This is a genomic window from Bradyrhizobium sp. 482_C4_N1_8, from assembly GCF_052075965.1.
Lineage (GTDB): Bacteria > Pseudomonadota > Alphaproteobacteria > Rhizobiales > Xanthobacteraceae > Bradyrhizobium > Bradyrhizobium barranii.
On the sequence record NZ_CP197231.1, the window covers coordinates 6,060,121 to 6,117,791 of the forward strand.

Below are 57,671 nucleotides of genomic sequence, written 5' to 3' on the forward strand. Positions count from 1 at the left end.
CGTCAATCCGGCCCTCCAGAAGATGGCGGGAGCAAGCGGCTCTGCGGCCTTCATCGCGAACGTGGACAGGCTTCTGGGGGAGAACGACCGCAGTTTCCTCGGCGCGCTGGTCGCATTCGCGGAAGGAGAGCGGTTCCACGAAGGCGAGACCGATCTCGTGAGCCTCGACGGACGCAAGGTTCCCGTCCTGTTTACGATCACCTTTCCGGCTGAGCCCGACGGAGATCGCAACGTGCTCGCCTTCGTCATCGACATCACCGAACGCAAGCAGGCACAGGATGCGCTGCTCGCGGCGCAGGCGGAGCTGGCGCATGCCGCGCGCGTCGCCACCCTCGGCGAGCTCAGCGCGTCCATTGCCCACGAGGTGAATCAGCCTCTGGCAGCGATCGTCACCAGCGGCGAGGCCGGCTTGCGGTGGCTGCGCCGCGACGTGCCCGATCTCAAGGAAGTTGCGACGACGATCGGTCACGTCGTTGCTCAGGGCCGCCGCGCCAGCGAGATCGTGACCCGCATCCGGACTTTCCTGAAGAAGGCCCCTACCCAGCAGGATCTGCTGCAGATCGACGAGATCATCGAGGAAGCGACCCTCCTGGTCGCGCGCGAGCTCGTCAAGGACGACGTCACCCTCATCGTCAAGACGGAGCATGGCCTGCCGCCGGTTCGCGGCGACCGGATCCAGCTTCAGCAGGTCCTGGTCAATCTTCTGATCAATGCCGGCCAGGCCATGTCAGGCCGGCCGGGTTCCCGCACCGTCACGTTGCGCGCCGGAACCGTCGATGGTGAAAATCTCGCCATCACGGTCGAGGACAGCGGCCCGGGCATCCAGCCTGACGACCTGCCGCACCTGTTTGATCCGTTCTTCACCACCAAGGGAGGCGGCATGGGCATGGGACTTGCGATCTGCCGAACGACGGTGGAAGCTCACGGCGGCCGATTGTCCGTGGAGAGCTCTCCGGGCTCGGGCGCGACATTCCACCTGACACTGCCATTTAGCCAAGAACACGCCTTGCCATGACACGACCAAACCAAGTGCAACCGCCGGCCCAATCCTCCAGTGCAGTCGTCATCATCGTTGATGACGACGCGAGCATTCGTGCCTCGCTCGACAGCCTGTTCCGATCCGTCGGCCTCGAGACACGCCTGTTCGGCTCACCGGCCGAGCTGCTTGGCGGCGTCATGCCCGACAAACCGGCCTGCATCGTGCTGGACGTCCGGCTCCCGGGCGTGAGCGGCCTCGATCTCCAGGGGCAACTGACCCGCCAGGGCATCAGATATCCGATCATCTTCATGACCGGTCATGGGGACATTCCAATGTCGGTGCGCGCCATGAAGGCTGGCGCCGTGGATTTCCTGTCCAAGCCGTTTCGCGATCAGGACATGCTCGACGCCGTGACGGCAGCGCTCGAGCGCGATGCGCAGCGCCGCGCGGAAGCCGCGACGAAGGAGGATATCCGCATCCAATATGAGAGCCTGACGGCGCGCGAGCGCGAGGTGATGGGCCATGTGACCGCCGGCTTGATGAACAAGCAGGTGGCAGGCCTGATCGGCCTCAGCGAGATCACCGTCAAGATCCACCGCGGCAACGTCATGCGCAAGATGGAGGTCCGCTCGCTGGCCGACCTCGTTCGCAAGGCCGAAGCGCTCGGGATTTCCCAGAACCGAAAGACTACGGACCAAACCTGAGTATAATTCCGGCGGGACTGCCGCACGGTGCATAAGGCCCCATCGGCCGCCCAATGGGAGATATCCTCCCTGCGGAACACAGCGGTCAGGATGTGTGCCAATGGCCAAAACCCCGGTGATTGCGATCGTGGACGACGACGAAGGCGTGCGCGCGTCGCTGGCGAGCCTCGTGCGTTCGCTCGGCTATGAAGCCCACGCCTACGAGTCCGGCGTCGCCTTCCTGCGGGAACCGGCGGGAGAAGATCCGGCCTGCATGATCGCCGACGTTCAGATGCCGGTCATTACCGGCGATGAATTGCAGGCGCGCCTGGTTGCCTCCGGCCGCCATTTCCCGATCATTTTCATGACCGCTTTCCCCAGCGAACCCGTGCGCCAGCGCGTCATGGCGGCTGGCGCGCATTGCTATCTCGGCAAGCCGTCCAGCGGCGACGAGATCATCCGCCGCCTCGAAGAGGCCCTGGCGGGCCACGCGCCGCAATAGTCGGGCCCCCGGCTCGGGCAAACTGCGCCTTCCCGGCGTGCGTTCCCGAAAGCAGGTTGATGGACCGAAAATACCGCCGGCACAGCTCATGCTCCCCTTTGATTTCGCGACGCCGGCAGGCCGCACGCTTTGCCGCGCATGGAGGGAGCATAATTGCCAGGGGACGCCACCAGCGCTGCCGACGACATCCGCCCGCGGGTCTTCGCCGGCTTTCCGGTGAGTTCCTGGGCATTCGCGCTGCGCGTCCTGCTGGCAATGCTCCTCGCACTCTATGTGAGCTTCTGGCTCGAACTCGAATCCCCCTCGTCGGCAGCCGTCACCGTGGCAATCCTGGCGCTGCCCACGCGCGCGCAGGGCATGGAAAAGGCGGGCTATCGGCTGCTCGCAACCGCCATCGGCGTGATCGCATCGATCGCCATCGCCGGCACCTTTTCCCAAACCGGCGCGCTTCTGCCCGCAGTGTTGGGGATCTGGGTCGGACTTTGCGTCTACGTCGCCGGGATGCTGGACGGCAATCGCGCTTATGCGGCGGCTCTCAGCTGCATCACCGTTGCCCTGATTGCCATTCAGCAGATCGACAGCCCGTTGCAGGTGTTTCCGACCGGCGTCGCCCGGGGCGCCGCCATCGCCATCGGCGTCCTCGCAGTCGCTCTGGTCAACGAGGTGCTCGCCGCGCCTGACTATCATCCGGTTCTGGCGAGCCGTCTCGAAACACTGCATCGCCGGGTCACGGAGTTCGCGCAACGCGCCGTCCGCGGTGAAGCTTCATCCGCGACCGCTGCTGCGGACATGTTGCGCGATGTCGCGGCCCTGCATCCGGAGATCGCGAGCCTCGTCACGGAGTCGATCAGCGGCCCGGCCAGAACCGCAGCCGCACGCTCCGCGATGGTGGGCCTCGTGAGCGAGCTCGCGCACGCCCGTACGCTTGCCGCGCTGCCGGCCGCATCCGCGACGTCCCGGGACGACCGAAACCCCGACGCCTCCGGCCTGATCGCGATCTGCCGGACCCATCTGCGCGATCAGATCATCCGCAGGAATGCAGACGTGCGCGACAGCCTCGAGGCGCTGCGGGCCGGAAACCATCCACTCCGGCAATGGCGCGCGCCGCTTTACCGCTCGCCTCGCATTGCAGCGGCAGCCGGCGTCAGGGCCGCGATCCACTTCATCCTCATTGCAATCATCTTCGTGATGGCGGGATGGCCGACCACCGCGCTCTGCCTCTCGCTTGCCGCAGTGATCATCGGCCTCAGCGCGACGGCTCCGGATCCGCGCGCCTTCACGACACTGGCGGTTTTTGCCATGCCGATCGCATGCCTGCTCGCCGGCGTCCTGAAATACCTCGTCTTCAACGGCGTATCCGAGTTCCAACTGCTGGCGATCGGCCTTGCGCCTCTCGTGATCGGCGCAGCGCTGCTGATCACGCGGCCGAGCGGCGTCCTGCCGCCGCTCGGCCGGCTCTCCCTCGTGTTCACGCTTGTCATTCTCGCACCGAGCAATCCGCAGAGCTACGACCCCGACGTATTCCTTGTGACGTGTCTGTTTGCCCAGCTTTCCTCGGTTCTGGTCTTCGCGGCGCAGCTCCTGCTGCCGTCCTTGTCCGGCGAACGAAGGATCCGGCTGCTGCTGGACGAGGCCCATCGCGAGCTGAGCCGCCTCGATTCCGGGCGAGCCCGGCATCTCGCGCCGGAGGAAGCCGCGTTTCGCGATGCCGCCCGGATCGAGCAGATCCTGACGACGAACGGCGCCACGGCACCTCCCCCTCGGGTCGTCGCGGAAGCGCTGCGCTGCTTCGACGAGGCCGTGGTGCTGCGACGGTGCCATGCCGAACTGGACCGCCTGGCCGAGACCTCACTCGGCAACGCGGTGCGCGCCGCGCGAGCCGCGCTCACCCTACGCGATGGAGGCGCAATCCTGACTGCCGCCGAGGCGCTGCGCCAGACGGCTGCCCAAAGCAACCTGTCCGTCGAGCCGGTGCTCGCCGCGCTCGTTCCGGCCAGCATCGTCCTCGAACCATGGCGGAGTTTCGCCGGTTCCGGCCAGGGGACGCATCCGTGACGAATACTTATCGTGAACTCGTCGTGGGCGGCGTGCTGATCGCCCCGATCGTGTCCTATGCGGCCACGGCGCTGCTCGCATTCCTGCTGCTCCGCCCGGTGCTGCGCTTCGTGGGATTTACAAGAATCTTCAGCAACCCGTCGCTGGCCGAGCTCTGCCTCTACGTGTCGATCTTCGGCCTGCTCGCGCTCTTTTGCTAGGGAGAAAGTCATGGACGCGGCTCTGCCTCGAGATGCGGCCTTTCCGCCCCACCCCGAATCTTCAGCCGAAGCATGGGCGGACGCAGCCGACGCCGTCGCGTGTTCCAGCCCGACGGAGGCCGCGGCGCACGCGACCAGCGACCGCGCCGCGAACGATGGCGAAGCTTCCCGTCAGGCGACGCTATTGACGCGCTCGCTGCGCAAGGCCGCCGGGCGTTTCATGGCCGGCGTCGGCAAGCATTTTGCCACCCTTGCCATCGCCCTGGTCGCCATCCTGATATCGGTTGCAACCTGGCAGCACTATGTCACCGCGCCCTGGACGCGCAATGGCAGCGTGCGCGTGCAGGTCGCCAATGTCGCGCCGCAGATCGCAGGCAAAATCGTGGAGCTGCGGGTGGCCGACAACCAGTTCGTCCACAAGGGTGACGTGCTTTACGTCATCGATCCCTTCGACTTCGACGTAGCCGTCCGCATCGGCAAGGCCCTCGTCGACCAGCGGGCGGCGGACCTGGAGGTGAAGCAGGCCGAGTCCGACCGGCGCCGGCGTCTGTCCGACCTCGCGACGACGCCAGAGGAGCAGCAGATCTTCGCCGGCAACGCCTCGCAGGCGAAGGCCGCCTACGCAGCGGCCGCTCACCAGCTTGCACAGGCGGAATTGAACTTGAAGCGCACCAATGTGCTCAGCCCCGTCGACGGCTATGTCACCAATCTCCTGCTACGCGTCGGCGACTATGCGCTGACCGGCGTCACCAACGTCTCCATCATCGATTCCAACAGCTTCTGGATCGACGGTTATTTCGAGGAAACCAAGATGGCGCATGTCTGCGTCGGCGATCGCGTCGAGGCACAGCTCATCGGTTACTCCAAGCCGATCCTGGGACATGTGAAAACCGTGACCCGCGGCATCAGCCCGTCAAACGCCGCGGCGGGCACGCAAGGTCTGCCCAACGTGGACCCGATCTACACCTGGGTGCGGCTTGCACAGCGCATACCGGTTCGGGTCGCCATCGACACGGTGCCGCCGGGCGTGCCGTTGGTCTCCGGCATGACGGCCACGGTGACGATCCGGCAGCCCAATGCGGTCGATCGCCAGACCTGGCCTCATCGGCTCCGCACGACCTTCGTGGACCCAATGTTTGATGTGTTCGGCGCAGGAGATCCGCCGCGCCCCAACTGCCTCCAATCCCCATCCCAGCAGCCTCCCGAGGTGACGGCGCTTCCCTACGCGCGGGTGCCCGCAATTCCGCCGGCGGAGAAGATCGCGCCCGGACTCACCCCCGGCATCGATGCCTCGCCACGCCTTCCCTGAATCCGGTCAGATCGCCCGACCTGAAGAGAGCTGCATCGCGCCGCAACATCGGAACTCACAGCGCAGGCCTTTGATTCTTCTTGCTTAATTCGGAATTTCGCGACGTTCCGACGCACCTGCAGCTTTCGCAAAATCTAACACGATTTCAGCAACGCTAACGGGCCTTGTGGCGGCATCAGACATATCGTTCGAGCGTCAACCAATGGCATTCAGCAGCCGTCACGGCGGCAGCGGAATCCAAAAGACGGGACGAACGATGCTCACCGATATGCAAGCGGCCGGCGCCCGATTGACACATCAACCCGGCGCCCGCGAACCGGATTTCTCTCAGGGGGCACGCGCATTCCCCCACGAACGAAAATGGCGCCAGCCCGAGCAACGCGCGGGCGTCGCGCGCGAGGACATCACGATCTCGCGCTTTACCTATGCCCAGACGGCCGTCAGGCGCGAGGATGCAACGACGCCTCCCGACCGGTACTTCTTCTCGATCGCCCTGAAGAGCACACGTCTCAAGCTGACCAGAGGCAGTCAGACCATTTTCGACGGCGCCATGCCGGCAGGCACGCTCTATGTCGGCGCGCCGTCGAAGCCGCTCCGCGCGCAGTTTCTTGCGCCGTGCGATTTCCTGCACTTCCACATCTCGGCTAATTGCTTTCCATCTCCACAGCAGGGAACGGAGCCGCTCGCGCCCGAATGCCTGAACGATCTCCTTCTGTTGCGCGACCCGTTCGCCGAGCAGCTCGCAAAGGCGCTGACCGAACAAGGCCATTCGGCCGATCGCGAATTTGCGTGCTGCATCGCCCAGACGCTGGTGATGCACGTCGCTCGGCGCGAGCCCCCGCGTACGAAAGTCAACGCCTTGCCGAAATGGCGGCTCCGACGCGTCGAGGAGTATGTCAGGGCGCGCTTCGACCACTCCATCAGCCTATCCGACCTCGCCGGCGTCGCGGGATTGTCCCGGATGCACTTCGCAGCGCAGTTTCGCGCCGCGACTGGATACCGGCCGCGCGAGTATCTCCTGCAACAGCGCATCGAGCATGCAAAATCTCTCCTGTCGAATACCGAGACGCCGCTGGTCGAGGCGGCGCTGGCCGTCGGTTTCTGCACGCAGGCGCATTTCTCGACGGTCTTCAAACGTCTGACAGGCGACACGCCGGCACGTTGGCGATGCACCAGCCGGAACGCATTGGCGTCACCCAGGCTCGCTGAATGCGACCCGGTTCCGTCACGCGAGCCGGTGTCTCATGTCCTGCCGGCGGACCTTCGTGAATCATGCGAAATGAGAAACAGCGTGGGGACGTGAAATACTTTGCACGCCGGATCGGCGATGCTGGCAGTGTTAGTGACTGAGACCCCAAGTCACGGCTCGAGCCTTCTCCTCCCAGGCATGCGAGCATTGGGCCGTCCTTCCCACAAGGACGGCCCCTTTTTTTTGCCTCGCCGCACGTCGATCCGGAGCGCGCCGTCCGTCCGATTCCGGAACGATGCTGTCGCCATTTCAGTCGATGAGATGCCGCGCAAGCCAGTTGCGCACGCCCTGAAGACTCCTGAAATCGTCCAGCGACCGCACCGGAAGGCCGGGCTCGATGCTCGCAACCATCCGGCTCAGTGCATGTCCAGGTCCAAATTCGAGAAATGCCGTGGCACCCGCTTCGAGACAGCTTTGCAGGCAATTTCCCCACTGCACGGTTTGCGAGATCTGCGCGGCGAGCTTGTCGTGGCCCGTCTCGGCGGAGACGACCGAACCGCCATCGATGCCGCTCAGGATGCGCGCACCGGCGGCCGACGGGAACGCCACCGGCGCCAACCGCAAGACTTCGCGAAACACGACCGACGCCTCGGCGAGCCGTCCGGTGTGGGAGGCAACCCGAACCGGCAGATCGACGATCCTTGTGGCACGCATCGCCCTCGCCTCTCCGGCAATTCCGTTCAATGCCGCCCGGCCACCGCCGATCACGAAGGCATCGCCTGGATTGACGATGGCGATCGCCGCACCGTGGCGCTCGCAAAGGCGCTTAATATCGTCATGTGAAAGACCGCGGACAAAGATCAGCCCGTCACCGGCGCAGGTGGCGGCGTCCATTGCTTCCGCGCGGCGCACTGCGAGGTCGAGCGTGAGGACCGGTTCGAACAGATCTCCCACGCCCCATGCCGCCACCTCACCGACGCTATAGCCTGCGATGATGGCGCCATGTGGAATGATGTCCTCGAGCCCGGCAGCGGCGGCCAGTGCCTGCAACGTGCATAGAATCTGGCCGGACCGGTTGCGATGCAGAGCCTCGTCAGATTCGCTGCGCACGAAATCGCGCGGATCCCTGCCGCCCAGCAACGTTGCCGCGTGTGCAAACAGGTGCGTCGCTTCCGGCGCATCGCCCGTCAGGGCGAACATGTCCCGATGCTGTCCGCCTTGTCCCGAGCACAGGATCGCAAGTGTCATGATCGCCGCCTAGTGCGGAAAGAGCACGGCGATCGCGACCGCCATGGTCGCGACGCTGAATCCGGTGCTCGAAATGACCATCGAGCCGACCGCTGCGGAGTCCAGCCGGTAGTTGACCGCAAACAGGATGCCGAAAAAGCCGGAAGGCACCGCGGCGAGGAGAATGGCCGTCCTCGCTGTGTCGGGAGCGATTGGAAAGACGTGAGTGATTGCAACGGCTGCGAGCGGCCGAACCACGTCCGCGGCCACGGTTGCGGCCGCGATCTTCCAGTTCAGGCGGAACGACTGTGCCGACAGGATGGCTCCGGTCAGGAACAGCGCGACGCCGGCGGCCGAACTCCCGATCAGCGCGAGGCAGGCATGAGCGAGCGCGTCGAGGCTCAGATCCGACACCGAAAACAGGATGCCGAACACGGGCGCGAGCACGACCGGCTTGGTGATCGCGCGCCCCACTGCCGTCAGCATCTGCCGCGCCGCCATTTCCTCGCCACGGGACCTGGCGGCGTCCATTTCCGCCATGATCAGGGTCACCGGGCTGATGAGGACCGAACCGGTTGCCAATGCGACGGCGACCGGAACGGCGCCCGCCTGTCCCGCGACGGATGTCAGGATTGGAAGACCGACGCCGGCAAGATTTGGAAAGCCAACCGTGAGTGCCTGAATCGACGCATCGGGCCGCGACACCTTGAACAACCTGCGCGCGGCAAGATACCAGGCGGCATAGAGCAACGACATCGTTATGCCGAGCACCAGAAACAGCGGAACCTGCTCGATCATCTCGCTGCGCGACGCCGAGGCGGTCGCGGCGAACAGCGACGCCGGCACGGCGAAATCCATCACGAGTGCGTTGAGAGCATCGACATGGAGATTGTCGACGACATGAAACCTTCCGGCGGCGTATCCCAGCAGCAGGACAAAGAACACCGGCACCAGCGCCATCAGGATTGCATTGGACATCATGGCCCCGGCGCGTCGTGGGCATCGACGAAGAGCGACATCGCAAGCAGGTCAGCCGAGCCACCGGGACTGAGACGACGCGCGACGAAGCTTTCATGGATCCATCGCGCGCTGACGCGCCAGCCGGGAGCGCGCACGCCGCCGGCATCGATGAAGCGACGTGCCGCGCGACGCGCAAAGCGAAGCCCCTCGAGCCCGCCACGATGCAGCAGATTCGTGTCTTCCACTGACGCAATCAGGGCAAAGCACGCTTCGACCCGAGCCGCTTCCGCATCCTCGGGCGTGGCAGGCATTGTTCTCCGCAGGGCCGGCAAGCCGATCCGGTAGACGCTGGGAAACCCGCTCGCCGCCTCGATACGGGCTCCGCCTGCGCGAAAGCGGCGGCGAGCAGCGCTGCCATGGCTGTGCAGCAACACCGGACCGTGGAGTATGCTGGCGCCCCAGAGGCGTGCCACGACGTCGCCGAGCGGACGCGCCGGATCTACCAGCCCGCCGGCCCTCGCACCCGCCGCCGCGCACAACAGGCCAAGACCGAAGATCGCGCCGCGATGCGTATTGACGCCCGCGGTCGCCTCGAGCATCGCCCGTTCGGCCTCCAGGCCGATGACCCGCAGCACTCCCATGCCGCAACCGAGCGCGCCCGCTTCGGCAAGGCTTTGAAGGTAAGGCCTGATGGCCGCAGCGCTGCGACGAAACGTGCCGGCATCCATGTCGACGTGACTGCCATTGTCGACATGGCTCACGAGCCCCGGCTTGGGCCAGGTTTCCAGCTCCATGGCGAGGCAATCGGCAGCGAAGCCGCCGATCGCCCGGACACCGGACGCCATCTGCCCCCGGCTGGAAACAAGCGGTTCGATGCTTCGCGCGGCCGCTGTGATCATGATCCCATCGCTCCCGAAATGAATCGATCCCTGTCGAGCAGGGCTACGCACCCGATGGTCTTGACCAGAAGCTGGTCCGTGCCGGCATGGAATTCGCGCCAGTTCACCGCTGCACCATCCGCACGCATCAATTCGCCATCGAGCCGCATCGGCGCATCGGTCTCGATCGCAGCCACGTCGGCGGCGAGCCGATCCAGATCGGTTTCGCGGGGAAACACGAACAGCACATCGAGGTCGGAACGAGCGGTCACGTAATCGAGCCCGGTCAGCGATTGCCATGCGAGGCTGCCGAACACGCGCACGTCCACCGAATGACGAAGCGCGAGCCCGTCGAGCCGATCGAGCGTCGGCCACCAGTTGCGCGGCGCCGAGCCGCGCACCTGCCGCAGCGCGGGCGGCCTCGCGACCGAGGTGACGTGGTTGATATCCGCGAGAAACGACAGCCGCATCTTGCCGGCGGAGGGCGGCAACGGCAGGCCGAGCGCAAGGCCGGTCGCTTCGCTAGGCAGAGCGCGCCGCCTGATCGTCGGCCATCCCATTTCGGACCAACGCGAAACCAGCGGGTCGGCTGCGAGATCGCCGCGCATCCCGATCATCGCGCGCCAACCCTGCGGGCTGACAAAGACGAGGTCGTGGCGACCGACCGGCGGTTCAGCGGGTTTGCAGGGCAAGGTCACGAACGCGCTCCGCGATATCGGCGGCCTTCGGCCGGCCACCGCGCTCCTTGCCGAGCGCATCTCTTCGATCCCGCGCAGCCGGCATGTCGGCGAGCAGCGCCTCCAGCTGGTCTGCGAGCGAGGTGGCGTCGCTCCATGTCATATGAACGGCACCCATCTGCTCGAGATTGGAAAGCCCCGGCGCGAACACCGGCGTCGATTTGGCTTTCTCCTCAAGAGCGGTCATCGACAATTTGGTGACCTTCGCCATCGACGGCAGATCCATCACCGCGGGAGAGGCGCCGGGCAATCCGACCAGCACGCGCGTCGCAAGGCCCGTCGCAAGCAGGGCCCCCGCCGCCGAGTGGCCGTAGAGAAGACCGATGGTCGGGCGACCGTGCATGTCCGCGTGGATCAGCACTTTCGCCAGATGCGCGAGGAATTCGTTGAGCCCGAGCAGCTCGTCACGCTTGCTCATGCGCTGGCTGTCGCTGTCGACGAGCACCAGGATCGGTCCGCTCCCCCGGTCGATCGACTCCAGAACATGCGCGGAAAGTCTGATCGCCTCGTCGACGCCGAGCGCAGTCCGATCCGCAACACCAATCACGAGTATCCTGCCGCCGGACCGCAGCGTCGCCGCGCCGGCAAGGACGCCATTATCGTTCCTGACCTCATGGCCGTCGGGAAACAGCGAAGCGAGAATGTCATCGAGCGTCACGACTGCTCCTCCCGATCCTGCTAGCGAGCGCAATGAACTGGTCGGCCGGCAATTCCGGCACCGTTTCCGCATGCGCAACGCCTTCCACGGTCCAGATATCGACGGCGTCCTGGCAAGCGCCGAAGCGGCGCAACCTGTCGGCCAGACGCCCCTGCTCCGCCCTGAGCCGGTCGAGGCCGAAGGGGCCGATCAACCCGATCAGCTCGAGTGCGGCCTCGCGAAAATCCTGCACAGTGTCATCGGCGAAGACGTCGGCTGCACCGAGCAGCCGCCGGTGCTTGCCGCCCATGGTGCGCCAGACCAGGGCACGGTCACGGGAGTCGAACTCCTCGACGCCGCGATTGGTCTCGATCACCTCGGGGCCCGACACCGCGATCCGTCCCGCCTCCGACACGGCGAGCGCGGAGCAACAGCCTGCGATCAGACCGCCGCCGCCATAGCAGCCGGAGCGCCCGCCGATCAGGCCGATGACCTTCACGCCGGCACTGCGCGCCTCCATCACCGCGCGCATGATCTCGGCGATGGCGAGCTCACCGGCATTGGCCTCCTGCAGCCGGACGCCGCCGGTATCGAGCAGGATCAGAACGGGGATCGATCCGATCTCGCGCGCCGCGCGGAGCAGACCCAGCAGTTTGGCGCCGTGCACCTCGCCGAAGGCGCCGCCCATGAAACGTCCTTCCTGCGCGGCGACGAATACCGGCGCGCCGCCGAGCCGGCCATGGCCGACGACGATGCCGTCATCGAACTGCTCGGGAAGGCCGAATATCTCCAGATGCGGACTGACTTCGCGCTGTTCCGGCCCGATGAACTCGACCAGGCTGCCGGCATCAAGCAGCAGATCAAGCCTCGTCCGCGCCGATGCCTCGTTGAAGCTCGTGCTGCGGGCCCGTTCGGCCGGGGCGACGTGCGGGAGCGGCGCGGTCATTGCTCGCTCCCCGCGATCAATCGCACCGCCTGCGCCAGCCGAAGCGAGACCGTGTCGGGCCGCGCGCCGCCGTCATTGATGGAAAATTTCAGCCCGCCGGGCGAATAGCGCTCGACGAAATCGCCAATGACGGCGCTCCAGACCTCGCCGAAGCCCATCGCCGCGGTTTTGATCTCGACCGCGCATTCCGCATCCGGCAGGACGCGCTCCACCAGGACTTCCAGATTGCCCGAGGCGACCACGCCCACGATCGCGCTCTGCCTGATACCGCCCGCACGCTCGCGAACCGGGTGATGAAAGCTGAGATCTTCCATGGCCTGTCCTCACCAGTTCCTGAATTTCGACGGCGGCGCGTAGAGCCCGCCCGACCAGCGCACAAGATCCTTGATCGAGCGCGCCGCCAGCATGTTGCGATCCGCATCGAGCGGATTGATCCCAATATCTTCCGGCCGCCGGATCACGCCACGCTCGCGCAGCTGCGCAACCATGCTGCGATCCCGCCCGCGACCGACATCGGTGTATCCGGCGACGCCGCGGATCGCCTGCTCGCGTTCTTGCGCCGTACGGCACAACAGGAGGTTCGCAACGCCCTCCTCGGTAACGATGTGCGTGACGTCGTCGCCGTAGATCATCACCGGCGCGAGCTCGAGGTTGAGCTTCTCGGCGAGCTCGATCGCATCGAGCTTCTCGACGAACAACGGGACGTTCTTGTCGCCGAAGGTCTCGCCAATCTGCACCACGAGCTTGCGGCCCCGGCGCAACGGCGCCGGGCTGTCCGGATCGGCCTCCGCGCCGGCCTTCAGCCAGGGCTCGCTCGGATGCCTGCGACCGCGCGCATCCGCGCCCATGTTCGGCGCGCCGCCGAACCCGGCGATGCGCGAGGTTGTGATGGTCGAAGAATTTCCCTGGAGATCGATCTGCAGTGTGGAGCCGATGAACATGTCGCAGGCATAGAGTCCTGCGGTCTGGCAAAACGCGCGGTTGGAGCGCAGCGAGCCGTCGGGGCCGGTGAAATAGACGTCGGATCGGGCCCGGATGTATTCGTCCATGCCGACCTCCGAGCCGAACGAGTGGATCTGCCGGACCCAACCGGACTCGATCGCGGGAATGAGCGCGGGATGCGGATTCAGGGCGAAGTGGGTTGCGATCCTGCCCTTCAGGCCCAGCCTCTCGCCGAACGTCGGCAGCAGAAGCTCGATCGCGGCCGTGCTGAAGCCGATCCCGTGATTGATCCGCTGCACGCCATAGGGCGCATAAATGCCCTTGATCGCGAGCATCGCGGTCAGGATCTGCCCCTCGGTGATCGCCGCCGGATCGCGCGTGAACAGTGGCTCGACGAAGAACGGCTTGTCGGACTTGACGACGAAATGGACGCGGTCCGCCGGGATATCGACCCGCGGAACCGTCTCGACGATCTCGTTGACCTGGGCGATCACGACGCCGTCCTTGAACGCCGTTGCCTCCACCACGGTGGGCGTGTCCTCGGTGTTCGGGCCGGTGTAGAGGTTGCCGTCACGGTCGGCGCTGACGGCGGCGATCAGGGCGACGTGCGGGGTGAGATCGATGAAGTAGCGCGCGAACAGTTCGAGATAGGTGTGAATTGCTCCCAGCTCGATCTTGCCGCCGAACAGCATGCGCGCGATGCGCGCCGATTGCGGCCCGGAATAGGCATAGTCGAGCCGCTTCGCGACCCCGCGGTCGAACAGGTCCAGATGTTCGGGCAGAACGACGCCCGACTGCACCATGTGCAGATCGTTGACCTTGGACAGATCGACCGCCAGCAGCGCGCGGCTCAAGAGGTCCGCCTGCTTCTGGTTGTCGCCTTCGAGGCAAACCCGGTCGCCCGGCCGGATCACGGCCTCCAGCAGGCGCGTTGCGTCGGATGCTTCCACGACCTTGCCGCGGGAAAGTCCAGCACCGGCCGCAATGCGGGCATCGCGCGCGGCGCGGTTGTTCTGCCAGCTCGTCATGACCTTGGCCCCTTTGCGGCGTTGGCTCCGCTCCAGAGCGATCCCGGATTGGCACGGTCGGGATGAAGCGCGAGCATCGCCTCGTAGAGCTCGCGCGGAGAAATCGTCGCCTGGTCGAGGCGGTTGAAATCGAGCAGATATTGCCGGGTCTCCGCGATGCTGCGCGGATCGTCATCGTTCTCCGGCTTCTTGTGTCCGGCCACCACGAAGCGGGGCTTCAACGCTTCGAGCCGATCGAGCGCGGCGATCCATTCGAGCCGGCTCTGCGTGTCGGTTTCGGCGAGATAAGGATGAATGCCGTTGTATACGGTGTCGCCGGCGACGATCAGATCGAGAGACGGGACATGAAGGGCGGTGGAACGCGCCGTGTCGGTTCGTCCCATGTCGATGACGACGAGCTTATGTCCCTCGAGCGTGAGCTCGCCTTCGAGAGGCTTCGCAGCGACCAGGCGCTGTGCGATCTCGCCCGGAAAGCGCTTGCGCCAGAAACCGTCGAGCGATGCCGGCGAAAGCTGCGTCTTCATCTCGTCGACAACCTCGGGAACGGCAACGGCCCTTGCCCGCGGAAAGCGATCGAGCAGCGGCGCGAGGCCGAAGAAATGATCACCGTGGCCATGCGTGACGTAGATCGCGGTCAGATTTCGCTCCCGCGACACGACCCAATCCAGCAACGTCTTCGACTGCCCGGCGGTGAGGAACGTGTCGACGAGGATGGCATCCCGCTCGCCGTAAATCAAAGTCGACGAATTCGCGACCCACATCAGGTCCGGATTGCCGGACGGCAGATCGCGGCTCAGTCCAGCCCGCTTCACCGTCGTCACGTCCCAGTCCAGGATCGTGCCGGTCGTCTCGATCATGCTCATGGAATTCTCCGGAGGGGCAGTCGGGCCGGCGGGAGTGCTGTCTCTCCCGCCGTCCTTCCTTCTGCCGGCCGTGCGTCAGGACCGGCAAAACGCGTCAGCGGGTGGCCGGTTGATCGATGCTGCGAGCGGCACGGGTGATGATCTCCGCCACTTCCTTCGGATGCGACTCGTAGACCGAGTGGCTTGCACCCGGGATCACGGTGGTGTGGCTCTTGGCGCGCTCGTAATACCAGCGCTCGAGATCCGGATTGATGATCTGGTCGTTGCCGGCAACGATGCCCCAGCTCGGCTTGGTCTTCCACGCAGCCGCCGTCAGCGGCGTGCTGAACACCTGCGTCGCGGCCAGAACCTGGGAGCGTGATTCGAACTCCGCCTGCTCGCGCGGCAGATCGGGGGCGAACAGCTTGGGGAATTGCACGGGATCGAGATAGGTGAATTTGTCGGGCGTGACCTTGATGGCGCCTTCGGTCTTTCCAAGGACGCTCGGCGTCTTCTTGCCCAGCGCCGCTTCGTCCTCTCCGACGTCGGGCGCATGCGCAGCGACGTAGACCAGGCCGACCACGTTGGGATGAACACCCGCCTCGGTGATGATCGAGCCGCCATAGCTGTGGCCGACCAGAAGCGTCGGGCCATTCTGGAGATCGAGCAGCCGCTTCGCCGCAGTGACATCATCGCCAAACGACGTCTCGGGCTCCTGCAGCATGCTGACGCGGAAGCCTTCCTTGACCAGGATCTCGTAGACCGGCTTCCAGCCGGACGCATCGACCCAGGCGCCGTGCACCAGGACGATGTTCTTCGGGGGTTCAGCGCGCGCCGGGGCGACGGTCGCGAGCAGGGAGAGAGTGGCAGCGAAGGCGAGGCCAGCGTTGAGGTGTTTCATGTCGGGATCACTCCGGGTTGGAATGGTGCGACAGTAGTGTCGACGCTTGCCCGCGTATTTCGGCAAACAACGGCCCTTGCCACTTCGCACGTCGGGACATGCCGATCGAGACAGCGGCTCCTCGCGCATCCTCGGGACACTGCCTAGCTAGGGCGCGCACTTCAAAGCGCAGCGCATATGTCAGGCGTACAGACCTCTCATTACTGTGAACGGCCGGCGTTCATACGCGAAAGACGAACGATCCGCTTTGGCATTCAAGAGGTCGCATCTGATGCTGATTGAACTCCATGCATGGGATCGGACACATGACATCCACAGCAAATCTCCAGATCGCGCTTCTCATCCTGTTGTGCGCAGCTTCGCCCGCGCGTGCAGGCACTTGTGCGGACGACATCGCGAAAACCCAGATCCAGCTGGATCAGGCCATAGAAAAAGACGCGGGCGCCCACGGCTGGCAGCGGGAGAGCCTCAGCGCGCTGCGCAGTCATCAACCGACGCCTCGCTCGATTGCAGAGGCCGAAGGCGGCCGCGGAGCGGTTTTCGCGGATGCGCTGGATTCGCTTGATCGCGCACGTACCGCCGAACAAAACGGCGACACAGGCACATGCAGCCGGGAACTCGCGCATGTGCGGGCCGTTCTGAAATAGCGAAAGCGAGCCGAAGCCAAAGCCGGCCAACGGCGCTGTCATCGGCGAGGCAACTCGGCGACGCGGCCGAACGAAGACGAATGCCCGCTTACGATGCGTCGAATGCCCGTTGTCGTCGTGCTGCCGGGTAGCGGGACGTGCGTTCTGGAAATACCCCACCGTTCCGCACCTCTCTAGTGCTCGACAGCATTCAGCCGGAGCATTTTTCATGCGAGAGCAGCACCCATCGAACGACGTCGGCTCGGGAAGATCCAGCTCGCACCGGTTCACCCTGATACCGCTCGCCGTGGCACTCACGGCCGGCATGCTGTGGCTCGTCCCGGCTGCGACGTCCGCTCAAACGACCATGCCGGGAATGCAGCCTTCCACCGGCATGCTGGCGACGTCGCCGCTCAACCCGCAATCCACGCGGCCCGTCGGCGTTCCGCTGGGATCGACCGAGATCGCAACACCCGGCATTTCGCCGCTCAATCCGGCGCAAAGCACGGCGGGTTGTGCCGGATCCGGCAATACCGCCTCGTCCGGAGCCTTGTTCGACGGCGGCGGACTGTCCGGGGGCTCATCCGTCACCTGCAACGGCAGCATCACGGCGGCGCCTCCGCTGCCTTCAGCATCGACGGTCGGACGCGTCGGGATACCGCTCGGAGCCACCGAGCTCGGCGGCGCCGGAATCAGTCCGTCCGTCCCGGTGCAAGGCCCTGCCGCAACGGGCAGCACGACTTCGATCAGCGGCTCAAGCAATCCCTGACATCCAGGACGGTCTCATGAAACGAAATCTCGCCATCGCGCTTGTCGCTCTCGCCGCGATTCTCGTCGGAGCCGGCCTCTGGTTCTTCGCCGCGGACCGGAAGCCGGTCGTCGCCGCCGCGCCGGTGCCCGCGGCCGTACCGGTGGTCACCGCCGCGGTCATCGGCAAGGACGTTCCGATCTATCTGCGCGGCATCGGCACCGTGATCGCCTACAACACCGATGTCGTGCGCAGCCAGATTCAGGGACAGATCGTCAAGATCGCCTTCACCGAGGGACAGACCGTCAAGGCCGGAGATCTGCTCGCCCAGATCGACCCGCGTCCCTACGAGGCCCAGATCGAGCAATTGACGGCCAATCGCGACCGAGATCAGGCCCAACTCACCAATGCCGAAGCCAATCTCTCCCGCTACAGTAAACTCGGTGACAAGGGTTATGCGACCCCGCAGCTGATCGAGACGCAGACCGCGCAGGTGGCCCAACTCAAGGCCGCCGTGAAAGCGGACCAGGCGCAGATCGACGAGGCCAACGTCCAGCTCAGCTACACGCGCCTGACATCGGCCATTCCCGGCATCACCGGCGTCCGCCAGATCGATGTCGGCAACGTGATTCATCCGACCGACCCGAACGGTCTCGTCGTCGTCACCCAGATCGAGCCGATTTCGCTGCTGTTCACCCTTCCGCAGACGGATCTGCCCGTGATCCAGGAACACGAAGCAAAAGGCCAGTTGAAGGTCATCGCCTACAGCCAGGACAACAAGATTAAGCTCGGCGAAGGCACGCTGCTGCTCGTCAACAACGAGATCGCAGGGACGACCGGCACCGTCCAGCTCAAGGCCACATTCGCCAATCACGAGCACCGGCTGTGGCCGGGACAGCTGGTGAATGCCCGGCTGCTGCTGAAGATTCAGAAGGATGCGCTGACGGTCGCCGGCTCCGCAGTCCAGCAGGGCCCGAACGGCAGCTATGTCTATGTCGTCGCTCCCAACCAGACCGCTTCCTTGCGTCCCGTTCACGTCGCACAGATCAGCGAGGGGCAGGCCCTGATCGACCAGGGACTGAAATCAGGTGATACCGTCGTCGTCGACGGTCAGTATCGGCTGACGGAAGGAAGCCAGGTTCGGGAACTGCACGGCAAGGCCGCGCGCGAAGCCGACCTGCAAAGCTCCGTGCAGGACGCGCTCCCATGAACTTGTCCGCGCCCTTCATCCTGCGGCCGATTGCAACCGCTCTGCTGATGGCGGGCCTGCTGCTGTGCGGCCTCGCGGCCTACCCCCTGTTGCCGGTCGGCGCGCTGCCGAACGTCAACTACCCGACGATCCAGATCTCGGCGCAACTGCCCGGCGCCGACCCCGGAACCATCGCCTCGTCGGTCGCGACGCCACTCGAACAGCAGCTCAGCCAGATCCCCGGCGTCACGCAGCTCACCTCGTCCAGCGCACTCGGCGTCGCCCAGCTCACGGTGCAGTTCGAGCTGTCGCGCACGGTGGACAGCGCGGCGGTCGACGTGCTCTCCGCGATCAATGCCGCGAGCCCGTACCTGCCGCAGAACATCCCCTACCCGCCGACGATCAGGAAGGTGAATCCGGCGGAAACGCCGATCATGCTGATCGCGCTGACGTCAGAGTCGATGCCGCAGACCACGGTCGATGCCTACGCGGAAAACATCCTGCTGCCCAAGATTTCCCAGGTGCCGGGCGTGGGCCTCGTCGGGATCGGCGGCCAGCAGAAGCCCGCCATCCGCATCCGCGTCAATCCGCAGGCGCTCGCCGCCCGCGGCATCGGCCTCGAAGACGTCCGCACCGTGATCGCCGGCGCCAATGTCGACCTGCCCAAGGGCACGCTCAACAGCCCGCGCGTCACTTATACGCTCAATACCAACGACCAGTTGCTGAAGCCCTCCGCCTATGAAGCCCTCATCATCGCCTATCGCAATGGCTCGCCGGTGCGGCTGCGCGACATCGGCTCGGCGATCGAGGGGCCCGAAAACGATCTGCTGGCCGGCTGGTACGGCAAGGACCCCGCCGTCATCCTCGCCGTCCAGCGCGTCCCCGGCGCCAACGTCATCGAAACCGTCGATCGCATCAAGAAACTGCTGCCGCAGCTGCAGGCCTCCGTTCCGCCGGCGATCAAGGTGACGATCGCCGCCGACCGCACCGCCACGATTCGCGCCGCGGTCTCCGATGTGCAATTCACGCTGATGTTGACCGTCGCCTTGGTGGTGATGGTCATATTCCTGTTCCTGAGGAATTTCTGGGCCACCATCATCCCGGCGATCACGGTTCCGCTGGCGCTGATCGGCACCTTCGCGGTCCTCTACGTACTCGGCTACAGTCTCGACAACCTCTCGCTGATGGCGCTGTCGATCGCGGTGGGATTCGTCGTCGACGACGCCGTGGTGGTCATCGAGAACATCGTGCGCCATCTCGAGCAGGGCATGACGCCCATGGAGGCTGCGCTCAAAGGCTCCAGCGAAATCGGCTTCACGATCGTCTCCATCACCCTGTCGCTGATCGCGGTGTTCATCCCGCTGTTCCTGATGGGCGGCTACGTCGGAAAGCTGTTCCAGGAGTTCGCCGTCACGATCACCGCCTCGCTGCTGCTGTCGCTGGTGATCTCGCTCACCTTGACGCCGATGATGTGCGCGCGCCTCCTGAAGGACGAATCACGCAGGAAGCACGGCCGGCTCTATCTCCTGTTCGAGCGCGGCTTCGATGGCCTGCTTGCGCTGTACGCGCGCGGCCTGCGAATCGTGCTGCGCCATCGTTTCGTGACGCTGCTCGTGATGCTCTCGACGATCGCGCTGACCGGCTATCTCTATGTGATCATCCCGAAAGGCTTCTTCCCGCAACAGGATACCGGACAGATCGTCGGCATCACCGAGGCTGCCCAGGACATCTCCTTCCCCGCCATGTCCGAACGCCAGCAGGCGGTCGTCGACATCCTGTCAAAGGATCCGGCGATCCAGTCGGTGGCGAGCTATATCGGTCCGGGCGGCCCGACCGCGACCCTCAACCAGGGGCGCATCTTCATCGTCCTGAAGCCGAAGCCTGAACGCAAGGCCAGCGCCGACCAGGTGATCGCGCGGCTGGAACCCCGGCTCGCCCATATCCAGGGCATCAAGCTTTACATGCAATCGGCCCAGGACATCACGATCGGCGCGCGCCTGTCGAAGACGCAGTATCAGTACACGCTGACGGACGCCGATTCCAACGAACTCAACCACTGGTCGGCGATCTTCCTGGAGAAGATCCGCGCGCTCGATCTCGTCACCGACGTCGCGAGCGACCAGGCCAATGCCGGCCCGAGGCTGCAGGTCACCGTCAATCGCGAAGTCGCCTCGAGCTTCGGCATCCTGCCCACGACGATCGACAACACCCTCGACGACGCCTTCGGTCAGCGCATCGTCTCCACCATGTTCACCTCGCTGAACCAGTACCACGTGGTCATGGAGGTCGATCCAGCCTTCCAGTATGGGCCTGACGCGCTCAAGGATATCTACCTGAACTCAGCCACCGGCCAGCAGGTCCCCCTGAGCACGCTGGTCCACACTGTCATCATGCCGGCGCCGATTCTGATCAATCACCAGGGCCTGTTTCCTTCCGTCACGATCTCGTTCAACTTGCGGCCCGGCGTCGCGCTGGGCGATGCGGTGACGGCGGTCCAGAAGATCGAGAAGGACACCGGCAAGCCCGCCTCGCTGTCGACCTCGTTCCAGGGCAACGCGCAGGCCTTCCAGTCGTCCCTGTCCGGTACGCCGCTACTGATCGGGGCGGCGCTGATCGTGATCTACATCATCCTCGGCGTCCTCTATGAGAGCCTGATCCATCCGATCACGATCCTGTCGACGCTGCCTTCCGCCGGCATCGGCGCGCTGCTGCTGCTGCTGGCGGTCCACATGGATCTCAGCGTCATCGCCATCATCGGCATCATCCTGCTGATCGGCATCGTCAAGAAGAATGGCATCATGCTGGTCGACTTCGCCCTGGAGGTGGAGCGCAATCAAGGGCTGAGCCCTGAGGAAGCGATCTACCAGGCCTGCACGCTCCGCTTTCGTCCGATCCTGATGACGACCATGGCCGCGCTACTCGGCGGTGTGCCTCTGATGCTCGGCAACGGCACCGGCGCCGAACTGCGCCAGCCGCTCGGCTACACGATCGTCGGCGGCTTGATGCTCTCGCAGATCCTGACGCTCTACACCACGCCCGTGGTCTATCTCTATCTCGACCGGCTCGGCAATTGGTTCACCAAGCGCAAGCCGCATGCGGCCGTGACACCCACCCCCTCCACGAGCGAAGTAGATGCGGGATTGGGCCATGAGTCCGCTTGATCGGGTGAGCGTCGGCATGACGGCGGAAAAGCTGGTGACCGTCACGGCCGAGATGACGGTCGGCCACGTGGTGCCGGGAATGCCTGAAGTCTACGGCACGCCGATGATGATCCTGCACATGGAGATGGCGGCGGGATCGGCGATCCAGCCGTCCCTGCCGACCGGCTATGTCAGCGTCGGGATGATGGTCGACGTCCGTCATCTGGCGGCGACGCCGGTCGGCCGCACCGTGCGCGCGGTCGCACGGGTCGTCGCCGTCGAAGCCAGGAGCGTCCTGTTCGAAGTCGAGGCCTGGGACGGCGGCCGCAAGATCGGTGACGGGACCCATCGGCGCGGCGTCGTCGATGTCGCCGAGTTCGAAAGGCGTTTCGGCGTGACGAGGCCCACCGCGGCGTTGGCCTAAGGTCGCGGAATCCTTCCCGCGGCAACATCCCGGATCTGGGCGCAGGCTCGCATGGTGACGCCGTGCGTTTTGACAAAGGGTCCGCGAAAAAGCAAAAGACCGGTTTTCCACGGTACGGTACATCGCTTGCATCCCGCGTCCGGACATCCGGGCTCGGGAATTGGTCTCATGCCCGGCGAGTATCTCTTGGACCTCTTCAATCTGCTGGCCCAGCCCGGACTCGCTCACGAAGGCAAGGAACCCGCCACGGTCCGTCACACGGGGACGCTCTGTCGCGCATCGTGGCCCGACCATTCGCGCTACGCTCATCCCGCCCTTTGGGTCCTGGGAGGCGTCGCGCTCGGCGTGTTGTCATTCACTTGCTTCCTGCTTGGGATCGACCTCACCACCAGCGCCCTCGCCCTGCTGGCCGTCATTGTCGTGTTGTCGCTGCTTGCGATCGCGAGCCTGGTCAGGCGGCAGCACCGGCTCGAGCGAGAGGACGTCTTGCGGCGGCGTCAGGTCGCCTATCTCGCCGAGGCCCAGAAGCTCAGCCACACCGGCAGCTTTGGCTGGAACGTCGCCAGCGGCGAGCTGTTCTGGTCCGAAGAGACGTTCAGGATCTTCGATCTCGAGCCGACGTTGCCGCCGTCGCTCGACACTATCCTGAAGCGTACGCATCCCGACGATCTCAATGCCGTACGCGAGGCGCTCGATCGCGCCACGAACGACAGGAACGACTTTTCCCTGGAACATCGGCTGATCCTGAGCGATGGCTCGATCAGGCACATTCGCGTGGTCGCCCGTGGAACGTCGGAAGAGCGCGGACAATTTCGGTTCATCGGCGCGGTCATGGATATCACCGCCCAGAAGAAGGACCACACCGAGCTGGAGCGGAGCGAGCAGCGGTACCGCCACCTGTTCGGTCGCATGCCGATCGCCCTCCGTCAGCTTGACGCCAGCAGATTGGTGGTGCTGTTCCGAAAGCTGCGAGCCGAGGGCATCAAGGACCTCGGCAGCTATTTCGACAGCCATCCCGACTTTCTCCGGACCTGCATGGACGCGCTCTCGTTTCAGGAAGCCAACGAACGGGCCATCCAGATGTTCGGAGGAGGCGTCGACGGCTATGTCGGGCGTTCCATGTCCGACACCTGGAAGGCACGCCCGGATACGTTTCGGCGGGCCATGGAGTCCCGCTTTCGCGGTGAAACGAACTTCGAGGAAGAAACCAAGATGGTGACGTGGGACGGCCGCGTCGTCGACGTTCTCTTCACAACGGCCCGCGTCGGTCCAATCAATGATCTCGAAATAAGCCTGGTCGCCACGATCGACATCTCGCAACGCGTCCGCGCCCAGGAGAGGCTTCGGCAGGTGCAGGCGGAGTTCGCGCATGCGGCACGCGTCTCGATGCTCGGCGAGCTCACCGCCTCCATCGCGCACGAAGTCAACCAGCCTTTGGCCGCCATCGCGACCAACGCCGCTGCCGGTCTGCGCTGGCTGAACAGGCCGATTCCCGACATGGCCGAGGTCCGCAGTACAATCGAGAATATGGCCACGGATACGAGGCGGGCCGCGGACATCGTGGCGCGTGTTCACGGGATGGCTTCGCGCAAGGCGCCGGAGCGTGCCGTTCTGTCGCTTGACGATGTCATTCGCGAGGCGCTTCTGTTCCTGCGCCACGAGATGGAATCCCGCGGCGTAACGATCCTGCATCGGCCCGATACGGAAGCTGCACTCGTGCTCGGCGACCGCACCCAGCTCCAGCAGGTGATCGTCAATCTGGCCATCAACGCCGTGCAGGCGATGACGCAGGCGGGACGCGACCATGGCAGGATCGTCATCACCACCGCCGCGCAGGACGCGACGACCCTGTGCTGCTCCGTGGAGGACAATGGTCCCGGCATCTCCGCCGAACATGCCGGCCGGGTGTTCGAAAGCTTTTTCACGACCAAGGAGTCCGGCATGGGCATGGGACTGCCGATCTGCAGGTCCATCGTCGAAGCGCATGGCGGCCGCATCGACGCCGAAGGCCTTAGCACCGAAGCCGAAGGCCTTGGCGCCGATCGCGGCGCCCGGTTCTGGTTTACGCTGCCGATCGCGACGCCGGCGTCATCGCCGCCATCCGGTCGGGACGCCGACGCCTGACCCCGCCTGCTCTATTGCGCCGGGGCGGCCGAGCGCACCAGGCGGATCGGGATGCCCTTGAATGACGGCGTGAAGCTGAGGGGATCACGGGCATAGAGCGGCACCAGCGGATTGGTCTCCGGATAGTACGCGGCACAGCAGCCGGTCGGAAACGAATACGCAACCACGCGGAAGTTGCGCACGATCCGCTCGGCGCCATCGGTCGACTCCGTGATCAGGTCGACGCGATCGCCGTCCGCGAGCCCGCGCTTCTTCAGTTCATATTCGTTGAGGAAGACCACGTCGCGCTGGCCGAAGACGCCGCGATAGCGATCCGACAGCGAGTAGAGCGTCGTGTTGTACTGGTCGTGGCTGCGTATCGTGCTGAGCCACAGGAAATCCGGATCGGCCTGCGGCGGGTCCTCGCCGCACCCCTCAAACACCAGAAAATTGGCCTTGCCGGACGGCGTTGCCCAGATGCGCTCCCGCGCGGTCGAGGTCAGATGGAAGCCGCCGGGAATGCGGATACGGGCATTGTAGCTCTCGAAGATAGGGAGGACGGCCTCGATCGCATCCCGGATGCGATCGTAGTCGCCAACAAAGCCGTCCCAATCGACCACCGTGCTCTCGCCGAGCGTCGCCTTGGCGAGGCCTGCGATGATCGCGACCTCGCTGAGAAGATGCTCCGATGCCGGCTTGTTGCGACCGCCCGAGGCGTGGACCATCGACATCGAATCCTCGACCGTGATCGACTGCGGCCCCGATTCCTGAATGTCGATCTCGGTTCGCCCGAGGCACGGCAGGATCAGGGCGGCGCGGCCATGGATCAGATGGCTGCGGTTGAGCTTGGTGGAGACGTGGACGGTCAGATCGAGCTTGCGCAGCGCGGCCTGCGTCGCCTGCCAGTCGGGTATGGCCGCGGCAAAGTTGCCGCCCATCGCGAAAAAGACCTTCACCTCTCCGCGGATCATTGCCTCCAACGCCGTCACGACGTTGTGTCCCGGCGCGCTCGGCGGCTTGAAGCCGAAGCGGTGCTCGAGGCGCTCGAGGAAATCCGCCTTGGGGATCTCGGTGATCCCCACGGTTCGGTCGCCCTGCACGTTGGAATGACCGCGAACCGGACAAACGCCGGCGCCATCGCGTCCCACATTGCCGCGCAAGAGCGCAAGATTGGCGATCTGCTGCACGTTGTGCGCACCACGCTGGTGCTGGGTAATGCCCATGCCGTAGACAAGGATGGCGCGCTCCGCCTTCATATAGGCGCCGGCGGCATATTCCAGGTCCTCGCGCGTCAGGCCGGACTGGCGTTCGATGTCGGGCCATTGCGTTCGCTTGAGATCGCCGATCAGCGCTTCGATGCCGGCGGTGTGCCCGCGAATGAAATCCCAATCCAGGATATCCGGCTGCTCGGCCGCACGGGCAGCCTCGTCCGTTTCGACGAGGATCTTCATGATCCCCTTGAGGACGGCGACGTCGCCACCGACACGTACCTGGAAAAGCTTCGAGCTGATCGTCGTCGACGACAGCGTGATCATCTCAACCGGGCTCTGCGGCGCCTGGAAGCGCTCCAGCGCGCGCTCGCGGAACGGATTGAACGAGATGATCGAGGCCCCTCGGCGGGCCGCGTTGCGCAGGCTGGTCATCATCCGCGGGCTGTTGGTGCCCGGATTCTGGCCGAAGATGAAGATGCAATCGGCCTTGTCGAAATCCTCCAGCAGCACGGTGCCCTTGCCGACGCCGAGCGATTCCGGCAGGCCGACGCTGGTCGCCTCGTGGCACATGTTCGAGCAGTCGGGAAAGTTGTTGGTGCCGTACTCGCGCACGAACAGCTGATAGAGGAAGGCGGCTTCGTTCGAGGTTCGCCCGGACGTATAGAACTCCGCCATGTTCGGATCCGGCAGCGCATTCAGCTCGCGGCCGATCATGGCGAACGCATCGCTCCACTGCACCGGGAGATAGCGATCGGATGCGGCGTCATAGGCCATCGGATGGGCGAGCCGACCGACCATTTCGAGATCGTAATCGTTCCAGCTCGCGAGCTCCGTGACGGTGTGCTCGGCAAAGAATTCGGGCGTGCAGCGCTTCGATGTCGTCTCCCAGGCGATCGCCTTGCCGCCGTTCTCGCAAAATTCGAATGACGAGGTGTGCTTCGGATCTGGCCAGGCGCAGCCGGGGCAATCAAAGCCCTCCGGCTGATTCATCCTGCTGAGCGTGGCTGCGCCCTTCAGCGGCGCCCGCTGCACCAGAAGCGCCTCGCTGAGCGCCCTGAGTGCGCCCCAGCCGCCGGCGGGTTCACGGTAGGGACGAACCGATTTCGTGGTCATCTCGATATCTCGCGATAGGGCAATTCTCCGGGCCAGTTAAGGATCGCGCGGGCAGAGCCGTCTTTTCAAAACGAAGCCGAATTTCGCAATTGCACATGTTCGGAGCCGGGCGCAGCAGCCAGTGCATTCCGGCAAAAAGAGCGCGTTCACGGAAGCTGAAACGGCGACCGGAAACTAGGTTTGTGAGTAGGAGCCCCGTCGCTACGGAGGGCTTTCGACATTTTTCAGGAGCGACCCAAGATGTTCTCAAGACGTGATTTGCTGGCCATGTCCGCGGCAGGCGCCGCCATGGTCGGCTCCAGCGCGCAGGCCGCAACTTTCGGCAATCCGGACGAGCCGCCGCAAGGCGCCGTGAACGCCAAGAGCCCGGGAAGCCTGTCCGATCCCGGTCCTCAAGATCCAGACCTTGCCAAGCACTTCCCCTCAGCCCAAACCCCGCCCCCGACGGACGTCGGCGGCCTGCCGATGGATTGGGCCTCGTTCAACAATGCGCCGAGGCGCATCCAGAATGGCGGCTGGGCCCGTCAGGTCACGGTCGAGGATTTCGCCATCTCGAAGGAGATCTCCGGCGTCAATATGCGGCTGGCTGCCGGCGGAATCCGCGAGCTGCATTGGCACCAGGCTGCCGAATGGGCGATCCTGACCTACGGCTCCTGCCGCGTCACCGTGCTCGACACGCAGGGGCGTCCCTATGTCGGCGACCTCAAAGTCGGCGACCTCTGGTATTTTCCGCCGGGCGCGCCGCATTCGCTGCAGGGCTTGGGCCCCGATGGTTGCGAGTTCGTGATCTGTTTCGACGACGGCCACGCCAATGAATTCAACACGCTCCTGGTGACCGACTGGTTCGCCCACACGCCGCCCGAGGTGCTGGCGAAGAACTTCGGTGTTCCGGCCGACGCGTTCGCAAAGATCCCGCTGCACAACCGCTGGATCTTCCAGGGGACCGTGCCCGGCGATCTCGCCGCCGATCGCGCAGCCGTTGCGAAGCACGCCGAAGCGCCGCCCTACCCCTTCGTCCACTCGCTCGGCGGCTCGGCCCCGGTCAAGGAGAGCTCCGCCGGCAGCATCCGCGTCGCCGACAGCACGACCTTCAAGGTTGCCACCACCGTCGCTGCGGCGCTGGTGTCGATGCCGCCGGGCGCTGTCAGGGAGATGCACTGGCATCCGAATGCCGACGAGTGGCAGTACTACATCAAGGGCAAGGCGCGAATGACGGTGTTCGACACCGGCCCCAATGCGTTCACGACGGACTTCGCGGCCGGCGACATCGGCTATGTCCGGCGCAATCTCGGCCACTATGTCGAGAACGTCGGCGACACCGAGCTGCAGTTCGTCGGCGTGTTTCGAGCCCCTCGCTACGAGGAGGTGTCGCTCTCCTACTGGCTGACGCACACGCCACCCAAACTGGTCGCCCAGCACTTCAACATCGATGAGAAGCTGATCGCCCAATGGCCGGACAACAGCCCCGGCGTCATGCCCAAATCCTGAACCAGCCTCGCAAGAGTTCTGAACGAGAAAGGCGCCGAAACCGGCGCCTTTCTTTTTATCCGTGACAGCTCACGGCAACTTCGAGCGTGCAGCCGTCAGTAGTGATCGGCAGCAGGGGCCGACTTGCCGCGGAAGACGCGATAGCCGACCGCCACATAGAGCAGCATCAGCGGGAATACGAACAGGCCGGCGCCCCAGAACATGAATGCGAGACTTGCATGAGGCGCCGCGGCCTCGTCGATCGTGACGACGAACGGGATCATGTAGGGCCAGAACGACAGGGCGAGCGTGGCGAAAGCCGCGACGAAGATCAGGGCGACCATATGGAACGGCCAATAGTCGTCATGGCGCAGGATGCTCTTGGCCAGCATCGCGGCCGCACCTGCGCCGATCACGGGAAACACGAACAGATAGGGCCGGTCGGTCCAGCGTTGTAGAATCGGAAGATGTTCGACAAGCGCATACGCAAAGACGACGGCCAGGAAGACCAGGACGCCGATCGCCAGCGGCGGGATCTGGCGCCGTGCGGCATCCCGAACGGGACCTTCGCACTTCCGCACCAGCCAGCAGGCGCCGAGCAGCGAATAGCCGAAGCAGAGCCCGATCCCGCACAGGGCGGAAAAGGCGGTCAGCCAGCCGAGCGTTCCGCCGGTATAATCGCCGTTGGAGAACTGGAGTCCTTCGACGAGAGCGCCGACCATCGCGCCCTGCATGAAGCTGGCGGCAAACGAGCCCACGACGAAGCTGACGTCCCAGACCCAGCGCGAACTGAGCGCCTTGCCGCGAAACTCGAACGCTACGCCGCGCAGGATCAATCCGAGCAGCATCACGAGAACAGGGATATAGAAGGCCGACATCACCATGGCGTAGACCACGGGAAACGAGCCCCACATGATCACGCCCGTGACGATCAGCCAGGTTTCATTGCCGTCCCAGACCGGAGCGACAGTGCTCAGCATGGCATCCCGTTGCGACTCGCCCCCGGCCGCCGCGAACAGCATACCGACGCCGAGATCGAAACCGTCGAGAAGGAGATAGATCAGAATACTGATGGCAAGAAGGGCAACCCAGTACATCACCATGGCTATTCTCCCGCCCCGAGATAGCTGCGTGCGGCCGGCACCTGATCGGCGAGCGACATCGGCCGATTGGGCACGGGAACGTGGAGCGGCCTGCCACCGAGTCCCGCCGGGCCGGCACGCAGCAGCTTATAGATGTAATACGTCCCGAATGAGAAGATGAAGGCGTAGACCGCGACGAACAGGATCAAGGAAGTCATCGCAGCCGACGCGGTCAGGAACGGCGTCACGGCGTCTGCAGTCCGCAACACGCCATAGACCGTCCATGGCTGGCGCCCCACTTCCGCGGTGTACCAGCCGGTGAGGATCGCGACCCACGGCAGCGGGAAGCTGAGGAAGATGCCCCACAGCAAGAGGCGGTTCCGATCGAGCCGATGCTTGAGGCCGAGCCAGGTCCCGAGCCAGGCCAGCCCCAGCATCACGAAGCCGCAGCCGACCATGATGCGGAAGGCGAAGAACGGGATCAGCACCGGCGGCCGGTCCTGCGGCGCGAAGCTGGTGAGGCCGACCTCTTTCGACGTCAGGCTCATGCTTCCGATGATGCTCCCGAGCACGGGAATCGATATCGCGTATTTGTTCGATTCGGTACTCGAATCCGGGATCGCGATCAGCACCTCGGAGGCCGGCTGCTCGTCATGCCAGCGCGCCTCGATCGCGGCGAACTTGGCCGGCTGGTAATCGTGAACATAGTCGCCGACGAGATGCCCGATGAAGAGCTGGACCGGCAGCAGCACCGCCGCAAGTGCAAGGCCCATCCGCAGCATGACATGGGCCTCGGGGCGATAGGTCCGCCGCAGCAGATACCACGCGCCGGTTGCCGCCACGCAGAACGCGCCGGTCAGATAGGACGCGAGCAGCATATGCGGAAACCGGACCCAGACCACGCGATTGAAGATGATCTGCGTCCAGTCATCAGGCACGAACTGGTCGTTCTGCAGGACGTAGCCGGTCGGCACCTGCATCCAGCTGTTGTTGACCATGATCCAGAACGCCGAAAGCGTCGTCCCGAGCGCGACCATCGCCGTCGAGAACAGGTAGAACCACGGCGGCACCCGGGGGCGACCGAAGATGAGGATGCCGAAAAAGGCCGCTTCCAGCATGAAGGCGGTGAAGGTCTCGTAGGAGAGCAGCGGGCCCTGGATCGGGCCCGACATCTTCGAGAGCACACTCCAGTTCGTTCCGAACTGAAACGCCATCACCACGCCCGATACGACGCCCATGCCAAACGCCACGCCGAAGATCTTCAGCCAGAACGCGAACAGGGTCCGGTAGACGGGCTTGCCACTGTACTGGTGCATCGCTTCGAGCACGGTGAGCCAGGCGGCAAGCCCGATCGTGAACGCCGGGAAGATGATGTGAAACGAGATGGTGAAGGCGAATTGCAGCCGCGACAGAAGGAGCGCCGTCGGGTCCATCGAACATTCTCCGTTGGTTCACGCCCGCTTCGCGGCCGCCGGCGCGCGTGCGGCCGGCTGCGGAATGTTGTCGACCTTGAGGACCGCAGCGGTCGCTGCACGAATCTGGCGGCAGAAATCCGCATCGTCGATCAGCGACACGCCATAGGACGGGATGATCTGCTTCAGCTTGGGCAGCCAGGCGCTTGCCGTCAGCTCGCCGGCGAAGCACTTTTCCAGCACGCTGATGGCGATGAACGCGGCGGTGGAAGCCCCCGGTGATGCGCCGAGCAGGGCCACCAGCGAATGATCGTCCGCGCCGACGAGCTCGGTCCCGAACTCGAGCAACCCACCACGCTTGACATTGGGCTTGATGATCTGGACCCGCTGGCCCGCGACCTGCAATCTCCAGTCCTTCGGGTCGGCCTTCGGGAAATATTCGTCGAGTGCGGCGAGCCGGTGTCCCTCGGATTGCAGCACCTGCCCGACCAGGTATTCGGTGAGATCGAAATTGTCGCGCGCCACCGAAAGCAGCGGCTTGACGTTGGCGGGACGAATGGACTCGAAGAGATCCAGCAGCGAGCCGTGCTTGAGGAATTTGCTCGAGAAGCCGGCATAGGGACCGAACAACAACGAATGCTGGCCGCCGATCACCCGTGTATCGAGATGCGGCACCGACATCGGCGGGGAGCCGACCGCGGCCTTGCCGTAGACCTTGGCATGGTGACGCTTGTTGATCTCGGGATCATCGCAGCGCAGCCAGATCCCGCTGACCGGGAAACCACCATAGCCGCGCCCCTCCGGGATACCGGATTTCTCCAGCAACGGCAGCGCACCGCCGCCGGCACCGATGAAGACGAACTTTGCGCGCACCGATCGCGTCTCGCCGCTCGCGGTGTCGCGCACTTCGACGCGCCACCGGCCGCCCTGCTCCCGGTCAAGACCGGTGACACAGCTGTTGTAGTGGACGGCGCAGCCCGGCTGGTTGACCAGATGCTTGACCAGCAGATGCGTCAACGAGCCGTAGTCGACGTCGGTGCCGGTGACGATCCGCGTTGCGGCAACCGGCTCGTCGCCACTCCGTCCGTCCATCACCAGCGGCGCCCATTCGGCAATCTGCCTGGGATCCTCGGTATGCTCCATCCCCTCATAGCAATGATGGGCCGACATCGCCTTGAACCGCTTTCCGAGAAATTCGACGTTCTCCGCGCCGTGCACGAAGCTCATATGCGGGACCGGATGGATGAACGCTTGCGGATCCGCGATCTCTCCGCGCCCGATCAGGTAGGACCAGAACTGCCGGGACAGATCGAACTCGACATTGACCTGGAGCGCCTTGGAGATGTCGATGCTGCCGTCGGGCCGCTGCGGCGTATAGTTCATCTCGCAGTTCGCCGCGTGGCCGGTACCGGCATTGTTCCAGGAGTCGGAGCTTTCCTGCGCGCAATCCCCGAGAATCTCGCACATCTGGATCGACAGAGAGGGCTCGAGCTCCTTGAGAAAGACGCCGAGGGTCGCGCTCATGATGCCGGCGCCAATGAGGACGACATCAGTTTCGCGGTCGGAAGCTGCTGACATGGCTATTTCCTTCGTCGGGTGTTGCTGCTTTGGATGGCTCGATCAGGCCCGCACCGATTGCCGCACCTTGGCGCGGAACGGCACGTCCGCTCCCGGGCGCAGGATCACGTAGGCACGGCGCCAGGATGAATCGTCGGTCAATTTCCAGCTATGCCCCGAGCCGGCGGTGTCCTCCGCCAGCAGGATGTTGCCGGGGTGGAGCAGGAAGTGGTGGCCGTCACGCGTCTGGAAATCGAGCGATCCGCTGAGCGTGATCACCAGCTGCCGGATCGGCGCGGTGTGCCAGGCGAAAGCTCCGCCCGATTCCGTTTCCTGAAAGGAGACGCTGGCGGCATCGATCTTTCCGGTCAGGAAGTCGCCGCGCTGTCCCGGCTCCAGCTCGAGGAAGCCTTCCTCGAAATGCGAGTTGTTGTCCTCTCCGGTCCATAGGCGCACACAGCGGATCATCGTGTCTCTCCTTGCATTGTGGTTGCGCCGCCTGCGCGGCGTCGTTCGGACCGGAACGGCACCTCGGCGTCCGGCTCGAGAACCGTGTAGAGGCGCCGCCACGGCGCCTCGTCCGTCATGGTCCAATTGTGGCCCGTCCCACCGGTATCTTCCGTGAACAGGACATCGCCCGGGCGCAGCGTGAAGCTTCCATCCGCAGTTTCGAACCGTAGCGTCCCGCTCAGGGACATGACGAGCTGGCGCGCTGCGTCGGGATGCCAGCCGAGTTTCGGATCTGCATCCGTTTCGTGGAACGAAGCGGCATCGATCCGAAGCTTTGCGCTGAGCGCATCGCCCCTCGCCCCGCGCGCGAGCTCGACGACGCCATCCTCGAAGTGCGACTTGCCATCCGCACCCGTCCAGAGTCTGACGCACCGGATCATTGCCGCCGCCCCTTCAGCCGGCCTTCGCGCCGATTGCGAGCGGCACCTTGATCTCGGCCACATAGGGCTTGACCATCTTGGCGGGATCCACGATGCGGTCGAACTCCGGCTCGGTCACGAAACCGAGCTTGAGCGCCGCCGACTTCAGCGTGAGATCGTTGTCCATCGCATAGTGCGCGATCCGCGACGCCTTGTCGTAGCCGATTACGGGCGCCAGCGCCGTCACGAGCATCAGCGATCTCTCGACATACTCCTTGATCTTCCTGTGGTTCGGCTCGGTGCCCTCGACGAGGAAGGTGCGGAAATTGGTGCAACCATCGGTCAGGATGGTGACGGACTGCGCGATGTTGTGGATGATCAGCGGCTTGTAGACATTCATTTCCAGATAGCCGCCGGCTCCGCCGAACCCGACGGCGACGTCGTTCGCCATCACCTGCACGGCGATCATCGTCAGCGCTTCGGCCTGCGTCGGGTTGACCTTGCCCGGCATGATCGACGAACCCGGCTCGTTCTCGGGGATCAGCAATTCGGCAAAGCCCGCGCGCGGGCCGCAGGACATCAGACGGATGTCGTTCGCGATCTTGTAGAGCGACCCCGCGAGCGTGCGGAGCGTGCCGGATAGCTGCACCAGCGCGTCATGCGCACCCTGGACGGCAAACTTGTTCGGTGCGCTGACGAAGGGCAGCCCCGTCAGCCGCGCGATTTCCGCGGCGACGGCCTCGGCGAAGCCCGGCGCGGCATTGATGCCGGTGCCGACGGCCGTGCCGCCCAGGGCGAGCCGGAAGACGCCCTTGAGCGCGTCGTCGATGCGGGCCAGATCGTCGGCGAGCATGCCGGCATAGCCGGACCATTCCTGCCCGAGCGTCAGGGGGGTCGCGTCCTGCATGTGGGTTCTGCCGATCTTGACGACGTCGTCCCACTGGCTCGATTTTGCCGCGATTGCGTCGTGCAACGCCTCGACCGCCGGAACGAGCCGCTCGGTCACGTTCATCGCGGCCGCGATGTACATGGCCGAGGGAAAGCTGTCGTTCGAGGATTGCGACATATTGACGTGATCGTTCGGGTGAACCGGATGCTTGCTCCCGAGCGGCGTGCCCGCGAGCTGGCAGCATCGGTTCGAGATCACCTCGTTCACGTTCATGTTGAATTGCGTTCCGCTGCCGGTCATCCAGACGTGAAGCGGAAACATGTCCTGATGTTGGCCGGAGAGGATCTCGTCGCAGACATGCGCGATCAGCTTGTGGACCTTGCCGTCGAGACGGCCGCCGGCGCAATTGGCGTTCGCGGCCGCCTTCTTCAGGATCGCGTAGGACTGGATCATTTCGCGCGGCATCAGGTCCTTGCCGATGCTGAAATGCTCGAGCGAACGCTGCGTCTGCGCCCCCCAGAGCTTGTCCGCGGCAACGTCCACTTCACCCAGGCTGTCCGTCTCTTTGCGAAGGTCGTTCATCCGTGCCTCTTGGCAGTTGACGTCGAAAGGCCATCTCGGCGCTGTTGGAAAGTGTACGCACCGCATGACGCGCACGCTTCCTTGAATGAACGTCCTTTTGCCGAATGGCATGGTGCGCGCTCCGCACCGTCAACGAGCGAAATCACGAGACTTGGATCGACGGTTCAGCTTCGCAGTTGCGGCCGGCAGAGCCAAAGAACGCACACCGACGATGCGATCGGCAGGACAAGGCTCCAGGCGTGCAGCCATTTCGTCACGCAGGCCCCGATGGCGGCCCCCGACAGGAACATCAGGCAGACCAGAAGCATGACTGCGGTGCCGCGCGCCGCATCGCGATCGGACGCAACTGATTGATCGATGGCACGGAGCATGTTGCCGGTGACGGTGACGGTGAGATATTTCCAGCGTTCGACCTGCCTGAAGCTGGCCGACTGCAGCGCGGCGCCGAAGGAGATTCCGAGGATCGTGATCATGTCCGGAATCCGATGATACAACAGCATCACCGCTACCAGGCAGACGATCTCTCCGGCGAGGCAGAGCAGCGGCGACTTGAGGCGGATTGCCAGCGATGCGCCGAGCAGAAAGGCGGCAAGCGGAAGAAGATGATGGGTTGCCTGCCGCCATTGCCCGGACATGGCGTCGATGCCGAGGAAGATAACATTGCCGGTTTGCGAGCTTGCAAACACGCCGCCGAGCGAGAGCCACGTAAAGGCGTCGAGAAAGCCGCCCGTCATGCTCAGAAGAGACGCCACGAGAACCGATCGCTCCGGAGCATGGACGACGCTTCCGGTCTCGGCGACCGGTTCCGGAGATACGGCTTGCATCGCCATGTGCGTCGGCCCGCGAGGTCAGCAGCCGGCGTGCGTTGCGGCCTCATCCGGCAGCAGAACGCGACGCGGGTGCGTGAATACGCCGTATCCGTCATCGCGAGCGATCGCGAGCAGCGTGATCCCCGCTTCATCCGCGGTCTTGATCGCGAGTGCGGTGGGTGCGGATACGGCCACGATGACCGGTGCGCCGAGCATCGCCGCTTTCTGCACCATCTCGACCGAAACGCGGCTGGTCAGCAGTACCGCGCCATCGCACGCCGATCTCCCCTCGCGTACGATCGCGCCGGCGAGCTTGTCGAGCGCATTGTGCCGGCCGACGTCCTCTCTGACCAGGCCGATGCCGGCCCGCGGATGCCAGAAGGCCGCCGCGTGGACGGCCCGCGTTTGCTGATTGAGGATTTGGTGCGGAGAAAGGGCCTGCATGGCGCCCAGCAAGTCGCGCGCGTGAAAAACGATGCCCCGGCCCTTCACCCGCGCCGGCGCGCGGCGAGCCTGTTCGAGGCTCTCGATGCCGCATAGCCCGCAGCCAACGGGGCCGCTGATGGTTCGGCGCCGTGCAGCCAGGGATGCCGCGCGGTCACCATCGAGCCACATCCGAACCTCGACGCCGAGATCGTTCGGGATCAGCTCGATGCTGCTGATCTCGCTCGCACGTTCGACGATGGCCTCGGTGAGGCTGAAGCCGATACCGAAATCCTCCAGATCTCCCGGCGTGCCCATCATCACCGCCTGGGTCGAGCCGTTATAGGTGAGCGCAATCGCGGTCTCCTCGGCAACCAGCCGCGAGGTCGACCTCGTCTGACCGCCGCGCCAGGCAATCTCCCAATGCCGGGTGAATGTCGAGCCTTTCGCCATGACTCATACCGTCGCCGGCTGGGACGAATGGCGGGACGCGCGGCTCTTGAGCGCGACCCCGAATGCGATGAATCCCCATCCCTGGAAGATCAGGTCGACGACCAGCATCACACCAAGCAGCCACAAACCGATGGCGGGCCAAGCCGCAACCAGCATGACACCGACGCAGAAGGTCAGGACGCCCGCAGCCACGATCCAACGCCAGCCCGCGGCCGGCCGGATATGGAACCCGGCCCAGATCCTTATCACCCCGGCTACGACCAGGAAGGCGCACACTGCGAGAGACAGCGTGAACGAAGCGAGGATCGGATCGTAGAGTATGATGGCCCCGGCGGCCGCATAGACGATCCCGGCCAGTAGCCAAAGCAGGAATCCCCGCAAGCCGCGCACTGAAAACGCTTGCACGATCTGGAAAATGCCGGCGACCGCCATGGTGGCGCCGATGACCAGTACGGACGCGAGGTTCGCCGCCATAAGATTGGCAGATGCAACACCGCCGAGGATCAGTTCGCCGACACCCAGCGCAACGAACCAGCCCCATTTTCCGGTGATGGCGTGGATCGCCCATCCGAGCGAGGCCTTCGAGTTCGACATGTCCGTCATGGCTTGACCCTTGTTCGCACGACGATCCGCAGATCATGAATAGGGCAAGCGTATCGAGATCTGTCCCAAGTCATCTTTCGAGGACGCAGCGATATTATTTGATCCGCACGATACGGATCGTTGCGCGAGCGTCGCGACTAACGCGGGATGGTCACGACGGTCCTGAATCCGTCGGGGCCGCCGCGGACGTCGACGGTCCCGTGCAGACGCGCCGCAAGCGTCTCGACGATGGAGCGGTCCTCTTCCCGGTACCGACTTTCGTCGGACGAGCCGTTGTCCATGACGCTGCACGCAACCGACGTCGCCGTGAGCCATACTTCGAGACGAATGGCGCCTGCTCCGCAGTGGGATACGTGGCGCACCGCACCGGTGATCAGTTCGAAGACGATCATCCCCAGCAGCCAGCAGCGCTCAGAACTCATCTGCAGCGGATGCAGCAGCAGCGAGAGCGCAATACCCTTGTCTTCGAGACTCGAGCGGCTGATCGACCGGCACAATTGCTGAAGATAGGCCGCCAGATCGACGGTGGTGGTGAACTGCGGCATTTGCAGCGCGTGGTGAAGTTGTGCATGACCTTCCAGCCGGTCCTGCACGGAAGCGAGGGTCGCCCTCGCTTCGATGCCGTCGCAACGATCGGCCGCCTGCGCCACCAGATCAATCGCCGAGGCGAGCTCGTCGTCGATCCGGTGCGCGAGCTCACGCAGCAGCAGGCGCTCCGCCTTGACGCCGCCATCCGTCAGGAGTTCCGAGAGGCTGCTCATCCTTCACCCGCCTCCCGGCCCAACGGCGTGCTTTGCACTTACGGGTTCTGGCCGCTTCGGCCGGTCTCGTAGAGGAACCAGATGCGCCGTTCCGTTTCGTCGATCCAGTTTTCCAGGACGCTCGCGGTGGCGACATCGCCGTATTCGTCGCAGAGCTCGTGGACCCGGCGCATTTCCCGCGTTAGCTGCTGGTTGTCGCTGCGCAGCTCGGCGAGCATGTCCTGCGGATCGACATAGTCGGCATCGTTGTCGAGAATGCGCTGCTCGCGCGCGATGTGGCCGATCGAGCGTAGCGTCGTGCCGCCGATCTTGCGTGCGCGTTCGGCGATGTCGTCAGTCATGGCGAAGATTTGGTCGGCCTGCTCGTCGAGCATAAGGTGGTAGTCGCGAAAGTGGCTGCCCGACACGTGCCAGTGGAAGTTCTTGGTCTTCAGGTAGAGAGCGAAAACGTCGGCGAGCAGCGCTCTCAGCGCGGCTGGAACGTCCCGGTTCGCATTCGCTCCGAGATCCGTCGGGCTTTGGAGGTCAGCTTTGGTCATGGTCGGCATCCTTTGCTGGAGGTTGGAAACATCTAACCGCGCGGTGCGCGAGGAATCTTTCCGGCGCGAAAGATCCTTTTGGGATCGCACGCCTGCGAGGGGCGCCCGCCGGCGCGCAGCGGGTTCATTTCGCTTGTGTCACCCTGTCCCGCAGCGGCAGAAGCGACATCGATTCGAATACGCCATCGCGACGGATCAATGCGTGGAATAGCCCCGCCGCCAGATGCAGCAGCACGAGGGCAAAGAACGCGAAACCCAGATAGACGTGGGCATTCCAGAGCAGCGTGTGCATCAGGTCGCTCTGCGGCAGCAGTGCGGGAATTTGGATCCCGCCATACAGGACGACCGGATAGGCCGCGGCCCAGAGCATGCCGAGACCGAGCAACGGCATGACGATCATGAGGCCATACAGGAGCTGATGCGACAATTTTGCTCCAAACCTCATAGGTCTCGAAAGATCGGCCGGCAATGGCGGCGCACCGTAATGCAGCCGCAACGCCAGCCTGATCAGCACGAGGACCAGCAGGATGACGCCGATCGTCTTGTGGACCAGGATGAGCGGCAGATATTTCGGCGCGACCGTGGAGACCATGCCGACGCCAATGAACAGCATGGCGAGGATGCAGACCGCCATCAGCCAGTGCAGAACCCGCTGGATCAGGGCAAAACGATGAGGAGCGCTGGTCATGGCTTGGCGGTCCCGGTTCGCGGATAGTCCCTGGCTTCGGCCGCGCGCAGATCGTAGGATTTGCGGTAGACCGATGAGCGTGCAGCCGGGAACGGATCGTCCGACACCCGGATTCCCTGTGGCAGGACCGCCGGATCGAAATTGATGTCGCGGCACGGTCCATCGCGCTCCGGCTCGATCCGCTGCACGATCAGCGTTCCGACCTCCACTTTGCGACGGTTCTCCGGCCAGGCCTTGCTCGGATCCGCGGTCGGGTCGCCCGGATCGGCGACGGTCGTGACCATGGTCCATCGCAGTGGACCGGCGGTCCGGACCCGTTCGGTGATCTCCTGCTCGAGATAATCCGGCCCGCGCTTTTCGAGGTCGGCCTGCGAGATCGGAATGGGTTGCGCCGAGGGCAACAGCGACCATCGCACGGTGTGGTCGCCGCCTCCGGCGTCCGTGAAGACGAAGCTGTTGAGGCCGTTATAGGGCTCCTCCGCATAACTGCCGGTCCAGGGCGCCGTCTTGGCCCAGGCCGCGAAGGGGCCGAATTCCGGGTTGGCCTGAATGAACGCCTTCATCGCCTCCGGATCCTTCTTGCCGGATGCGATCAGCAGGTCGTGAAATGCCTGCGGCGTGGAAACCGCAAAGAACGGCGGGTTGATCATCGCCATGCGCCACTCTTCGCCGTCTGCCGTCGTGATCAGCAATCCGAGGCCGCGGACGCGCACGGTCGCATCAACCGCGTTCGGATCGGCCGTGCCGAGATTGAAACGGCCCAAGGCCGGATAGTGCCCCTGCGCGAAGACCCTGGCCCGGGAGAGCTCCGCACCGTTTCCATTCGCCTCGAATGTCCCGGTGAAGCAGATTCCCTTGGCATGATTTCGCCGGTGCCCGAGCGGCGGGCCGCTCGGAGGCGTCAGCGCCGCGATCATCCGTTCCGGCGTCAGACGCCCCGGCGAGAACCATCCCGCAGTGTATGCGAAGGCAGCCGCGCCGCCGCCGACCACGGCCGCAATCAGGACGAGGGACCCAAGCCCCGAACGTGGTAGCTTGCCTTGATTCATCCGGTCTCCTTTGCGATGCGCAGACCGCCTGGCGATCGGGTGCGCGCGGCGCTCTTTCGAGCGAAGCAGCCTCCTTGTAGCCGGCGGCCAAGGCCCGATCTTTTCGAACCCACCGCCAATTTCGCGAAGGCACGCCTGAACTGTCTTCGGCGTTCGCCGGACCGGATCCGGCTTCGGGCATTCTCGAAATTTTTCGTGCAATTTGACAATCGATCGTGATGCCCGAAAAGACCCACCCTGCGCCCCGCCCTATTCCAGATGCGCTTCGCACGATGGCGGCGGTCGACTCCCGAACGATGGACCGTGTCGCGACGGGGCCGCCAGCGCCGCAGAGGCTGGAATGCGATTGGGAATCGAATGAGCAAAGTGATCATCGTCACGGGTGCTGCAAACAGCATCGGACGAACCACCTGCCGGCAACTGATGCAGGCAGGCCACACGGTCTACGTTTCAAGCCGGGAAATGAGTGGCCCTATTGCGCAAGGGATCGAGGAGGCTGGATCAAATCCCGGCCAGCCCGGCGCCGATCTCCGCACGATCGAGTTCGACGTCTCTTCGGACTCCTCAGTGACCTCGGCCGTTGAGACCATCATCGCCGAAAACAGCCGCCTCGACGTGGTCGTGCACAATGCCCGGCAAGTCGTTTACGGACCCGCAGAAGCCTTCACGCCGGAGCAGCTCGCCGAGCTCTACGATACCAACGTCCTGATCGCACAGCGCCTCAATCGCGCGGCGTTGCCACAATTGCGCAAGCAAGGTCAGGGCTTGCTGATATGGATCACGTCAAGCAGCGCACGGGGCAGCTCGGTTCCGTTCCTCGGCGCCTGTGCTTCAACGGAAGCCGCCCTGGATTCGCTGGCACTCAGTTACGCCGGCGAGCTCGCACGTTGGGGCGTCGAGACGACCATCATCGTTCCCAGTGCTCTCGGACCCGGCCACTATGTCCGATCCGGCCGGCCGCAGGATACTGTTCGGGCGGAAGAATACGCGGATGGTCCGACCGCCGACGTGAGTGAAATCGCGCTTGCGGGACTCGCGCAGCTTTCGCCGAAGGATACGGCCCCACAAGATGTCGCAAGCACAGTTGCGAATGTCGTGAACATGCCGTTCGGACAACGTCCGCTGAAAGTTCATTTCGGCCCGGATGACGATGGGGCGGCAGCTGTCGACGCCGTCGCCGACCGCGCACGCACGGAACTGTTCGGCCGGATCGGCCTGGAGGATCTTCTCAAGCCGGTGTTGATCCGATGAGATCGCCCATCGGCGGAGATTTCCCCAATCGACGGTCGTTTCCCAAAAAATCAGGACTCTCCCCGGAGTTCCCTGCCCTCCGGACGAAAGTGATCAGCGACATCCATCGGTGATCCTTTACCGCGATACTGCTGGATGTTACGTTTGAAGCTGCCACCGCGGTCACACGTTTCGGCCCGAGTTCAAGTCATAGAGTACGACGAGTTGGTCGTCGGATTTGATATTTCCAAATGGTCCACCGCTGGCAGAGCAACGCCACAACAGCCACGACCGGACCCTCTCTCCAGGAGAGCTCCGCTCAAGAGATTTTCGTCTTTGGGCCGTTTCGTCTGGACGCTTCGCAGAGACGGATCGAGAAGGATGGCAATCCGGTCCAACTGTCGGCTCGCGCATTTGACCTGCTGCTGACACTGATCCGGCATGCGGGCGAAGTCGTCAGCAAGGGCGATCTGATAGCCAGGACATGGCCAGGCTCCAGCGTCGATGACAACAGCCTGCGCGTCCATATCGCAGCACTCCGCAAGGCGCTCGGGGACGGCAATGCCGGCGCCAAATATCTGAGCACGGTCTCGGGACAGGGTTATTGTTTCGTCGGTTCGGCCGCGACACCGGAGCAGAATCAACCTGCACCGACCAAGCCTGTTCGCGCGCACAACCTGCCGGCACATCCCTGGCAGATGGTGGGCCGCGAGCAAACCATCCAGGATATATCGGAAAGGCTCAAAGCCCAGCGTTTCATCACGGTCGTCGGCCCGGGCGGCATCGGCAAGACGACGGTCGCTGTTTCCGCGGGCCACGCCCTTCTCGCGGAATTCGCCGGCCAGGTTCACTTCGTCAGTCTCGGCGAGACCCGCGATGCCGCTCTGGTGCCGGCCATTGCAGCATCTTCGCTCGGACTGCGGGCGCGATCGGACGATCCCTCAAACAGTCTTGTTGCATTCCTGCGCGACCGGCGGATGCTGCTCATTCTGGATTGCTGCGAGCATGTCGTCGACGCCGCGGCGGCGCTGGCCGAACGGCTCTACCAGGAGGCACCGCAGCTGCACATCATGGCCACGAGCCGGGAGCTGCTGCGGGTCGAAGGCGAGCACACATATCGCCTCTCGCCTCTGACAAGCCCGCCGGAAAACGCCGTTCTGACGGCCGAGAGCGCGATTGCCTACCCCTCCGTAAAGCTCTTCGTGGAACGCGCGGCCGCAGCTGGAGGTGGGTTCGGATTGACGGATGCGAACGCGTCGGACGTCGGCAACGTCTGCCGTCGGCTCAATGGCATCCCGCTCGCGATCGAGCTCACCGCCGGCCATGTGACCGCCTACGGCGTCAAGGCCATGGTCCAACTCCTCGACAAGCACTTCAATCTGCTGTGGGAAGGACGACGCACGGCGCTGCCCCGGCACCGCACGCTTCGCGCAACCATCGAGTGGAGCTACGATCTTCTATCCGGGCCCGAACGGGTGGTTCTCAGCCAGCTATCCGTGTTCGTCGGCAGCTTCACCGCCGATGCGGCCCGAGCGATCGCCGGCAGCGATGCGACCAGCGACGACACGACCATGGCTGCGCTCGACAACCTCGTGGCCAAGTCGATGCTTGCCCCGAACCAGGACTCGCAATCGATTCGCTACAGGCTCGCGGACGCGACGCGGGCCTACGCGCAGGAGAAGCTCGCCGCCAGCACCGACGCCGAGATCGTGCCGCTACGCCACGCCTCCTACTTTCGAGATTTGCTTGAAGAGACGGCCGACGAGCCGAATGAAGGCCTGTCGTCGATGGCCGATCAATTCGGCGACATACGCAGCGCGCTGGCGTGGTGCTTCTCGGATCGAGGCGACCGCAGAACCGGCGTCGGCCTCGCTGCCGCAGCGATCCCCCTGTTCTTCAAGCTGTCGCTCTTCACCGAATGCCAGCTCTGGGTCACGCGCGCAATCGAAGCGCTTCGTGAGACGGGCGGAAGTGTCAGGCACGACCTCGCACTTCATGCCGCGCTGGCGTCGGCGCGGATGCTGACGGGACAAATCGACGAATTGGGCGTCGGCTATCTCGACAGAGCGGTCCGGTTGGCGGAGACAATTGGCGATGTCGCCGGCCAAATCCGCCTGATTGGCCGACTGCATCTGCTCCAATTGCTGGTCGGCAATTTTGACGATGCGCTGGCCACCGCTAAGCGCGGCGAAGCGATTGCCCTCGCCAGCAACGATTCCGTCGGAGTGGCGCGCATGCGCATGTTGCTCGGAACGTCGTGCCACTATCTGGGCGAGGTTGCCGCGTCTCGCTCGTACGTCGAAGCGGCGCTGTCCCATCCGGGACTGGAAGGCGACTCCCGTGGCGGCCTGACGTCCGATTACCCGAAGCGTCCTCAAATCACCCTCGCCCGCATCTTGTGGCTCGAGGGACATCCCGATCAGGCCACGGCGACGGCGCGCCAAGCCATCTCCGATGTGATCGCCATCAACCATCCGACCATATTGTGCATAGCGCTGCCCTGGGCATTCGGTGTTTTCCTTTGGAACGGGGATGTGGGCGTGTGCGAAGAGCACATTGACAGGCTCCTCGTGGAGACCCGCAAGCATAATCTCGCCACCCTCCAGACGGTCGGCGACGCCATGAAAGGGATTGCGCTGTTGGCGCGCGGCGAGAGTGATATCGGGCTGGCCATGCTGAACGCCTCCGTCAAGAAGCTGCAGAGCCAGCGCTACGGCGCGGCGGCCGGACTTTGCGTGCCGCTCGCGGAAGCTCTGGCGGCGACAGGTCGTGGAGATGAAGCACTCGACATCCTCGATCAGGCGATTGCCCGGGGCCGGCGTCGCAACTTCATGGTGGAGATGCCGGACATGTTGCGGGCAAGGGCAGAAGTGCTGATCCGCAAGGACAATCCCGACTTCCTGGAGGCGGAGCGGAGCCTGGCGCAGTCACTTGACCTTGCCCGACATCAGGGGGCGCTCGGTTTTGAGTTGCGCACGGCAATCGGTCTTGCAGGGCTATTGCAGCGGCGGGGCCGCCGCAGTGAAGCGCAAGACGTGCTCGCGCCCATCTATGGACGATTCACCGAGGGGTTCAATACGCCCGTCCTGAAAGCGGCCAGCGAATTGCTGGCCGAATTGGCGTCTCCGCCTTCGGGCTCGCTCGCCGCGAGTTGATGGCTCCGCAACGGGCGCGCCTGGGAGTGCGCGAACCCGCAGCGACATCAGGCGTGATCGCAACTCCTGTGGGTCAGGTCGTGCGGCTGGCGGCGATGCCGTGCAATCCGGATAGAAGCGCGCGGCGTGGAAAGACCGCGTCGAGGGGCCGGCGCATTCTTGGTCCGGCAATAGGACTTCGAAGCCAACGTTCTGGAGCACGGGGGATGCGGCGCTCGCCGAGGCCGCACCTGCGTCCGATGACATGTATCGGACGCCGCCCCCGGGGCATCCTGTAGTACCGCGCGTCAGCCCTATGAGGTCGAAAACTCCGTCATCATCGCTCTCGCGAGCCTGAGATCCGCGGTCTCGAAACCTTCGGTGAATTTGCCGTACACAAAAGCCAGGATTTGGTGCGCATCGGCGGGACGGCCCTGACTCGTCCTCAACCGTGCCAGGCTGATGGCCGCCCTCAGCTCCCAGAACAGCGCACCTTGGCCGCGCGCCACTTCGAACGCCTTGTCGAAGCACTGCTCGGCAGCGATAGCCGAGCGACGCTCGCCGGGATGCCGGAGCAACTCGCCCTTGATGCGCCAGAGCTCGGCCGCGTACCACCGCTCATCCCTCGCCTCGCAGCGCGCGAGCGCCTCATCCGCTGTCGCAAGCCCCAGCGATACTTCGCCGACCTCTCCGAGACATGCCGCCAGTTCGCCGAGAGGAAGCAGGAAGCGCGGCAGGAAACGCGCCTCGCCCGCAAGCTCGAGCGCCTTGCGCAGCAACGTCAGTCCGGCGGCGACATCGCCACGCCGCGCCATGACCATGCCCCTGAAGGCGCGCGCCCATACGTTCCATAGACGGATCGGATGACGTTCGGTGTGCTCGAGCAGCATGGTGCAATAGCCTTCCGCAGCATCGAGATCGCCGGCCAGGAAAGCAATCGGACAGGCGCCCTGGCCAAGCACGCTGCAGAAGGTCAGAGCATGACCACTCGCTCGGCCCTCCTCGACATTGCGCTCGACGACGCTCAGTGCCTGATCCGCCAACCCGAGAAGCCACAGGATGCGCGCCTGGAAATAGCGTGCCGAGGCACGCAGGTCGAACCTGAAACGGATCACCTGCGGCTTCGCCGCCAGATCGGAAAGGCGAGACAAGGTCCGCCCAATGTGATGATGCGCCAACCGCTGGTCACCGAGGTAGTGCAGCGTGGTGGCAAGCAGCCGATCGCCCATCATCCGGTCGACCGAATTTTGGGAATCGGCCACGATATCCGCGAAGCGGTGCGCGAATTCCAACGCCTTGCGGAACTCGCCGTTGTTGAATTGATCGATGCACAGCCCCCAAAGCGCGCGCAGGAGATAGTCGCTGTCGCCGAGCTGCTCGGCCAGCTGCAGGGTCGCCGCCCAAGCCGGACCGGCCTCTCGGGCCCTGCCAACGCCGTACATCAGTGACCAGCCAAGCGCGGCCGATAATTGCATGCGGAGCCGCAAAGCGCCCGCGGCGCTGCCGTCGAGGCTGGCCAACGCCAGTTCGGTCCGCTCGCGGCACTCGGCGAGGAGCGACAATTGTACCCATAACGGGACGGCCCCTGCGGTCAGCGCCACTCCGATCTGCGCATCTCCGTCGGGCGAGAAAGCCCAATCGAGGCTGGATCTTACGTTGTCGATGTGCTGGCCATAGAAGCCGAGCCACTCCGCCTGCGGCTTCACTTCGCTGTCAGCTTCCGCATTCGCAAAGAACCCGCCATAGTATCCGGCCTGGCGGCGCGCGACGCCGGGAAATTCGCCGCTGGCGTGAAGCTTTTCCAGCGCATAGGCGCGCGTGGTGTCCAGCAGACGATAGTACGGGCGCTCGCCGCGAATATCCGCAAGGACGAGCGACTTTGCCACCAGGTTGGCAAGCTCCGCGGTGACGTCGCCCATCCCTTCGCTCGCGACCGCGATCACGGCATCGAGCAGAAACTCTCCGGCAAACACGCCGAGCCGCCGCAGGACCCGCGCCTCGGCGTCCGGCAGTAGATCGTAGCTCCAGTCGAGCGTCGCACGAAGCGTTTGCTGCCTGGGCAACGCAGTACGCCGGCCGGTCGTCAGAAATTTGAACCTATCGTCGAGAAGTGCCGCGATCTTCGGCGGACTGAGCATCACGGCGCGTGCCGCCGCGAACTCGATCGCGAGCGGAATGCCATCCAGCCGGCGGCAGATGGCTGCGACGGCATCGAGGTTCTCTTCGTCGAGCGCGAAGCTGGAGCCCAGCGCTTTCGCTCTGGTCGTGAACAATTCTACCGCCGTGTAGGCCGATGCGGCGTCAGACCCGAGCCGGACTTCGGGCGGCACCCCCAGGGGCGGAACGCGATAGACATGTTCGCCGTCAATGCGCAGCGCTTCGCGACTTGTCGCCAGGACGATCGTTCCGGAACACTGGCTGACGATCGTCTCGGCCAGTTGGGCCACGGTATCAACGACGTGCTCGCAATTGTCGAGAATGAGCAACAACTGCCTGGCGCCAATCGCGCGCGCTATGGAGCCCGGGGTGATCTCCTCCCCTTCGAGCTTGATACCGAGCGTGCTGGCGACGGCCGAGCACACGAGCTTGGGATCGGGCAGCGAGGCCAATTCGACCAGCAACCGGTCGGCCGCAAAACCGGCTGGCGGCGTCCTGGCAGCTTGTAGTGCAAGGGCCGTCTTGCCGATCCCGCCAGGCCCGACGAGGCTCACGACGCGATAAGCCGACAGAAGCTCCCACAAACGCGCGACCGCGGTGGTGCGGCCGATGAGAACGAATGATGCATTGGGAATGTTGGTCGACGGCAGTGGCTGGGGTGCGGCAGATTGTAGCGGGGCATCCATCTGCCGGGTCCGCCATGAACCCAGCAGGCGATAGCCCCGGCCGACCGTTGTCGCCAGCATGTCACGATCCGAACCAAAGGCCTTCCGGATCGCCGCGATATGGACCCGAAGTGCACTCTCCTCGACGAAGACGCCGCGCCAGACACGCTCTGTCAGGTCATTCTTGGTGACCAGCCCGCCTTCGGCCTGAGCCAATTCCGCAAGAATCTCAAAGGCACGACCGCCCAGAGGAACGGACTCTCCCATCGAGCGCAGTTCGCGTCTGGCAAGATCGATCTCCCATTCAGCGCAAGCGTAGACGGGGCGCTGGTTTGGCTCGGCCATCATCGGCATAGCCCCAGGCGGTTGTTTGATCTTGCGCCCAGCGTATCACCAACGCTTTCAAAATACACAATCTGTCCGGCGACCAAGGCCGCCAGACACTCGCCGCAAATATCGCAATGCTCGCACGTCAGCAGCCGCGACAGATGGATCCTTCCAGCATCTTCTCGACCCGTGCGTCCTCCTTGTCGATGGTCGCATCCGAGCCGAGCAGCGGTCCCTTCGTCGGATGACCAACCCCCTCCGATGACGGGAGCGCGGTGCCGAGCGAGTTCGTTCCCGGCGCAGCAGCGCTGGTACCGAGCGCGCCGCCGCTCTCCATCGACATGTGAGATCCCATGCCGCCGCGGGCAGATGCAACGCCCGAGAGCGCAAGGCTGGCAACGACGCAGAGAAACCAGAGCAGTCTCATGGCTCACACTCCTCATGTTGTATGACCTGCACCTTGAACTGGGCGTCGCACACGATTCGACCATGCACGATCGCGCGAGCAACTATGACAATTGTGACAGAGTTCGGCTTCGAAGACGCATCAGACCTTCGTAACCGCGCGCTCTGCCTGATATTCCCGTCATCTTCTCGCAAGAGTGATGCACAGCAATCGGGGTTTTTTGGCCGGACTGCCTATATAGCCCGGTATAGAAAGCAATTCCGGAAACGCCATCAGCCGAGCAGCGATCATCGCCAAGCGACTCTCCGCACGTCACGAACAATGGAGATTCGCTATGAGTGCATTCAAAACCCTGATCGCCGCAGTGCTGCTCTCAACGGCAACGATATCATCCGCCTCCGCGGCTTGGTCCTTTGCCGATCAGGAGCCCGCCGCATTTGCATCAATGTATCCCAATCGCGACGTGCTGAATGGCGGCGCATTGACGCCGGCAGGGCGAATGGGTCTCGAGCGGTCCGGTGGCGCGGCTCCGGTGTTCGGAGCGGGCCACATCTACAACCGCCACGGGCATCGGTGAGCGGCGGCAACACGCAAAGGCAAATTGCCGCGTCACCATGCCTGTCTGTGACCTCGCTCGGAGTGCGACCGCGCCATGCGGCGCACCCCGCGGGTCCGGAGCCTCGATCGATATCATCGGCTCCGGACGTTTGTTCGCGACGACGGCGTAGAACGCTCCCCCAGATCGGGCGCCGGTGACGGGCCAATTCTACGCACACCATTGTAAAACTTCACAGTTCTTCAGCTTCTGTAATCCGGCTCGCGGCGGGTCCCGCGCTACACTCCGGCTATCGACTGTTGGACGAGCAGGCCCTCCATTGGCGCCATACCGCCGCCCGGCAGGCACGATGACCAGCAGCGCTATGGAGGCATCGCTTGATCACCGGTGGAAGTGGCCATTTGAGTCCGGACATTGCGAGGCGCCTGCGAAAACTAGCGGTCGTCACTGTCATATTTGCGGCCGGCGCAGCCAGCGCCTCTGCGCAACAGCGATACGATCCCGGTGCGAGCGACACCGAGATCAGGATCGGCAACATCATGCCCTATAGCGGCCCGGCATCGGCTTACGGCATCATCGGCAGGACGATGAGTGCGTATTTTCGCATGGTCAACGACAATGGCGGCATCAACGGCCGGACAGTCGAGTTCATCTCCTACGACGATGGCTACAATCCGTCCCGAGCGGTCGAGCAGGCACGGCGGCTCGTCGAGGCCGACGAAGTGCTCGCGATCTTCGCCCCCTTCGGCACCGCGAGCAACGCCGCCATTCAAAGGTACATGAATAATCGCCACGTGCCGCAATTGTTCGCCATTTCGGGAGCATCTCGCTGGGCTGATCCCGTCCACTTTCCGTGGACGATCGGCTGGCTACCGAGCTACCGAACCGAGGCACGCATCTACGCGGACTATGTCCTGACGCATTACCCTGGCGCCAGGATCGGCATCCTCTACCAGAACGACGACTTCGGACGCGATTATCTGGCTGGCCTGAAGGAGGTGCTGCAAGACAGGTACGCGCAAATGGTGGTTGCGAGCCTGCCATATGAAATCAGCGAGCCGACAATCGACTCGCAGATCGTGGCGATCAAGGCGGCCGCCCCCGACATTTTCATCAATGTCGCCACGCCAAAATTCGCGGCTCAGGCGATCAGGAAGCTCGCCGAGCTGGACTGGCATCCCGTCCACATCATGACGAACGTCTCGGTTTCGGTTGGCTCAGTGTTGAAGCTCGCAGGACTGGACAACGCGAAGGGAGTCCTGAGTGCCGGGTACCAGATGGACGTGACCGACCCGCAGTGGGACTCATACCCGGGCATGCAGCATTTTCGCGCGTTCATGGCGAAATACTATCCGGACGCAGATCGATCCGAAAGCGGCCCGCTGGTAGCATTCAATATGTCGAGCGCGCTCGTTGAGGTGCTTAGGCGCTGTGGCGACGATCTTACGCGCGAGAGGATCATGCAGGTGGCGACGAATCTCGACATCGAGGGGGCGGCCTATATTCCCGGCGTCCGGGTCAAGACATCGCCGACGGACTTTCGCCCGATCGAGCATCTCCAAATGATGCGTTTCACCGGCGAGAAGTGGGAATGGTTCGGTCCGCTCATGAATGGCCATTCGGACCAGATAACGCTTTCGCCCGACTAGCGAGCAATCGCTTTCGAGATGAAGCGCGGGCGCCGACTTCGTGCAAAGGCGAAAATGATCGTTCAATTGATACTGCTCATCCGACACATGCGTACACATGTCTGGCAGGCGAGCCGAGGCGTTCCCGGCGTCGCTTTGTCAAGGAGACGTGCAATGACTACACTGAAGCTCTTGTCGGCCGGACTGATGGTTTCGGCCATGATCGCCTCCCCCGCGATGGCTCGCGAAGGCAACAACCAGGCGCGCCGGACCAATGACGACGCCTATGCGTCGGTTCAGCGCGTTCCGGTGACGTCCAAGCGCAACTGTGTTCGCGCTCCCGACGTCGGTGCGTATGCGAGCGACCCCTGGCGTCGGCCTCCGTGCGAGCCCAAGTCGGGCTATTGAGCACGCCAACCGGAGCGCGCCCCCTTGCCGCAAGGCAATCGTCAGCGCGGACTTGAAGAGGTTCATCTCGGCGCTTCGGGGGCTTCCATCTCGCGGACGTGACTGGAGGAAGAATGGCGGCCCTATGAAGCCCCGTTCTTCCGACCGGCCATGTCTGAGACGCATTGATCCGTACCAACGCCGCGGCCCGGCATCTGCAGCGGATCCGAGAGCGATACCAGCTCCATCGCGGAATTCACCAACCTCGCCACTGCAGTCTCAGGCCCCGCGGGGGCGAGGCCTACTCGCTCGAGGCAAGGGCATCAAAGATCGAATCCAGCCGCAGCGGCATCTCGCCATCGACTCGGCGTGTCACCCGCGAAGCGCCTGAACGTCGTCGTGAAGTGGGCCTGGCTCTGAAAACCCACTGTGAGCGCGACCTCAACAATCGGCATCTCGCAGTCCCGCAGCAGATCCTTGGAACGCTGTATCCGGTGCCGCAAGATATATTCGTGAGGCCTGCAACCCGTCGCGGCGCGGAACTGGGCGGCGAAATGCATCCGGCTCAGGCCCGCGGCCGCGGCAAGATCCGCCAGCACGATTTTCTTGCGGAAGTGAGTCTCGATATAGTCGAGCACCCGCTTGAGCCGCCACTTCTGCAATCCGTGGACCGGCCTTTCAGAAGTGCATTGGCCGACGCGGGTTCGCTCGTCGAACCTCGGCTCCGCCTCGGACCGCAAGGCGAGGAGCCGGGCAATGACGGCAAATCGCAGGGCGTCGACGCAAAGGGCGCTATCGGTGGCCTTCAATCGCTCCATCGCGACGAGAGCTTCGGACAGGCGCTGAACTACCGGATCGTCGTCACAAATGGACGCCGTTGTCAGAGAGCTAGGTGCAGTCATGGCCGCGCGTTGCCACGGGATTTCGACGCGCAGCCAGCCGGTGTCGCGCGCCGGATTACACGGGGATATGCTGGAGCTGCGCCGTGGCTGCCCTTCGATCGCAATGACCAGACCAAGCCGCTCGAAGGCAATCGTCGTTGCGTCAAGGGGGGACAGATCGTCTCTGCGCGAAACGGTGGTAGGCGCGATGACCTTCGGAAGCGGCGCGATCGAGGCCATTGCGATGGCCGAGCGGAAATCTGTTTCGTCCGCGGTGACGGTCGCCTGGGTGTCGCCATGCTTCGGTTGTGGCGACAGTAATAATGGCTGAGACATGATCTTACTCTGGCAAGGACAATCCAAACGATGATGCTCCATTCCGGCGAAGCGCATCGATCGCAGAGTAAGGTAGCAAGCTATGGCCCGATCGCGAGTGAAGAGGCGCAAAATCAGGAAACTTCAGGCTCTCCTTCGCCGACATGCCGACACCGTCGAAGCGATGCGTCGTGCCATCCTTTCAATCGAGATGCCGCGCGATATCCTGCAGCTCGCGATGTGAACAGGTGTCGCTTCGACCGCTCGATAACGAAGAGACCAAGCAGGCTGCCGAGCTTCTGAACCGTTGCGACGCGAAGTCCCCTGCCCCGTGTTGCTGTCGGGATGTGCTGCACGCTCCTTCCGGCCCGCTCTCCCATTTTGGCACTCCCATTCGTCCTCACGAATTCGTGTGCAAGCAACGAGCGTTTCGGACGCCTGCATCGAGCCATGGCGAACAGCCGACTACTGAGAAGGTCGCCTTGACACCCCAACGGCCTCCCCTGTAGGACACCTGGGCATACTGACGCTTTCAGAATCTTGCCAGGGGCGGTGATCTTTGGGGGTCACGTCACTCTCCTAGATTGCGGCAGTGAAGCTGATCCACGGACCCCCTTATGTCGCCTTCGCCCGCCGTACGAACCTACTCTTTCGGTAACTGGCTCATCGATTGCCAGCGGAGAGAGCTGAAGTGCGACAACATCACGGTCCCGATCGGAAGCCGCGCATTCGAGATTCTCGAGAAGCTGGCGGGTTGCGCCGGTCACCTGGTGACCAAGGATGATTTGATCGGAAGTGTCTGGTCAGGCCTGGCCGTCGAGGACAACACGCTACAAGTCCATATCTCCGCCGTCCGCAAGGCGCTGGGCAAAGATCGCGATCTCCTCAAGACGATCTCGGGCCGTGGATATACCCTCGCCGGGACCTGGCGAAGCGGGCATTTGGATCAGCCCGCAGCGACATCGGTATCCGTCCCGGCCATCGAATCCTTTTCGAACAACCTGCCGAACACGCGCGCTCCTCTTATCGGGCGCGAGGATTGCCTGAGCGAAATTGCCGAACTTATGTTCGCATATCGGGCCGTGACTTTGGTCGGCCCGGGAGGCATCGGGAAAACAAAGCTGGCCATCGAACTTGCGCGCCTGGTCGCATCCTCATTCGATGGTGCGGTGGCGCTGGTCGAGCTCGCGACCTTGCATGATCCGGCACTTGCGACATCGACCACCGCCCGTGCGCTCAAGCTTGCCTTGAGTGACAAGGAGGTTTCGGCCGCCTGCATCGCCCAGGCCATCGGGTCACGGCGTCTGCTTCTCATCCTGGACAATTGCGAGCATGTCATCGACGTCGCTGCACAGATCGCGAGTGCTGCACTTCGCTATTGTCCCAATGTCACTATTCTTTCGACCAGTCGGGAAGGCCTCCGCATCGATGGCGAATACGTCGCGGCCATCCCGCCGCTGTCGGTTCCGGACTCTGGTTTGCGTGATCCCGGTTTGCTGTTGCAGGCAAGCGCCGTGCAGCTCTTCGTCGCTCGCACACAGTCGCTACGCGCGAACTTCTCTCCAGGCGCGGACGATCTGCTGAAAGTGGCTGCCATCTGTCGCCGGCTCGACGGAATTCCGCTCGCGCTGGAATTCGCCGCGGCTCAGACCGCGAATCTTGGGGTAGACACGGTCTTGCTTCGCCTGGACAGGCGAATGGAGTTGCTGAGCGGCGGCCGCAGGGACCAACTGCCACGGCACCAGACCCTGCGAGCGACGCTGGACTGGAGCTACGATCTGTTGTCGCCCGACGAGCAAAGGCTGTTGTGCTGGCTCGCGGTGTTTCCGGCAGGTTTCACACTCGATGCGGCCATTGCAATGATGGACGACGCGTTGTCCCGGTCGGACGTCATCGAAACACTGTTCAATCTGGTCGGAAAATCGCTGGTCGCGCTCGATCCCTCCTTCGAAGGGCGGTGGCGTCTGCTGGAGACCACCCGCGCCTATGCTCTGGAGAAGCTGGCAGAAGCAGGGCTCTGCGAGCAGGCCAGCAGACGGCATGCGGGCTTTCTCAGACAGCTCATCATGCCACCTGGCGATGCCTCCCCCGCCTCCGACGATCTCACTCGCCTTGCCCAGGAAATTGGAAACGTGCATGCGGCGCTCGACTGGGCCTTCGCACCCAGCGGCGATGCCGCGCTCGGCGTAGAGCTGACGGCCGGCTTTGTGCCGGTGTGGATGCAACTGCTGTCCTTCATGGAATGCTCGACCCGGATCGAGCACGCTCTCGCCCATCTTGACGGAGAGCTGACCTGCAATCCAAGGCTCAAGGCGCAGCTCTACGTCGCGCTGGGGTTCGCGCTTCTCAATACGACTGGCTCGGCGGATCGCATGAAAGCGGCCCTGAACATCGGCCTTGCGCTCGGCGAAGAGCTGTCCGATCTCGAGCTTCAGCTCAAGGCTGTTTGGACGCTGTGGAGCTATAATCTCAACTCGGGCCAATACGACGCGGCCAAGAGTGTCGGAGAGCGATATCTGGAGATCGCCCTTCGCACGGGAAACCCCGCCAACGAGACGGTCGGCCGCCGCCTGATCGGCGCCGCCACCCATTTTTACGGCGCGCAGGAGGAAGCTCGACGCGAACTGACCCTCTCCCTAGACCACTCGGCTCACGGATTGAAGGACGGCGCGAACCAGATGTGGTTCCTGCTCAACCAGAGCGTCCTGGCAAAAGCCATGTTAGCCCGCGTGCTGCTGCTCCAGGGAAAGATCGCCCAGAGCAGATCCCTGGCCGCGGAATGCCTCGAGGAGGCGCAGCGTGAGAAGGACAAGCTCGCGATCGCTTACGCGCTGCGGAACGCCGTGTGCCCCATTGCGCTGATGACGCATGATGTCGCCACTGCCGATCAGGCGATAGCGTCTCTCCTCGAGCTCGTCACGCGCGAGGGAATAGCTTTCTGGACGAGCTGGACGTCCTGCCTGAAGGGGCAGTTGCTCGTCCTGCAAGGCAGACATCACGATGGAATAGAGCTGCTGCGCAGCGGACTGAAAGCGCGGGCCGAGAACGGCTGGCTGATGCGCAATCCCGAATTTCTCGGATCGCTCGCCGAAGGACTGTTCGCGGTCGGCGAGAGTGCGCAGGCCCTGGCCGCCGTGGAAGATGCCCTGGCCATCTCCCGGCAAGGCCAGCAATTGTGGTGCCTTGCTGATCTGCTGCGGATCAAGGGCGAGATCCTGCTTGCCGATGGCTCGTCAGATCGGTCCCGCTCGGAAGTCCTGTTCTCCGAGGGCCTGTCCGTTGCCAGAGAGCAGCAATGCCGCTTCTACGAGCTGAAGGTCGCGGCAGCCTGGGCAAGGATCATGGCAGCGTCGGACCGCCAGCAGACCGCGCTTGATCTCGTCGGTCCGGTCAGCGCTTTGTTCGATCGGGAGGTCGATCTTCCCGCGCTCGCCTTTGCGCGCGGTCTCGCTGCAAGTCCGGGCATCTCGATTTCGACAGGCGGCGACGACCGGCCCCCGTCCTGCACCTGCCACTAGGTTGCTGATCTTTCGACCGGCACGACATGTCCTGCAGCGCTGGACCAGCCCTCACACTCAATCCTCCGGATCGCACCAGATGAGCATCTCTCGACGACAGGTCTTAGGCAGTGTTGGCGCGTCGGTGTTTTCGCCCGGCATCATCCGCGCCCAGGGCACGAGACCGATCAGGATCGGCGAGATCAACTCCTATAGCAGCGCGCCCGCGTTTACCCTGCCCTATCGTCGCGGCTGGCAGTTGGCGGTCGAACAGCTGAATGCGGGCGGGGGCCTGCTCGGGCGAGAGCTGCAGGTCATCAGCCGGGACGATGAAGGCAAGCCGAGCGTCGCGCTGCGTGCCGCCGAAGAACTGGTGCGACGGAATGACGTCGATCTTCTGGCAGGCGCATATCTGTCGAATGTCGGACTGGCTATCAGCGACTTCGCCCGGCAAAACCGGATCCTCTTCGTGGCGAGCGAACCGCTCACCGACGCCCTCGTTTGGGAGCAAGGACATCGATATTGTTACCGGCTCCGCCCCTCGACATACATGCTGGCAGCCATGCTGGTGGAGGAGGCAGCTCAATTGAAGGCGACGCGGTGGGCGACGATCGCCCCGAACTACGAATACGGCCAGTCGGCCGTAAGATGGTTCACGCAGCTTCTGAGCCGCCGTCGCCCCGACGTCGCGTTCATCAACAGTCAGTGGCCGCCGCTGGGTGCCATTGATGCCGGCGTGGTCGTCAACGCCCTCGCGCAGCAGAAGCCCGAAGCGATCCTCAACGTCACCTTCGGACCCGATCTCGCCAGATTTGTCCGGCAAGGCAATGATCGCGGCCTGTTCGAAGGGCGACACGTCGTGTCGTTCACGACCGGCGAACCCGAATACCTTCTTCCCCTCGGGCAGGACGCCCCGGAGGGATGGATCGTGACCGGCTATCCGGTGACCGAGGTCTTGGGTCACGCCAACAGCGCCTTCGTGTCGGCCTATTCCGCGCGATATGGCGAGGCTCCCACGATGGGATCCGTGGTCGGTCACGCCTTGATCAGCTCCATCGCGGCGCCGATCGCAAAGCTCGGGAAATTCGATACCGAGGCGATGGCCGACGGCTTTGGCAACGTCGGCTTCGAAACGCCGTTCGGCCCGGCGATTTGGCGTTCCATCGACCATCAGAGCACGATGGGGACCTTCGTCGGCCGCACCACTGTACGGGCCAACAAGGGCGTGATGGTGGACTGGAAGTACCGGGACGGTGGAACGATGCTGCCGCCCGACGCCGAAGTTTTGAAGCTACGACCGGCAACGTGAAGCGCCGGTGCGGCCAAGGCTATGCTAGCCGAAGTGTCGTCCCCCGTTCCCCACGCGGTGCGACGAGAGTCCTGTAGCGGCGTCGCCTCAGCATCCCGGCGGCAAGATCGGCGACACTCCCGGCGTTGGCGCCGCGCCTGAGGCGTTGGCCGGCAACACGGTCGCAGGCGCTGCGAGGTTCATCGAGACTCCTTCCGCGCAGGCCGTGCTGTTCGGGCTCGGCATGACGGCGGCATTCGGATCGATGCCGGTGCCGCCGGCGGCGCTGGTGTCCGCCAGGATCGTGCCGGGCGCGAGACTGGACGGCACTTGCGGGATCGAGAGCGGCAGGGACGCAGCGCTTGTCGCGAGCCCTCCCGGCGTCGAGCTGCATGCGACCGTCGTCCCCGTTCCCGCCGGTGCCGCTGCGGGAATCGTTCCGATGGAGCTGCCGGTTTGCCCTGTGACCGGCAATAGCGGAGCGCCGATGCCTGACGCTGACGCGCCGATGCTCGATACGATCGGGGTCGCCGGCACCGGCATCGGGGACGTCGATGGCGTGGCGCAGACGACGACCGTACCCGGCGTCGTCGGATCCGAGGCGAGCGGAACAGGCGCGAGCGTCGTGTCGGGAACGCCAGGCTCGGTTGTTGCGGAAAACGGACCCGGACTATTGAGCGGCGAGGTCACGATCGCACCCGGTACGGTTGGAAGGCCCATCGCCGTGGTGCCCATCGTTGAGACCTGCGCCTCACTCGAAGAACAGCCCAACAGCAAGGCGATCGTTGTTGCGAGCACGATCCGGATCATCTCTATGCTCCTAACTGACCTCGACCTTGCGAATGGTGACCTTGCTGCCCTCCGCCAGGTTCACCGCCGGATTGAGCACGACCTGGTCGCCGGGCTGGAGGCCCTCGCGCACTTCAATTGTGGTGCCCAAGTCCCGCGCGATCGAGACGTGCTGCAGATGAACGGTGCCATTCCGCACGACCGCGACATGAAGACCGTTCTGATCGAAGACGAGCGCATCGGACGAGACGGTCATCGACGGCGTCTTGCGCGGGATCGACAGCTCGACCGTGCAGTAGATACCGGGACTCAAGGCACCGTCCGGATTGGGCACGTCGATCTCGGTCAGCAGAGTTCGGCTTCCCGGCTGCAATGCGCTTGCGATGCGCGTGACTTTCCCCGGAAACGTCCGCCCCGGGATCTCGGGGACGCGAATATCCGCGTCGACGCCCGGCCCGACTCCGAAGGCCTCGTCCTGCGGCACGAAGACCTGGGTTCGGATCACGTTGGAATGCATCAGCGTGAACATGAAGGTCGACCCTGCCTGCACCAGGCTGCCATTGTCCACGTTGCGCTGTGTGATGACGCCGTCGAACGGCGCCACCACGCGCTGATAGGCCTTCTCCTGCTGGAGCACCCGAATCTGGGCTTCCTGCGCT

At 64.1% G+C, this 57,671-nt stretch carries 50 protein-coding genes (2 of these 50 only partly in view); 20 read left to right on the plus strand and 30 right to left on the minus strand.

Features of this window, described 5'->3' with window-relative positions; translation table 11 throughout:
* The 7 genes from AB7Z56_RS29205 to AB7Z56_RS29235 all read left to right on the plus strand — a co-directional run.
* Window positions 1–1,015 carry the 3' portion of a PAS domain-containing sensor histidine kinase gene (locus AB7Z56_RS29205; protein WP_231144517.1) on the plus strand. It extends 863 nt beyond the left edge of the window, so 1,015 of the gene's 1,878 nt are visible here — the last part of the coding sequence; the start codon falls outside the window, past its left edge; the stop codon is at window positions 1,013–1,015.
* Window positions 1,012–1,683: a response regulator transcription factor gene (locus AB7Z56_RS29210; protein ID WP_063984266.1), complete on the plus strand. Its 672-nt coding sequence runs from the start codon at window positions 1,012–1,014 to the stop codon at window positions 1,681–1,683. Before AB7Z56_RS29205 ends, AB7Z56_RS29210 begins: the two co-directional genes overlap by 4 nt.
* Window positions 1,684–1,783: 100 nt before the next feature.
* Complete coding sequence (locus tag AB7Z56_RS29215; protein ID WP_038955794.1) at window positions 1,784–2,164, plus strand: response regulator transcription factor; 381 nt, start codon at window positions 1,784–1,786, stop codon at window positions 2,162–2,164.
* Window positions 2,165–2,317: 153 nt separating this feature from the next.
* Window positions 2,318–4,219 (plus strand): FUSC family protein, encoded by a 1,902-nt coding sequence (locus tag AB7Z56_RS29220; RefSeq protein WP_063984267.1) that lies wholly within the window; start codon window positions 2,318–2,320, stop codon window positions 4,217–4,219.
* Window positions 4,216–4,419, plus strand: coding sequence for a DUF1656 domain-containing protein (locus AB7Z56_RS29225; RefSeq protein WP_028155834.1), 204 nt, complete (start codon window positions 4,216–4,218; stop codon window positions 4,417–4,419). The genes AB7Z56_RS29220 and AB7Z56_RS29225 overlap by 4 nt, the downstream gene beginning before the upstream one ends.
* 10 nt (window positions 4,420–4,429) lie before the next feature.
* The gene (locus AB7Z56_RS29230) at window positions 4,430–5,728 is read left to right on the plus strand and encodes a biotin/lipoyl-binding protein (protein WP_208086005.1); all 1,299 of its coding nucleotides are present in this window, start codon (window positions 4,430–4,432) and stop codon (window positions 5,726–5,728) included.
* A 256-nt stretch (window positions 5,729–5,984) separates the two neighbouring features.
* A complete protein-coding gene (locus AB7Z56_RS29235; protein WP_063986513.1) occupies window positions 5,985–7,031 on the plus strand; it encodes a helix-turn-helix domain-containing protein in 1,047 nt (348 codons plus the stop codon).
* A 195-nt stretch (window positions 7,032–7,226) separates the two neighbouring features.
* Here the strand turns inward: AB7Z56_RS29235 and AB7Z56_RS29240 are convergent, their stop codons facing one another.
* The 10 genes from AB7Z56_RS29240 to AB7Z56_RS29285 form a co-directional block, all read right to left on the minus strand.
* Window positions 7,227–8,165: a malonate decarboxylase subunit epsilon gene (locus tag AB7Z56_RS29240; RefSeq protein ID WP_441256683.1), complete on the minus strand. Its 939-nt coding sequence runs from the start codon at window positions 8,163–8,165 to the stop codon at window positions 7,227–7,229.
* A gap of 9 nt (window positions 8,166–8,174) precedes the next feature.
* Entirely contained in the window at window positions 8,175–9,125 is a 951-nt protein-coding gene (locus tag AB7Z56_RS29245; protein WP_208086004.1) for an AEC family transporter, read from the minus strand.
* A complete protein-coding gene (gene mdcB / locus AB7Z56_RS29250) occupies window positions 9,122–10,003 on the minus strand; it encodes a triphosphoribosyl-dephospho-CoA synthase MdcB (protein WP_441256684.1) in 882 nt (293 codons plus the stop codon). The genes AB7Z56_RS29245 and mdcB overlap by 4 nt, the downstream gene beginning before the upstream one ends.
* A complete protein-coding gene (mdcG, locus tag AB7Z56_RS29255) occupies window positions 10,000–10,680 on the minus strand; it encodes a malonate decarboxylase holo-[acyl-carrier-protein] synthase (RefSeq protein ID WP_441256685.1) in 681 nt (226 codons plus the stop codon). Before mdcG ends, mdcB begins: the two co-directional genes overlap by 4 nt.
* A complete protein-coding gene (mdcE, locus tag AB7Z56_RS29260) occupies window positions 10,655–11,377 on the minus strand; it encodes a biotin-independent malonate decarboxylase subunit gamma (RefSeq protein WP_014496335.1) in 723 nt (240 codons plus the stop codon). Before mdcE ends, mdcG begins: the two co-directional genes overlap by 26 nt.
* Window positions 11,364–12,302, minus strand: a complete 939-nt coding sequence (locus AB7Z56_RS29265) for a biotin-independent malonate decarboxylase subunit beta (protein WP_441256686.1) — start codon at window positions 12,300–12,302, stop codon at window positions 11,364–11,366. The genes mdcE and AB7Z56_RS29265 overlap by 14 nt, the downstream gene beginning before the upstream one ends.
* Complete coding sequence (gene mdcC / locus AB7Z56_RS29270) at window positions 12,299–12,616, minus strand: malonate decarboxylase acyl carrier protein (RefSeq protein WP_063984275.1); 318 nt, start codon at window positions 12,614–12,616, stop codon at window positions 12,299–12,301. The genes AB7Z56_RS29265 and mdcC overlap by 4 nt, the downstream gene beginning before the upstream one ends.
* Before the next feature lie 9 nt (window positions 12,617–12,625).
* Window positions 12,626–14,272, minus strand: a complete 1,647-nt coding sequence (gene mdcA / locus AB7Z56_RS29275) for a malonate decarboxylase subunit alpha (protein ID WP_441256687.1) — start codon at window positions 14,270–14,272, stop codon at window positions 12,626–12,628.
* Complete coding sequence (locus tag AB7Z56_RS29280; RefSeq protein WP_441256688.1) at window positions 14,269–15,135, minus strand: MBL fold metallo-hydrolase; 867 nt, start codon at window positions 15,133–15,135, stop codon at window positions 14,269–14,271. The genes mdcA and AB7Z56_RS29280 overlap by 4 nt, the downstream gene beginning before the upstream one ends.
* A gap of 94 nt (window positions 15,136–15,229) precedes the next feature.
* The gene (locus tag AB7Z56_RS29285; RefSeq protein WP_441256689.1) at window positions 15,230–16,015 is read right to left on the minus strand and encodes an alpha/beta hydrolase; all 786 of its coding nucleotides are present in this window, start codon (window positions 16,013–16,015) and stop codon (window positions 15,230–15,232) included.
* A gap of 305 nt (window positions 16,016–16,320) precedes the next feature.
* On the opposite strand from AB7Z56_RS29285, the gene AB7Z56_RS29290 reads away from it, so the two are divergent.
* Window positions 16,321–16,662, plus strand: coding sequence for a hypothetical protein (locus tag AB7Z56_RS29290; RefSeq protein WP_441256690.1), 342 nt, complete (start codon window positions 16,321–16,323; stop codon window positions 16,660–16,662).
* A 336-nt stretch (window positions 16,663–16,998) separates the two neighbouring features.
* Here the strand turns inward: AB7Z56_RS29290 and AB7Z56_RS29295 are convergent, their stop codons facing one another.
* A complete protein-coding gene (locus AB7Z56_RS29295; RefSeq protein ID WP_085401748.1) occupies window positions 16,999–17,403 on the minus strand; it encodes a hypothetical protein in 405 nt (134 codons plus the stop codon).
* 23 nt (window positions 17,404–17,426) lie between these two features.
* Between AB7Z56_RS29295 and AB7Z56_RS29300 the strand changes: the two genes are divergently transcribed.
* The 4 genes from AB7Z56_RS29300 to AB7Z56_RS29315 all read left to right on the plus strand — a co-directional run bounded on the left by AB7Z56_RS29300 (window position 17,427) and on the right by AB7Z56_RS29315 (window position 24,266).
* Entirely contained in the window at window positions 17,427–18,599 is a 1,173-nt protein-coding gene (locus AB7Z56_RS29300; protein WP_208086000.1) for an efflux RND transporter periplasmic adaptor subunit, read from the plus strand.
* A complete protein-coding gene (locus AB7Z56_RS29305) occupies window positions 18,596–21,739 on the plus strand; it encodes an efflux RND transporter permease subunit (protein ID WP_441256691.1) in 3,144 nt (1,047 codons plus the stop codon). The genes AB7Z56_RS29300 and AB7Z56_RS29305 overlap by 4 nt, the downstream gene beginning before the upstream one ends.
* Window positions 21,726–22,142, plus strand: a complete 417-nt coding sequence (locus AB7Z56_RS29310) for a thioesterase family protein (RefSeq protein ID WP_354177549.1) — start codon at window positions 21,726–21,728, stop codon at window positions 22,140–22,142. Before AB7Z56_RS29305 ends, AB7Z56_RS29310 begins: the two co-directional genes overlap by 14 nt.
* 168 nt (window positions 22,143–22,310) lie before the next feature.
* Entirely contained in the window at window positions 22,311–24,266 is a 1,956-nt protein-coding gene (locus AB7Z56_RS29315; protein ID WP_354177548.1) for a PAS domain-containing sensor histidine kinase, read from the plus strand.
* Window positions 24,267–24,277: 11 nt separating this feature from the next.
* Here the strand turns inward: AB7Z56_RS29315 and AB7Z56_RS29320 are convergent, their stop codons facing one another.
* A complete protein-coding gene (locus tag AB7Z56_RS29320; protein WP_354177547.1) occupies window positions 24,278–26,569 on the minus strand; it encodes an FdhF/YdeP family oxidoreductase in 2,292 nt (763 codons plus the stop codon).
* A gap of 240 nt (window positions 26,570–26,809) precedes the next feature.
* Here AB7Z56_RS29320 and AB7Z56_RS29325 point away from each other — a divergent pair, with 240 nt between their 5' ends.
* Complete coding sequence (locus AB7Z56_RS29325) at window positions 26,810–28,057, plus strand: oxalate decarboxylase family bicupin (protein ID WP_085401753.1); 1,248 nt, start codon at window positions 26,810–26,812, stop codon at window positions 28,055–28,057.
* Window positions 28,058–28,152: 95 nt separating this feature from the next.
* On the opposite strand, the gene cydB is transcribed toward AB7Z56_RS29325, so the two are convergent.
* The 13 genes from cydB to AB7Z56_RS29390 form a co-directional block, all read right to left on the minus strand.
* The gene (gene cydB, locus AB7Z56_RS29330) at window positions 28,153–29,139 is read right to left on the minus strand and encodes a cytochrome d ubiquinol oxidase subunit II (RefSeq protein ID WP_354177546.1); all 987 of its coding nucleotides are present in this window, start codon (window positions 29,137–29,139) and stop codon (window positions 28,153–28,155) included.
* A 2-nt stretch (window positions 29,140–29,141) separates the two neighbouring features.
* The gene (locus tag AB7Z56_RS29335; protein WP_208085994.1) at window positions 29,142–30,551 is read right to left on the minus strand and encodes a cytochrome ubiquinol oxidase subunit I; all 1,410 of its coding nucleotides are present in this window, start codon (window positions 30,549–30,551) and stop codon (window positions 29,142–29,144) included.
* Window positions 30,552–30,569: 18 nt separating this feature from the next.
* Window positions 30,570–32,108, minus strand: coding sequence for a malate dehydrogenase (quinone) (gene mqo / locus AB7Z56_RS29340; RefSeq protein ID WP_354177545.1), 1,539 nt, complete (start codon window positions 32,106–32,108; stop codon window positions 30,570–30,572).
* Window positions 32,109–32,150: 42 nt separating this feature from the next.
* On the minus strand, window positions 32,151–32,555 hold the full coding sequence (locus AB7Z56_RS29345; RefSeq protein ID WP_063984289.1) for a hypothetical protein: 405 nt from the start codon (window positions 32,553–32,555) through the stop codon (window positions 32,151–32,153).
* Window positions 32,552–32,977 carry a hypothetical protein gene (locus AB7Z56_RS29350; protein ID WP_063984290.1) on the minus strand — a complete coding sequence of 142 codons (426 nt, stop codon included), beginning with the start codon at window positions 32,975–32,977 and terminating at the stop codon, window positions 32,552–32,554. The genes AB7Z56_RS29345 and AB7Z56_RS29350 overlap by 4 nt, the downstream gene beginning before the upstream one ends.
* A 13-nt stretch (window positions 32,978–32,990) precedes the next feature.
* Complete coding sequence (fumC, locus tag AB7Z56_RS29355) at window positions 32,991–34,427, minus strand: class II fumarate hydratase (protein WP_231144513.1); 1,437 nt, start codon at window positions 34,425–34,427, stop codon at window positions 32,991–32,993.
* A gap of 164 nt (window positions 34,428–34,591) precedes the next feature.
* Window positions 34,592–35,257, minus strand: a complete 666-nt coding sequence (locus AB7Z56_RS29360; RefSeq protein WP_063984292.1) for a YoaK family protein — start codon at window positions 35,255–35,257, stop codon at window positions 34,592–34,594.
* 18 nt (window positions 35,258–35,275) lie between these two features.
* Entirely contained in the window at window positions 35,276–36,112 is an 837-nt protein-coding gene (fdhD, locus tag AB7Z56_RS29365) for a formate dehydrogenase accessory sulfurtransferase FdhD (RefSeq protein WP_063984293.1), read from the minus strand.
* Between the two features lie 3 nt (window positions 36,113–36,115).
* Entirely contained in the window at window positions 36,116–36,715 is a 600-nt protein-coding gene (locus AB7Z56_RS29370; RefSeq protein WP_063984294.1) for an HdeD family acid-resistance protein, read from the minus strand.
* 137 nt (window positions 36,716–36,852) lie between these two features.
* A complete protein-coding gene (locus AB7Z56_RS29375) occupies window positions 36,853–37,476 on the minus strand; it encodes a histidine kinase dimerization/phosphoacceptor domain -containing protein (RefSeq protein ID WP_063984295.1) in 624 nt (207 codons plus the stop codon).
* A 38-nt stretch (window positions 37,477–37,514) separates the two neighbouring features.
* On the minus strand, window positions 37,515–38,015 hold the full coding sequence (locus AB7Z56_RS29380) for a Dps family protein (RefSeq protein WP_063986515.1): 501 nt from the start codon (window positions 38,013–38,015) through the stop codon (window positions 37,515–37,517).
* Between the two features lie 124 nt (window positions 38,016–38,139).
* Window positions 38,140–38,703, minus strand: a complete 564-nt coding sequence (locus tag AB7Z56_RS29385; RefSeq protein ID WP_063984296.1) for a cytochrome b — start codon at window positions 38,701–38,703, stop codon at window positions 38,140–38,142.
* The gene (locus tag AB7Z56_RS29390) at window positions 38,700–39,752 is read right to left on the minus strand and encodes a catalase family peroxidase (RefSeq protein ID WP_063984297.1); all 1,053 of its coding nucleotides are present in this window, start codon (window positions 39,750–39,752) and stop codon (window positions 38,700–38,702) included. The genes AB7Z56_RS29385 and AB7Z56_RS29390 overlap by 4 nt, the downstream gene beginning before the upstream one ends.
* A 357-nt stretch (window positions 39,753–40,109) precedes the next feature.
* Here AB7Z56_RS29390 and AB7Z56_RS29395 point away from each other — a divergent pair, with 357 nt between their 5' ends.
* Window positions 40,110–41,003, plus strand: coding sequence for an SDR family NAD(P)-dependent oxidoreductase (locus AB7Z56_RS29395; protein ID WP_063984298.1), 894 nt, complete (start codon window positions 40,110–40,112; stop codon window positions 41,001–41,003).
* A 230-nt stretch (window positions 41,004–41,233) separates the two neighbouring features.
* The gene (locus AB7Z56_RS29400; protein ID WP_084795223.1) at window positions 41,234–44,137 is read left to right on the plus strand and encodes an ATP-binding protein; all 2,904 of its coding nucleotides are present in this window, start codon (window positions 41,234–41,236) and stop codon (window positions 44,135–44,137) included.
* Between the two features lie 293 nt (window positions 44,138–44,430).
* On the opposite strand, the gene AB7Z56_RS29405 is transcribed toward AB7Z56_RS29400, so the two are convergent.
* The gene (locus AB7Z56_RS29405) at window positions 44,431–47,286 is read right to left on the minus strand and encodes an ATP-binding protein (RefSeq protein ID WP_231144512.1); all 2,856 of its coding nucleotides are present in this window, start codon (window positions 47,284–47,286) and stop codon (window positions 44,431–44,433) included.
* A 124-nt stretch (window positions 47,287–47,410) separates the two neighbouring features.
* The gene (locus AB7Z56_RS29410) at window positions 47,411–47,692 is read right to left on the minus strand and encodes a hypothetical protein (protein ID WP_028153535.1); all 282 of its coding nucleotides are present in this window, start codon (window positions 47,690–47,692) and stop codon (window positions 47,411–47,413) included.
* 313 nt (window positions 47,693–48,005) lie between these two features.
* On the opposite strand from AB7Z56_RS29410, the gene AB7Z56_RS29415 reads away from it, so the two are divergent.
* The 3 genes from AB7Z56_RS29415 to AB7Z56_RS29425 all read left to right on the plus strand — a co-directional run bounded on the left by AB7Z56_RS29415 (window position 48,006) and on the right by AB7Z56_RS29425 (window position 50,263).
* On the plus strand, window positions 48,006–48,248 hold the full coding sequence (locus AB7Z56_RS29415; RefSeq protein ID WP_063984300.1) for a hypothetical protein: 243 nt from the start codon (window positions 48,006–48,008) through the stop codon (window positions 48,246–48,248).
* 356 nt (window positions 48,249–48,604) lie between these two features.
* The gene (locus AB7Z56_RS29420) at window positions 48,605–49,876 is read left to right on the plus strand and encodes an ABC transporter substrate-binding protein (protein WP_063984301.1); all 1,272 of its coding nucleotides are present in this window, start codon (window positions 48,605–48,607) and stop codon (window positions 49,874–49,876) included.
* Window positions 49,877–50,029: 153 nt separating this feature from the next.
* Entirely contained in the window at window positions 50,030–50,263 is a 234-nt protein-coding gene (locus AB7Z56_RS29425; RefSeq protein WP_063984302.1) for a hypothetical protein, read from the plus strand.
* Between the two features lie 302 nt (window positions 50,264–50,565).
* Here AB7Z56_RS29425 and AB7Z56_RS29430 read toward each other — a convergent pair whose 3' ends face one another.
* A complete protein-coding gene (locus AB7Z56_RS29430; protein ID WP_231144511.1) occupies window positions 50,566–51,459 on the minus strand; it encodes a helix-turn-helix transcriptional regulator in 894 nt (297 codons plus the stop codon).
* Between the two features lie 596 nt (window positions 51,460–52,055).
* Here AB7Z56_RS29430 and AB7Z56_RS29435 point away from each other — a divergent pair.
* Window positions 52,056–54,956, plus strand: a complete 2,901-nt coding sequence (locus AB7Z56_RS29435) for an ATP-binding protein (protein WP_063984304.1) — start codon at window positions 52,056–52,058, stop codon at window positions 54,954–54,956.
* Between the two features lie 79 nt (window positions 54,957–55,035).
* Window positions 55,036–56,244 carry an ABC transporter substrate-binding protein gene (locus tag AB7Z56_RS29440; protein ID WP_208089359.1) on the plus strand — a complete coding sequence of 403 codons (1,209 nt, stop codon included), beginning with the start codon at window positions 55,036–55,038 and terminating at the stop codon, window positions 56,242–56,244.
* An 87-nt stretch (window positions 56,245–56,331) separates the two neighbouring features.
* Here the strand turns inward: AB7Z56_RS29440 and AB7Z56_RS29445 are convergent, their stop codons facing one another.
* Window positions 56,332–57,033 carry a hypothetical protein gene (locus AB7Z56_RS29445; protein WP_063984306.1) on the minus strand — a complete coding sequence of 234 codons (702 nt, stop codon included), beginning with the start codon at window positions 57,031–57,033 and terminating at the stop codon, window positions 56,332–56,334.
* 10 nt (window positions 57,034–57,043) lie between these two features.
* A protein-coding gene (locus AB7Z56_RS29450) for an efflux RND transporter periplasmic adaptor subunit (RefSeq protein WP_063984307.1) crosses the window boundary here: on the minus strand, window positions 57,044–57,671 show its 3' portion. Its footprint extends 644 nt past the window's final position; 628 of the gene's 1,272 nt are visible here — the last part of the coding sequence; its start codon lies off the right edge, out of view — the gene reads right to left on this strand; the stop codon is at window positions 57,044–57,046.

Excerpts from the sequence above, each read along its gene's own strand:
- AB7Z56_RS29210 (WP_063984266.1), top strand. The coding sequence starts at position 1,012 with ATGACACGACCAAACCAAGTGCAACCGCCGGCCCAATCCTCCAGTGCA.
- AB7Z56_RS29215 (WP_038955794.1), top strand. The coding sequence starts at position 1,784 with ATGGCCAAAACCCCGGTGATTGCGATCGTGGACGACGACGAAGGCGTG.
- AB7Z56_RS29230 (WP_208086005.1), top strand. The coding sequence starts at position 4,430 with ATGGACGCGGCTCTGCCTCGAGATGCGGCCTTTCCGCCCCACCCCGAA.
- AB7Z56_RS29235 (WP_063986513.1), top strand. The coding sequence starts at position 5,985 with ATGCTCACCGATATGCAAGCGGCCGGCGCCCGATTGACACATCAACCC.
- AB7Z56_RS29240 (WP_441256683.1), bottom strand. The coding sequence starts at position 8,165 with ATGACACTTGCGATCCTGTGCTCGGGACAAGGCGGACAGCATCGGGAC.
- AB7Z56_RS29245 (WP_208086004.1), bottom strand. The coding sequence starts at position 9,125 with ATGATGTCCAATGCAATCCTGATGGCGCTGGTGCCGGTGTTCTTTGTC.
- mdcB (WP_441256684.1), bottom strand. The coding sequence starts at position 10,003 with ATGATCACAGCGGCCGCGCGAAGCATCGAACCGCTTGTTTCCAGCCGG.
- AB7Z56_RS29265 (WP_441256686.1), bottom strand. The coding sequence starts at position 12,302 with ATGACCGCGCCGCTCCCGCACGTCGCCCCGGCCGAACGGGCCCGCAGC.
- mdcC (WP_063984275.1), bottom strand. The coding sequence starts at position 12,616 with ATGGAAGATCTCAGCTTTCATCACCCGGTTCGCGAGCGTGCGGGCGGT.
- mdcA (WP_441256687.1), bottom strand. The coding sequence starts at position 14,272 with ATGACGAGCTGGCAGAACAACCGCGCCGCGCGCGATGCCCGCATTGCG.
- AB7Z56_RS29280 (WP_441256688.1), bottom strand. The coding sequence starts at position 15,135 with ATGAGCATGATCGAGACGACCGGCACGATCCTGGACTGGGACGTGACG.
- AB7Z56_RS29285 (WP_441256689.1), bottom strand. The coding sequence starts at position 16,015 with ATGAAACACCTCAACGCTGGCCTCGCCTTCGCTGCCACTCTCTCCCTG.
- AB7Z56_RS29290 (WP_441256690.1), top strand. The coding sequence starts at position 16,321 with ATGACATCCACAGCAAATCTCCAGATCGCGCTTCTCATCCTGTTGTGC.
- AB7Z56_RS29300 (WP_208086000.1), top strand. The coding sequence starts at position 17,427 with ATGAAACGAAATCTCGCCATCGCGCTTGTCGCTCTCGCCGCGATTCTC.
- AB7Z56_RS29305 (WP_441256691.1), top strand. The coding sequence starts at position 18,596 with ATGAACTTGTCCGCGCCCTTCATCCTGCGGCCGATTGCAACCGCTCTG.
- AB7Z56_RS29310 (WP_354177549.1), top strand. The coding sequence starts at position 21,726 with ATGAGTCCGCTTGATCGGGTGAGCGTCGGCATGACGGCGGAAAAGCTG.
- AB7Z56_RS29315 (WP_354177548.1), top strand. The coding sequence starts at position 22,311 with ATGCCCGGCGAGTATCTCTTGGACCTCTTCAATCTGCTGGCCCAGCCC.
- AB7Z56_RS29320 (WP_354177547.1), bottom strand. The coding sequence starts at position 26,569 with ATGACCACGAAATCGGTTCGTCCCTACCGTGAACCCGCCGGCGGCTGG.
- AB7Z56_RS29325 (WP_085401753.1), top strand. The coding sequence starts at position 26,810 with ATGTTCTCAAGACGTGATTTGCTGGCCATGTCCGCGGCAGGCGCCGCC.
- cydB (WP_354177546.1), bottom strand. The coding sequence starts at position 29,139 with ATGGTGATGTACTGGGTTGCCCTTCTTGCCATCAGTATTCTGATCTAT.
- AB7Z56_RS29335 (WP_208085994.1), bottom strand. The coding sequence starts at position 30,551 with ATGGACCCGACGGCGCTCCTTCTGTCGCGGCTGCAATTCGCCTTCACC.
- mqo (WP_354177545.1), bottom strand. The coding sequence starts at position 32,108 with ATGTCAGCAGCTTCCGACCGCGAAACTGATGTCGTCCTCATTGGCGCC.
- AB7Z56_RS29345 (WP_063984289.1), bottom strand. The coding sequence starts at position 32,555 with ATGATCCGCTGTGTGCGCCTATGGACCGGAGAGGACAACAACTCGCAT.
- AB7Z56_RS29350 (WP_063984290.1), bottom strand. The coding sequence starts at position 32,977 with ATGATCCGGTGCGTCAGACTCTGGACGGGTGCGGATGGCAAGTCGCAC.
- fumC (WP_231144513.1), bottom strand. The coding sequence starts at position 34,427 with ATGAACGACCTTCGCAAAGAGACGGACAGCCTGGGTGAAGTGGACGTT.
- AB7Z56_RS29360 (WP_063984292.1), bottom strand. The coding sequence starts at position 35,257 with ATGGCGATGCAAGCCGTATCTCCGGAACCGGTCGCCGAGACCGGAAGC.
- fdhD (WP_063984293.1), bottom strand. The coding sequence starts at position 36,112 with ATGGCGAAAGGCTCGACATTCACCCGGCATTGGGAGATTGCCTGGCGC.
- AB7Z56_RS29370 (WP_063984294.1), bottom strand. The coding sequence starts at position 36,715 with ATGACGGACATGTCGAACTCGAAGGCCTCGCTCGGATGGGCGATCCAC.
- AB7Z56_RS29375 (WP_063984295.1), bottom strand. The coding sequence starts at position 37,476 with ATGAGCAGCCTCTCGGAACTCCTGACGGATGGCGGCGTCAAGGCGGAG.
- AB7Z56_RS29380 (WP_063986515.1), bottom strand. The coding sequence starts at position 38,015 with ATGACCAAAGCTGACCTCCAAAGCCCGACGGATCTCGGAGCGAATGCG.
- AB7Z56_RS29385 (WP_063984296.1), bottom strand. The coding sequence starts at position 38,703 with ATGACCAGCGCTCCTCATCGTTTTGCCCTGATCCAGCGGGTTCTGCAC.
- AB7Z56_RS29390 (WP_063984297.1), bottom strand. The coding sequence starts at position 39,752 with ATGAATCAAGGCAAGCTACCACGTTCGGGGCTTGGGTCCCTCGTCCTG.
- AB7Z56_RS29395 (WP_063984298.1), top strand. The coding sequence starts at position 40,110 with ATGAGCAAAGTGATCATCGTCACGGGTGCTGCAAACAGCATCGGACGA.
- AB7Z56_RS29400 (WP_084795223.1), top strand. The coding sequence starts at position 41,234 with ATGGTCCACCGCTGGCAGAGCAACGCCACAACAGCCACGACCGGACCC.
- AB7Z56_RS29405 (WP_231144512.1), bottom strand. The coding sequence starts at position 47,286 with ATGATGGCCGAGCCAAACCAGCGCCCCGTCTACGCTTGCGCTGAATGG.
- AB7Z56_RS29410 (WP_028153535.1), bottom strand. The coding sequence starts at position 47,692 with ATGAGACTGCTCTGGTTTCTCTGCGTCGTTGCCAGCCTTGCGCTCTCG.
- AB7Z56_RS29415 (WP_063984300.1), top strand. The coding sequence starts at position 48,006 with ATGAGTGCATTCAAAACCCTGATCGCCGCAGTGCTGCTCTCAACGGCA.
- AB7Z56_RS29425 (WP_063984302.1), top strand. The coding sequence starts at position 50,030 with ATGACTACACTGAAGCTCTTGTCGGCCGGACTGATGGTTTCGGCCATG.
- AB7Z56_RS29430 (WP_231144511.1), bottom strand. The coding sequence starts at position 51,459 with ATGTCTCAGCCATTATTACTGTCGCCACAACCGAAGCATGGCGACACC.
- AB7Z56_RS29435 (WP_063984304.1), top strand. The coding sequence starts at position 52,056 with ATGTCGCCTTCGCCCGCCGTACGAACCTACTCTTTCGGTAACTGGCTC.
- AB7Z56_RS29440 (WP_208089359.1), top strand. The coding sequence starts at position 55,036 with ATGAGCATCTCTCGACGACAGGTCTTAGGCAGTGTTGGCGCGTCGGTG.
- AB7Z56_RS29445 (WP_063984306.1), bottom strand. The coding sequence starts at position 57,033 with ATGATCCGGATCGTGCTCGCAACAACGATCGCCTTGCTGTTGGGCTGT.